Annotated in this window: 57 protein-coding genes (1 of these 57 running past the window's edge); 28 read left to right on the top strand and 29 right to left on the bottom strand. The window is 52.7% G+C overall.

What is annotated here, in order from left to right:
• The 3 genes from FH871_RS00940 to FH871_RS00950 all read right to left on the bottom strand — a co-directional run.
• A protein-coding gene (locus tag FH871_RS00940; RefSeq protein WP_229316917.1) for a SusC/RagA family TonB-linked outer membrane protein crosses the window boundary here: on the bottom strand, positions 1–3,157 show its 5' portion. Its footprint begins 443 nt before the window's first position; 3,157 of the gene's 3,600 nt are visible here — the first part of the coding sequence; its start codon is at positions 3,155–3,157; the stop codon falls past the left edge of the window.
• Positions 3,150–4,175 (bottom strand): FecR family protein, encoded by a 1,026-nt coding sequence (locus tag FH871_RS00945; RefSeq protein ID WP_138989470.1) that lies wholly within the window; start codon positions 4,173–4,175, stop codon positions 3,150–3,152. Before FH871_RS00945 ends, FH871_RS00940 begins: the two co-directional genes overlap by 8 nt.
• Positions 4,176–4,260: 85 nt before the next feature.
• Entirely contained in the window at positions 4,261–4,872 is a 612-nt protein-coding gene (locus FH871_RS00950) for an RNA polymerase sigma factor (RefSeq protein ID WP_138989471.1), read from the bottom strand.
• A 195-nt stretch (positions 4,873–5,067) separates the two neighbouring features.
• Between FH871_RS00950 and FH871_RS00955 the strand changes: the two genes are divergently transcribed.
• Entirely contained in the window at positions 5,068–5,400 is a 333-nt protein-coding gene (locus FH871_RS00955) for a nucleotide pyrophosphohydrolase (RefSeq protein WP_138989472.1), read from the top strand.
• 54 nt (positions 5,401–5,454) lie between these two features.
• Here FH871_RS00955 and FH871_RS00960 read toward each other — a convergent pair whose 3' ends face one another.
• The gene (locus FH871_RS00960; protein ID WP_138989473.1) at positions 5,455–5,700 is read right to left on the bottom strand and encodes a hypothetical protein; all 246 of its coding nucleotides are present in this window, start codon (positions 5,698–5,700) and stop codon (positions 5,455–5,457) included.
• Between the two features lie 387 nt (positions 5,701–6,087).
• Between FH871_RS00960 and FH871_RS00965 the strand changes: the two genes are divergently transcribed.
• Both FH871_RS00965 and FH871_RS00970 read left to right on the top strand, forming a co-directional pair.
• Positions 6,088–6,843 (top strand): DUF5602 domain-containing protein, encoded by a 756-nt coding sequence (locus tag FH871_RS00965; RefSeq protein WP_138989474.1) that lies wholly within the window; start codon positions 6,088–6,090, stop codon positions 6,841–6,843.
• A gap of 66 nt (positions 6,844–6,909) precedes the next feature.
• Entirely contained in the window at positions 6,910–7,506 is a 597-nt protein-coding gene (locus tag FH871_RS00970; protein ID WP_138989475.1) for a c-type cytochrome, read from the top strand.
• Positions 7,507–7,551: 45 nt separating this feature from the next.
• On the opposite strand, the gene FH871_RS33025 is transcribed toward FH871_RS00970, so the two are convergent.
• Positions 7,552–7,692, bottom strand: a complete 141-nt coding sequence (locus tag FH871_RS33025; protein WP_171062723.1) for a hypothetical protein — start codon at positions 7,690–7,692, stop codon at positions 7,552–7,554.
• A gap of 119 nt (positions 7,693–7,811) precedes the next feature.
• On the opposite strand from FH871_RS33025, the gene FH871_RS00975 reads away from it, so the two are divergent.
• Positions 7,812–8,060 (top strand): hypothetical protein, encoded by a 249-nt coding sequence (locus tag FH871_RS00975; protein ID WP_138989476.1) that lies wholly within the window; start codon positions 7,812–7,814, stop codon positions 8,058–8,060.
• Positions 8,061–8,183: 123 nt separating this feature from the next.
• On the opposite strand, the gene FH871_RS00980 is transcribed toward FH871_RS00975, so the two are convergent.
• The gene (locus tag FH871_RS00980) at positions 8,184–8,537 is read right to left on the bottom strand and encodes a hypothetical protein (RefSeq protein ID WP_138989477.1); all 354 of its coding nucleotides are present in this window, start codon (positions 8,535–8,537) and stop codon (positions 8,184–8,186) included.
• 127 nt (positions 8,538–8,664) lie between these two features.
• On the opposite strand from FH871_RS00980, the gene FH871_RS00985 reads away from it, so the two are divergent.
• Positions 8,665–9,135: a hypothetical protein gene (locus tag FH871_RS00985; protein WP_138989478.1), complete on the top strand. Its 471-nt coding sequence runs from the start codon at positions 8,665–8,667 to the stop codon at positions 9,133–9,135.
• A gap of 27 nt (positions 9,136–9,162) precedes the next feature.
• Here the strand turns inward: FH871_RS00985 and FH871_RS00990 are convergent, their stop codons facing one another.
• The 3 genes from FH871_RS00990 to yidD form a co-directional block, all read right to left on the bottom strand.
• On the bottom strand, positions 9,163–9,603 hold the full coding sequence (locus tag FH871_RS00990) for a DUF4174 domain-containing protein (RefSeq protein WP_229316918.1): 441 nt from the start codon (positions 9,601–9,603) through the stop codon (positions 9,163–9,165).
• 54 nt (positions 9,604–9,657) lie between these two features.
• Positions 9,658–10,035 (bottom strand): co-chaperone GroES family protein, encoded by a 378-nt coding sequence (locus FH871_RS00995; protein WP_138989479.1) that lies wholly within the window; start codon positions 10,033–10,035, stop codon positions 9,658–9,660.
• A gap of 116 nt (positions 10,036–10,151) precedes the next feature.
• Positions 10,152–10,361, bottom strand: a complete 210-nt coding sequence (gene yidD, locus FH871_RS01000) for a membrane protein insertion efficiency factor YidD (RefSeq protein ID WP_212768199.1) — start codon at positions 10,359–10,361, stop codon at positions 10,152–10,154.
• Positions 10,362–10,497: 136 nt separating this feature from the next.
• Between yidD and lgt the strand changes: the two genes are divergently transcribed.
• The gene (lgt, locus tag FH871_RS01005) at positions 10,498–11,331 is read left to right on the top strand and encodes a prolipoprotein diacylglyceryl transferase (RefSeq protein WP_138989481.1); all 834 of its coding nucleotides are present in this window, start codon (positions 10,498–10,500) and stop codon (positions 11,329–11,331) included.
• A 132-nt stretch (positions 11,332–11,463) separates the two neighbouring features.
• A complete protein-coding gene (locus FH871_RS01010; protein WP_138989482.1) occupies positions 11,464–12,096 on the top strand; it encodes a transposase in 633 nt (210 codons plus the stop codon).
• Between the two features lie 94 nt (positions 12,097–12,190).
• Here the strand turns inward: FH871_RS01010 and FH871_RS01015 are convergent, their stop codons facing one another.
• Positions 12,191–13,543 (bottom strand): MFS transporter, encoded by a 1,353-nt coding sequence (locus FH871_RS01015; protein ID WP_138989483.1) that lies wholly within the window; start codon positions 13,541–13,543, stop codon positions 12,191–12,193.
• 162 nt (positions 13,544–13,705) lie between these two features.
• Between FH871_RS01015 and FH871_RS01020 the strand changes: the two genes are divergently transcribed.
• Positions 13,706–15,112 carry a BamA/TamA family outer membrane protein gene (locus tag FH871_RS01020; RefSeq protein ID WP_229316923.1) on the top strand — a complete coding sequence of 469 codons (1,407 nt, stop codon included), beginning with the start codon at positions 13,706–13,708 and terminating at the stop codon, positions 15,110–15,112.
• A gap of 53 nt (positions 15,113–15,165) precedes the next feature.
• Here FH871_RS01020 and FH871_RS01025 read toward each other — a convergent pair whose 3' ends face one another.
• Positions 15,166–15,621 carry a hypothetical protein gene (locus tag FH871_RS01025; protein ID WP_229316925.1) on the bottom strand — a complete coding sequence of 152 codons (456 nt, stop codon included), beginning with the start codon at positions 15,619–15,621 and terminating at the stop codon, positions 15,166–15,168.
• Between the two features lie 122 nt (positions 15,622–15,743).
• On the opposite strand from FH871_RS01025, the gene FH871_RS01030 reads away from it, so the two are divergent.
• Together FH871_RS01030 and FH871_RS01035 are read left to right on the top strand one after the other, a co-directional pair.
• Positions 15,744–16,133: an MmcQ/YjbR family DNA-binding protein gene (locus FH871_RS01030; RefSeq protein ID WP_138989484.1), complete on the top strand. Its 390-nt coding sequence runs from the start codon at positions 15,744–15,746 to the stop codon at positions 16,131–16,133.
• Positions 16,134–16,156: 23 nt separating this feature from the next.
• A complete protein-coding gene (locus FH871_RS01035; protein WP_138989485.1) occupies positions 16,157–16,864 on the top strand; it encodes a carbon-nitrogen hydrolase family protein in 708 nt (235 codons plus the stop codon).
• 32 nt (positions 16,865–16,896) lie between these two features.
• On the opposite strand, the gene FH871_RS01040 is transcribed toward FH871_RS01035, so the two are convergent.
• Positions 16,897–17,937, bottom strand: coding sequence for an App1 family protein (locus tag FH871_RS01040; RefSeq protein ID WP_138989486.1), 1,041 nt, complete (start codon positions 17,935–17,937; stop codon positions 16,897–16,899).
• A gap of 200 nt (positions 17,938–18,137) precedes the next feature.
• On the opposite strand from FH871_RS01040, the gene FH871_RS01045 reads away from it, so the two are divergent.
• The 3 genes from FH871_RS01045 to FH871_RS01055 all read left to right on the top strand — a co-directional run bounded on the left by FH871_RS01045 (position 18,138) and on the right by FH871_RS01055 (position 20,427).
• Positions 18,138–18,953 carry an IS5 family transposase gene (locus FH871_RS01045; protein WP_229316927.1) on the top strand — a complete coding sequence of 272 codons (816 nt, stop codon included), beginning with the start codon at positions 18,138–18,140 and terminating at the stop codon, positions 18,951–18,953.
• A 72-nt stretch (positions 18,954–19,025) separates the two neighbouring features.
• On the top strand, positions 19,026–19,922 hold the full coding sequence (locus tag FH871_RS01050; RefSeq protein WP_138989487.1) for a diacylglycerol kinase family protein: 897 nt from the start codon (positions 19,026–19,028) through the stop codon (positions 19,920–19,922).
• A 142-nt stretch (positions 19,923–20,064) separates the two neighbouring features.
• Positions 20,065–20,427, top strand: coding sequence for a hypothetical protein (locus FH871_RS01055; protein WP_138989488.1), 363 nt, complete (start codon positions 20,065–20,067; stop codon positions 20,425–20,427).
• 193 nt (positions 20,428–20,620) lie between these two features.
• Here the strand turns inward: FH871_RS01055 and FH871_RS01060 are convergent, their stop codons facing one another.
• The 8 genes from FH871_RS01060 to FH871_RS01095 form a co-directional block, all read right to left on the bottom strand.
• Complete coding sequence (locus FH871_RS01060) at positions 20,621–21,070, bottom strand: hypothetical protein (protein WP_138989489.1); 450 nt, start codon at positions 21,068–21,070, stop codon at positions 20,621–20,623.
• A gap of 2 nt (positions 21,071–21,072) precedes the next feature.
• Positions 21,073–21,741, bottom strand: a complete 669-nt coding sequence (locus FH871_RS01065) for a GDSL-type esterase/lipase family protein (protein WP_138989490.1) — start codon at positions 21,739–21,741, stop codon at positions 21,073–21,075.
• A 38-nt stretch (positions 21,742–21,779) separates the two neighbouring features.
• Positions 21,780–22,889, bottom strand: coding sequence for a D-TA family PLP-dependent enzyme (locus FH871_RS01070; RefSeq protein ID WP_138989491.1), 1,110 nt, complete (start codon positions 22,887–22,889; stop codon positions 21,780–21,782).
• Between the two features lie 135 nt (positions 22,890–23,024).
• Positions 23,025–23,489 carry a RidA family protein gene (locus FH871_RS01075; protein WP_138989492.1) on the bottom strand — a complete coding sequence of 155 codons (465 nt, stop codon included), beginning with the start codon at positions 23,487–23,489 and terminating at the stop codon, positions 23,025–23,027.
• Positions 23,490–23,603: 114 nt separating this feature from the next.
• Positions 23,604–24,923 carry a gluconate:H+ symporter gene (locus tag FH871_RS01080; RefSeq protein WP_138989493.1) on the bottom strand — a complete coding sequence of 440 codons (1,320 nt, stop codon included), beginning with the start codon at positions 24,921–24,923 and terminating at the stop codon, positions 23,604–23,606.
• A 104-nt stretch (positions 24,924–25,027) separates the two neighbouring features.
• A complete protein-coding gene (locus FH871_RS01085) occupies positions 25,028–26,296 on the bottom strand; it encodes an McrC family protein (protein ID WP_138989494.1) in 1,269 nt (422 codons plus the stop codon).
• Positions 26,297–26,319: 23 nt separating this feature from the next.
• The gene (locus FH871_RS01090) at positions 26,320–27,183 is read right to left on the bottom strand and encodes an META domain-containing protein (protein WP_171062724.1); all 864 of its coding nucleotides are present in this window, start codon (positions 27,181–27,183) and stop codon (positions 26,320–26,322) included.
• Positions 27,184–27,236: 53 nt separating this feature from the next.
• Positions 27,237–28,319, bottom strand: coding sequence for a Gfo/Idh/MocA family protein (locus tag FH871_RS01095; RefSeq protein WP_138989496.1), 1,083 nt, complete (start codon positions 28,317–28,319; stop codon positions 27,237–27,239).
• 80 nt (positions 28,320–28,399) lie between these two features.
• Here FH871_RS01095 and FH871_RS01100 point away from each other — a divergent pair, with 80 nt between their 5' ends.
• Together FH871_RS01100 and FH871_RS01105 are read left to right on the top strand one after the other, a co-directional pair.
• On the top strand, positions 28,400–28,822 hold the full coding sequence (locus tag FH871_RS01100; protein ID WP_138989497.1) for a hypothetical protein: 423 nt from the start codon (positions 28,400–28,402) through the stop codon (positions 28,820–28,822).
• A 30-nt stretch (positions 28,823–28,852) separates the two neighbouring features.
• On the top strand, positions 28,853–29,269 hold the full coding sequence (locus FH871_RS01105) for a hypothetical protein (RefSeq protein WP_138989498.1): 417 nt from the start codon (positions 28,853–28,855) through the stop codon (positions 29,267–29,269).
• Positions 29,270–29,473: 204 nt separating this feature from the next.
• Here the strand turns inward: FH871_RS01105 and FH871_RS01110 are convergent, their stop codons facing one another.
• Together FH871_RS01110 and FH871_RS01115 are read right to left on the bottom strand one after the other, a co-directional pair.
• Positions 29,474–30,505 carry a galactitol-1-phosphate 5-dehydrogenase gene (locus FH871_RS01110; protein ID WP_138989499.1) on the bottom strand — a complete coding sequence of 344 codons (1,032 nt, stop codon included), beginning with the start codon at positions 30,503–30,505 and terminating at the stop codon, positions 29,474–29,476.
• A gap of 96 nt (positions 30,506–30,601) precedes the next feature.
• Positions 30,602–32,185: an McrB family protein gene (locus FH871_RS01115; protein ID WP_138989500.1), complete on the bottom strand. Its 1,584-nt coding sequence runs from the start codon at positions 32,183–32,185 to the stop codon at positions 30,602–30,604.
• A gap of 93 nt (positions 32,186–32,278) precedes the next feature.
• Here FH871_RS01115 and FH871_RS01120 point away from each other — a divergent pair, with 93 nt between their 5' ends.
• Positions 32,279–33,160 carry a hypothetical protein gene (locus tag FH871_RS01120; RefSeq protein WP_138989501.1) on the top strand — a complete coding sequence of 294 codons (882 nt, stop codon included), beginning with the start codon at positions 32,279–32,281 and terminating at the stop codon, positions 33,158–33,160.
• Between the two features lie 19 nt (positions 33,161–33,179).
• Here the strand turns inward: FH871_RS01120 and FH871_RS01125 are convergent, their stop codons facing one another.
• Entirely contained in the window at positions 33,180–36,134 is a 2,955-nt protein-coding gene (locus FH871_RS01125; protein ID WP_138989502.1) for an FAD-binding and (Fe-S)-binding domain-containing protein, read from the bottom strand.
• A 168-nt stretch (positions 36,135–36,302) separates the two neighbouring features.
• On the opposite strand from FH871_RS01125, the gene FH871_RS01130 reads away from it, so the two are divergent.
• Positions 36,303–36,485 (top strand): hypothetical protein, encoded by a 183-nt coding sequence (locus FH871_RS01130; RefSeq protein WP_138989503.1) that lies wholly within the window; start codon positions 36,303–36,305, stop codon positions 36,483–36,485.
• 10 nt (positions 36,486–36,495) lie between these two features.
• On the opposite strand, the gene FH871_RS01135 is transcribed toward FH871_RS01130, so the two are convergent.
• Positions 36,496–36,993, bottom strand: a complete 498-nt coding sequence (locus FH871_RS01135) for a DUF1648 domain-containing protein (protein ID WP_138989504.1) — start codon at positions 36,991–36,993, stop codon at positions 36,496–36,498.
• A 10-nt stretch (positions 36,994–37,003) separates the two neighbouring features.
• Positions 37,004–38,386 carry an MATE family efflux transporter gene (locus FH871_RS01140; RefSeq protein ID WP_138989505.1) on the bottom strand — a complete coding sequence of 461 codons (1,383 nt, stop codon included), beginning with the start codon at positions 38,384–38,386 and terminating at the stop codon, positions 37,004–37,006.
• Positions 38,387–38,507: 121 nt separating this feature from the next.
• On the opposite strand from FH871_RS01140, the gene FH871_RS01145 reads away from it, so the two are divergent.
• The 3 genes from FH871_RS01145 (at position 38,508) to FH871_RS01155 (ending at position 41,129) form a co-directional block, all read left to right on the top strand.
• Positions 38,508–39,314 (top strand): DUF4290 domain-containing protein, encoded by an 807-nt coding sequence (locus FH871_RS01145; RefSeq protein WP_138989506.1) that lies wholly within the window; start codon positions 38,508–38,510, stop codon positions 39,312–39,314.
• Positions 39,315–39,419: 105 nt separating this feature from the next.
• Complete coding sequence (murA, locus tag FH871_RS01150) at positions 39,420–40,727, top strand: UDP-N-acetylglucosamine 1-carboxyvinyltransferase (RefSeq protein WP_138989507.1); 1,308 nt, start codon at positions 39,420–39,422, stop codon at positions 40,725–40,727.
• 204 nt (positions 40,728–40,931) lie between these two features.
• Positions 40,932–41,129, top strand: a complete 198-nt coding sequence (locus FH871_RS01155; RefSeq protein WP_138989508.1) for a hypothetical protein — start codon at positions 40,932–40,934, stop codon at positions 41,127–41,129.
• 63 nt (positions 41,130–41,192) lie between these two features.
• On the opposite strand, the gene FH871_RS01160 is transcribed toward FH871_RS01155, so the two are convergent.
• Entirely contained in the window at positions 41,193–41,486 is a 294-nt protein-coding gene (locus FH871_RS01160) for a hypothetical protein (protein ID WP_138989509.1), read from the bottom strand.
• Positions 41,487–41,737: 251 nt separating this feature from the next.
• On the opposite strand from FH871_RS01160, the gene FH871_RS01165 reads away from it, so the two are divergent.
• The 8 genes from FH871_RS01165 (at position 41,738) to FH871_RS01200 (ending at position 53,045) form a co-directional block, all read left to right on the top strand.
• Positions 41,738–42,370 (top strand): viroplasmin family protein, encoded by a 633-nt coding sequence (locus FH871_RS01165; protein WP_138989510.1) that lies wholly within the window; start codon positions 41,738–41,740, stop codon positions 42,368–42,370.
• 83 nt (positions 42,371–42,453) lie between these two features.
• On the top strand, positions 42,454–43,152 hold the full coding sequence (locus tag FH871_RS01170) for a tRNA1(Val) (adenine(37)-N6)-methyltransferase (protein WP_138989511.1): 699 nt from the start codon (positions 42,454–42,456) through the stop codon (positions 43,150–43,152).
• 106 nt (positions 43,153–43,258) lie between these two features.
• A complete protein-coding gene (locus FH871_RS01175; protein WP_138989512.1) occupies positions 43,259–44,227 on the top strand; it encodes a glycosyltransferase family 2 protein in 969 nt (322 codons plus the stop codon).
• Between the two features lie 105 nt (positions 44,228–44,332).
• Positions 44,333–44,953 carry an inorganic pyrophosphatase gene (locus FH871_RS01180; protein ID WP_114409390.1) on the top strand — a complete coding sequence of 207 codons (621 nt, stop codon included), beginning with the start codon at positions 44,333–44,335 and terminating at the stop codon, positions 44,951–44,953.
• A 313-nt stretch (positions 44,954–45,266) separates the two neighbouring features.
• On the top strand, positions 45,267–47,030 hold the full coding sequence (gene sppA / locus FH871_RS01185) for a signal peptide peptidase SppA (protein WP_138989513.1): 1,764 nt from the start codon (positions 45,267–45,269) through the stop codon (positions 47,028–47,030).
• Between the two features lie 156 nt (positions 47,031–47,186).
• Positions 47,187–48,374, top strand: coding sequence for a helix-turn-helix transcriptional regulator (locus FH871_RS01190; RefSeq protein ID WP_138989514.1), 1,188 nt, complete (start codon positions 47,187–47,189; stop codon positions 48,372–48,374).
• Between the two features lie 148 nt (positions 48,375–48,522).
• Entirely contained in the window at positions 48,523–50,457 is a 1,935-nt protein-coding gene (locus FH871_RS01195) for a pyrroloquinoline quinone-dependent dehydrogenase (protein ID WP_138989515.1), read from the top strand.
• Positions 50,458–50,723: 266 nt separating this feature from the next.
• Complete coding sequence (locus tag FH871_RS01200) at positions 50,724–53,045, top strand: S9 family peptidase (protein ID WP_138989516.1); 2,322 nt, start codon at positions 50,724–50,726, stop codon at positions 53,043–53,045.
• Position 53,046: 1 nt separating this feature from the next.
• Here the strand turns inward: FH871_RS01200 and FH871_RS01205 are convergent, their stop codons facing one another.
• The 3 genes from FH871_RS01205 to metE all read right to left on the bottom strand — a co-directional run bounded on the left by FH871_RS01205 (position 53,047) and on the right by metE (position 56,155).
• Positions 53,047–53,433 carry an acyl-CoA thioesterase gene (locus tag FH871_RS01205; protein WP_212768191.1) on the bottom strand — a complete coding sequence of 129 codons (387 nt, stop codon included), beginning with the start codon at positions 53,431–53,433 and terminating at the stop codon, positions 53,047–53,049.
• 23 nt (positions 53,434–53,456) lie between these two features.
• Positions 53,457–53,702: a cysteine-rich CWC family protein gene (locus FH871_RS01210; RefSeq protein ID WP_138989517.1), complete on the bottom strand. Its 246-nt coding sequence runs from the start codon at positions 53,700–53,702 to the stop codon at positions 53,457–53,459.
• A gap of 125 nt (positions 53,703–53,827) precedes the next feature.
• Entirely contained in the window at positions 53,828–56,155 is a 2,328-nt protein-coding gene (gene metE / locus FH871_RS01215) for a 5-methyltetrahydropteroyltriglutamate--homocysteine S-methyltransferase (protein WP_138989518.1), read from the bottom strand.
• Between the last annotated feature and the right edge of the window lie 364 nt (positions 56,156–56,519).

The raw sequence follows: 56,519 nt of genomic DNA on the forward strand, positions 1-56,519 counted from the left end.
CAATCCCCAGATCGAATCCTTTGAAACTGAATGTATTGGTCATACCGTAAATGAAATCCGGCTGGTTATTGCCAATCAGCGTCCGGTCGTTGGCGTCCACTTTTCCGTCACCGTTTACGTCTTCGAATTTGACATCACCCGGTTGCGAATCGGCAAAATGGGGATACGAATCCAGGTCGGCCCGATCGCGGAATACGCCGATTTGCCGATAGCCGAAGAAGCTGCCCAACGGTTGGCCAATCATGGTGATGTTCGACTCACCAACCCCCGTACCGCTGCGGATGGGGTCGCCGGTGGGTCCGAGTGCCAGCACTTTATTGCGGTTAAACGAGAAATTCAGATCCGTCGTCCAGCTAAAGGCGCCCGTCAGGTTTCGGGTGTTCAAGGCTACTTCAAGCCCTTTGTTCTCAACTTTACCAATGTTTCTGACGGCTGATGAAAAACCGGTCAGGGTCGGAACCTGCACGGCCAGCAACAAATCGGTCGTGATGCGTTTGTAGTAATCCACCGTCAGGAAAATCCGGTTACTGAGCACGCCCAGTTCAAGCCCGATGTCGGTTTGCCGGCTTTTCTCCCACGTCAGGTTGTCGTTCCCGATGGAGCTGACCGCCAGACCGTTGGCCAGTGCGTTACCCAGCACGTAATTGTCCGGGCCCAACAGCCCCAGCGACGGGTAGTTGCTGGTAAAGGCATTGTTTCCCGAAATCCCGTAGCTGGCCTTGAGTTTCAATTCCGAAATGACGCGGTTGTTTTTCAGGAAGGACTCTTCCGATACGCGCCAGCCCACCGAAGCGGAGGGGAACGTACCCCAGCGGCTGTTCATGCCAAACCGTGATGAGCCATCGCGCCGGAAAGACGCATTGAGCAGATAACGGTCTTTGAAAGAGTAAGCAACCCGGCCGAAATACGACGCCAGCGACCACTGATCCCGGAAGTTGCGGCCCGCCTGGGTTCCGATAATCGTGCCCGCATTCACCGTCCGAACCAGGTCATTCGGGAAGTTGTTGGCATCGATCCGGCTGCGTTCGAAATCATTCTTCTGGCTTTCCAAACCCACCAGCACTTCGAACCGGTGTGTTTCGCCGATTTGCTTGGTATAGTTTAAGGTATGGTTGGTCACCCAGTTCAACTCCTGGAGGTTTTCCGCATAGGCTGAGTTGGCAGTCGGCGGCAACAATTGATTCAGCGGCAGCGCTGAGGTCTGGTAGTAGTTCTGCCGCGCATGCCGCACATCGCCACCAATAGTACCCCGATACAGGATGCCCAATGGCAGTTTTACCTCGGCATAGGCGTTGCCCAACAGACGCGTAGTCCGCAGTTTGTTATCGATTTCGAAGATGTTGGCAACCGGGTTGGTTATGCCCGGCCAGTCGTAGGGAGCTGCGTAAAAAGCCTGAGAGTTATACACCGACGTTCCCGGCTGGTAGATCGGAATGAAAGGCGGCAAACTCAATGCGGCATTGATCACCCCGTTGCTGGCCCAGTGACCGTCGGTATTGACCCGGTCTTCCACCGAAAAAGACGGACTCAGGCTGATCCCCATTTTCAGGTACGAGGTAATCTCGGCATCGATGTTGGTCCGGACAGTGTACCGGTCGATCCCCGAACGTTTGACGACGCCATCCTGCTTCAGGTAATTGCCCGACACCATGTATTGCACTTTCTCGCTGCCCCCCGAAGCCGTCAACTGGTAGCTGCTGATGGGCGCATTCTGAAAAATCATATCTTGGTAATCGTAGGTCTGCAGACTGCCCGGATCATCGAAATTGACCCCGGCAAATTCCCCGCGTGGATACCGATACCGCTGACCAGCCGGACGGGCGCTGTTGGGATCGGTAATGGTGGCACCAGGCACCCGCTGGAGGTAGGCATTATTGAAGGCTTCTTTGGAAAACTCGGCAAACTGCTGGGAATTCAGCATGTCCATTTTTTTGGTAATCTGCTGAACGCCGGTGTAATAATCGAAATTTACCCGCGCCTGACCCGATTTCCCACGTTTGGTCGTGACGACCACCACCCCGTTGGCGCCCCGCGAACCGTAAATAGCCGTCGCCGACGCATCTTTCAGGATGTCAATCTTATCGATATCGTTCGGGTTCAGCAGGTTCAATCCTCCGCCGTTGGCCAGATCGCCCGAGTTCAGCGGTTGCCCGTCGATGACAACCAACGGACCATTGCCGGCACTGATCGACCCCAGCCCCCGGATTTTAATGGACGGACTGTTGCCCGGCGCACCGGTATTTTGCTGAATCAACACGCCCGGCAACCGGCCCGTCAAGCCTTCGACAATGTTCGGAACCGGCTGATCCTTGATATTTTTGGTACTGATCGACGCAATCGACCCGGTTACATCCCGCTTTTGCTGCGTTCCATACCCCACCACCACCACTTCATTCAACGTCTGATCCGACGGTTTCAGCGTTATGTTGACCGTCGACTGGCTGCCCAGCGGAATTTCCTGCGTCAGATACCCGATGAAGCTGAACACCAGCGTTCCGCCTTCCGTCGGTACCGAAAAGGCAAAATTACCGGATGCGTCGGTCGTCGTACCGCGGGTGGTACCTTTCAGCGCCACACTGACCCCCGGCAAACCGTCGGCATTTTCCTCCGCCGTGACGCGGCCCGTCACCCGGCGCTCCTGAATGGTGACTTCCATCGGTTGCCGCATCAGCAGGGCCGATGTAACAGCAAGATCCAGGCGTTCATCCGGTATGGTTCCCGGCCGCGACTGCACCAGTTGGCTGTTTTCCAGGGGTGCGACAAACGGAGCCAGTCGGCTCGTGGCCTCCTCCGCGTCCACGATCACATAATAATAATCATCGACTTTGCGGAAAGTCAGGTTGTTGGGTTTCAAAACCGCTTTCAGAACCGCTTCCCGGTCGGCCGTAGCGGGCAACGGCAGGCTCACGGTTTTGTCGCGCAGGGTTTTCCGTTGAAAAGCGAACTTGATGCCATACTTTTTCTCCAGGTCGCGCAGCACATCACTCAGCGACCGGACCGTTGGATTGCCGTTTCGAGCATTCCGGGGAAATTCCTGTATCAAATGGGGATGCCGGGGAATCGTGTTCGATGCCAGCATCTGCGCTTCAGCCGTGGTCGTCAGACACCACAGGCCCAAAATCGCCAGTCGGATTCGGGTTGGTAGGGATTTATTCATTTTTGTAATTGGATAAAACGATTTGATTGTCCTGTTTATCAATTCGCAAGCGAAAGGTTTCGGCAATCAGCCGAATCAATAACTCCGGTTTGTTGGCCGGTACCGATCCCGTAAAGGGTTCATTGAGCAGGTTTTTGTTGGTAATTGAGACGGTGAGTCCGTACTCATCATTCAATCGCTGGACAATTTCGGCCAGACGTTCCTCTTCCAGCACCAGCAAATTGTCGCGCCAGGCCACATAGCGCCCGGCATCGACCCGCTCCCGGCGCAGGGCGGTTTTGCCGCCCGTCGTTTCCACCAGATCACCCGGCTGCATCAGCACATCGGGTTGTTGCTGCAATGCCAGCTTCACCTTGCCTTCCTGCAAGACCACCTGCGTGCGGGTCCGGCGGGTGTTTACGTTGAATCGCGTGCCCAACACCACCACATCGGCAGCACCCGTATGCACCACGAACGGCATGCGTTTTCCCAACGGTTTTTTGCTAACGTCAAAGAATGCTTCACCCGTTAGATGTACCTCCCGGCGCCCTTCGGTCTGCCAGTCGCCCGACATTTGCAAAATGGAATTGGCATTCAGCGTCACGACCGAACCATCCGGCAGCGTCACCGTCTGAATCTGACCGTAAGCGGTTTTGTACTCAACCGGCGAAGTGGCCCCTTCATACAGCCACCAACCCAGGCCGGCTAGCAACAGCAGGGTGACGGCAGCCGCATACCGGTAAAAAACCGGTCTGAAAAACAGCCGCTTCGGTTCGGGTTGCTGGGCAAGCTGTTTCTGTCGGAGTCGTTGAAAAGACTCCACTACGGCACTTTCGGGCAGTTCCTGCCAGGTAGACTCCAGACCCATCACCAGCAACCGGGCCTGCTCGATGGTGCTTTGCTGCTGTGGATAGAGGGCTTTCACCGACTCCCAGAACTGATTCGTTTCTGACGTTGGTGCCACTACCCACGCCTGGAAATCGGGGTCCCGGGCAAGGTCAATGGTTTCAAAGGTAGCGTAGTATTCCTGCGGTTTCATGCCGTATTGAAGGATCAATTAACGGTAAGAGCAGAAACCGGAGGCTTTGTAGTATGAACGGAGGAAAAATTTGTAAAAAAATGAATCAGCGATTCATCAACAGTCCCAGCAGGAGCAGTAAAACCGGCCAGTTGGTCTGCAGACGTTTGCGAAGGGCGGTCAGGGCCTGGTACAATTGCGTCCGGGCGGTGTTGTAGGTGATGCCCATCACGGCGCAGATGTCATCGTAACTCAGATCCGTGAAATACCGCAAATACAGGATTTCCTGCTGCCGGGGCGACAAGGTCGTGAGAGCACTCTGAATGTGTTCGTGCTGTTCCTGATTCAGTTTGTCTTCCAGCAGCCGGTCTTCGGCCGAAGGCTCGACCGGTAACAAACCGAATTGTTCTTCCACATCAGTTTCGGCAAACCGGCGCTGTCGCTCGGCGAGTTGGGTCACCAATCGGTTGCGGAATGCTTTCAGCAAATAGGATTGAACGGATTGTGGTTGCGTCAGCGTCTGGCGATACTTCCACAAGTCGATGAACACGTCGTGAATGGCATCCTCGGCGGTGGCCTGATCAGCCCCAAACCGCCGACCGTAGTTGATCAGATGCCGGTAATGTGCCGAATACAAAGCCGCAAAAGCCGACTCACTTCCCTCCCGGAAAGCATTCCAGTGCATCAGGTCGTTCGAGGTGTCGGGGCGGGCGTTCATCAGTCGTGTGCAAACTAAGCTGCAAAGGCAGAAGAGGAGCAAACTTAACCGATTCCTGCAAAATTTGGTATTATTTACGGATAAATTTGCGTTGGGCGTCTTGCTTAAAAACGCCTAGATTTGCAGGCAATGCTCCGGACAGGCTTTCCATCGCAACGACGGTCCTGCACTTCTGGGGTGTTGCCTGCTCCTCTTATGACACTACGCGAAGCCCAGGACACGGTCGATGAATGGATTAAAACCATCGGTGTCCGCTACTTTAACGAACTCACCAATATGGCCATGCTCTCCGAAGAAGTCGGCGAAGTGGCCCGGATCATCGCCCGCCGGTATGGCGAACAATCGGAAAAAGAATCCGACAAAGACAAGGATCTCGGCGACGAAATGGCTGATGTCCTGTGGGTACTAATCTGCCTCGCTAACCAAACCGGTGTTGACCTAACGGCAGCATTTCAAAAAAATATGGAAAAGAAAACCAGCCGGGATGCAAGCCGGCACCTCGAAAATGAGAAGTTGCGGCAAGGCTAGGCATCCGGCCGGTTTTCCGGGCTTAAACACACCAGTTGGTAAGTAATTATCCCATTATTTATACGGTTTTAAAATCTGGTGCCCTTCTTTCACCAGGGCTTCTGCGGACTTTTTGGAAACCACCCAGAAAAGGGTCTCATTTTTATGCTTAACGACTGAAAATTCCTTTCCACCGTCGCGAAACAAGCGGTTACAGGCCCGCATAGCATCAATTTGATTGGTGTACTGATTGTCCTGGGATTCATGCAAAGCTTTGGCAAGTCGTCTCAATCGAAGGTATGAGCGAATGGATTCAAACATGGGAAACGGAGGGCTAGTTGATTTTAAAGTTACACGTTAGAGTAATTTTACTCAAAAATTCTAAAGTACTCAAACAATTCAGGTGCCAATGTAACCAATAGTGCCAAAAATGGTAACATAAGACACTAGAATGCTAATATCCTGCACTTCTTCAATCAAAAAATCAGGCTTTTTCGGCCCTCCTCAGCGACACCGTTGCGTTCATAAAACGAGACGAAAATAAGGCCACAGTGGCCTCTGGAACCCATTTTGTCGAAAATGAGACAAAGAATGTCTATTTTGAGCTAACAGCAGTCTCCCACAAATCCCCACTTTTACGCCGTATTCCCAGCGCGTCGAAACCACAGGGAGTATTTTTTCTCAACTAAAAAAACAGCTCACTATCGCATGAAAAAACTTTTTACCATTCCATTGCTGGCCCTGCTCTTTCTGACGGGCTGTGGCGACAACGACGACACGGTTGCGGTTGCCCCGACCTACAAAGGAACCGAACAGGCACTGGGCAATGGCAAGGCCTATTCCTGGGTGAAATTTACGGCCGACAACAAACCTACTTCCATTGGATTCACCCTTACCAAAGGGGCACTGGACAACCTGCCACACGGCGGAGTAGCCCTGGTGCTGAGCCTGCCAACCGAAGCCGTCGGCAAAACGCCCTTCGACCACATCATGCTCGATTACCTGCACACCGGGCACGAACCTCCGGGTGTCTATGACGTGGGGCATTTCGACATGCACTTCTACATGCAGCCCCTGGCCGAGCGGAAGGCGATTCCGGTTTATGAAGCCGCCAAAGCGAAGTTCGACAATCTGCCTGCTGCGGAGTATTTGCCCAGCAACTACATTCGTCTGCCAGCCGGTGTGCCCGAAATGGGCGTTCACTGGGCAAATCCTGCATCCCCCGAACTGGCCGGTACAGGCAAGTTTACCGAAACGTTGATTTTTGGTTCCTACGACGGCAAAGTCACCTTTATCGAACCAATGGTTACACACGAGTTTTTGAAGAGCAAACCCAACCTCGCCAAGAGTGTGCCGGTTCCTGCCAAGTTTGCCCGGGCGGGTTATTATCCGATGCAATACACCATTAAACAAGTGGGAGACGACATCCAGGTGAGCCTCGAGGGTCTGATGATGATGCAATAGCGGTTATCCGTTCAGCCGATTCCGGTTCGTCACTTATTACAGTTCGTTATCAATTCAGCACATTGTATGAAAAAACTTCACTTATCCGTATTCCCGATCGCCCTTCTTTGCGTGTGTCTTTTGGCCGGTTTTACCAAAAAAGAAGGCCCTCCGAAAAAAAATAACGTGGTCGCCCCCCAATCGGATGAGGCCACGATCAAACGCGGAAAGTACCTGGTTGGCATTCTGGGCTGTCAGGATTGCCATTCTCCCAAGCGCATGGGTGCGCAGGGCCCGGAGGTCATTCCGGAATTGCATTTGTCCGGTTATCCGGCGGATCGGCCGGTTGGGAAAGTGGTTCCGGAGGCTCTGAAGAACGGCTGGATGCTGTTTGGTCCCGATGGAACGTCGGCCGTTGGTCCCTGGGGTGTTAGTTTTGCGGCAAACCTGACCTCCGACGCCACCGGAATCGGTACCTGGACCTACCAGCAATTCAAAACGGCGCTGACCCAGGGCAAATCCAAAGGCATTGCCACGGCCCGGCCGCTGTTGCCCCCCATGCCCTGGTTCAACTATACCGACATGGCGGAAGAAGACATTCAGGCGGTTTTTCAGTACCTGAAAAGCACCAAACCGGTCAAAAATGCCGTGCCTGCCCCCATTGGTCCCGACAAACTGAATTGATCAAAACGGGGAGGGCTTGCGAATGCCCTCCCCTCTTTTCCTTTCTCACCAGGAACGAATACACAAATAGGCAATAATCAGGATCAGCCCGGCAAACAGGTAGATGCGTTGGGTGATTTTACGCCGTTGTTTGACGATCCACAGCAAAATAAGACTCAGGCCCAGAGCCCATAGAGTACCATCCATATTCCTTACCGGTCTTTAAAGGTGCTTGTCTTAGCAAAGGTAAGAAAGAAACCAACCCAAAGGTCGGCTTAACATTTCGCGGTGTCCGGTAGTTAAGAACATATACCAGACATAGACCCATGAAAAATCTAAGTGACCTTTCGTTCGATGAGATTCAAAAAATGTATGCTTATGCCATCAACCTGGCGGCTGCTTATGTCAAAGATGCCGAGAAGCATTACAAGGCAGAGGAGAAAGAAAGAGGAGACGATTTTACAGCCGCGGATCAGGAGTGGACGGAATACGCCCGAATTCTGGACCTGGAACTCCAAAACCGGATCAAGTCGGCGGTAAATATCCAAACCCCGCAACCACAGCCATTTATTTAACCGGCCGAAAACAAAGCCCCCTGACCGCACCGATGCGGTCAGGGGGCTTTGTTTTCGGAAATAACCATTCAGGCATTTGCGAACGATGGAATTCAGTGAGCAGTCTGCCGAAGCAGGAAATGCTTAGCGCAGGAAATGGATCGCTATCATCGCAATATGAATCAGCAGATTAACGGTGAAAAGCTGGATACAAAACCGTACGGATAACAGCCCCAGGTTAGAAACCAGTACGGCAAAGAAACTGACCACGGCGACACCGGCGAAAATGTCGCTGTAGCCGAAATCAAAATATTGAAAAATCAGCAACGAAGCGGGCGTTATGATGCAACTCTGGATGATCAGCAGGGCCACCATGACCGTAAACCGGTAATCGCCGGTTTCCAGAATGTTTAGGGCACGGTTATACCGGGTACGCCAGTTTAAGTGAGTGGGCTGATCGGCAACGGAGTGGGTAGGAAAAGCGAGTTTCGTGTTCATCGTCGTAAGGAATAATTGATGACACAAAAGTCGCTGCGAAAAGACATTCCGGGGATGAGATCCGTTAGCTGATCCGATGATCTCTGTTTTGCCGCGAATTAACAATCCTCACCTTAAAAACTGACGAATGTCATGGCAAAGGTCCGGGCGAACCGGCAGCTTTACGGAAAATATGAATACGATGGAACCGCTAAAGAATTCAATTGCCGATCTGGAAATGTATCAACTGGAAAATTGTCATTCCGAAAACAAGCGGTGGGCCCTTACCCTGACCAGTTACGAACAGGAAATTGAGCAATTGATGACCCTCCTGGATGATGTCCTGGAGCAATTTAACCACCAGAATCTGCGCCAGCGTGCTTTCGATTACCAGCAGAATCTGAAACGACTGAAAGCTTGGTTTACGCGTCTCCATACTGACCTGATCTGCGAGCGTTCTACCTGCGTTTCAGATACGCCACTTCCGTGCGGAGAATCTCAGTTCGGCCGCTACAAAGCCATTCCCAGCCAGTTTGCCGGTTTATCCGACGAGTTTTCCAAAATTAAAGCGGGTTGTTACCAGTTTCTATCGGTCGTGGTGCAATTGAATTTGATGTAACGTCCTGCTCCAGGTAGCAACCTTTTCCTACTGTCTCCGGGTTTCCGCCTGCCGCATGGGCATGCTGTCGATGATGCGGAAAACCTCGCCGGGTTTGATCGGTTTTTTGAACGTGTGTTTCACCCCGCCGTCTTTGCCGATGAGCCAGCCTTTGAAAACGTCGGAGGGGGTTAACTGAAACGCATTTTTTGTCAGAAACTGCCGGTCGGTTTCCGGCAGTTCGGCGGCAGTCAACATGATTACATCCAGGTCGCGTTCGTCAAGGCCGGCTTTTTCAGTTTGCAGGATTTTTTTTTGCTGCAGGAAAGCAGGCTGCGCCTGATCAGTCCCATATACCAGCAAAATGCGCCGGTCGTTCCGCTTCTCGTCCAATGCGGTTTTCAGGGATTTATTTTGAAAACCGTTGTTATCCATGGCTCCAGCCAGGGTCATACTGAGCAGTAGTCCCATCACCCATACCGTCTGCATACCGTCAAGCGTTTTAAGAGCCTTGGTTCCGGCTCACTATCCCATAACCCTTTTTCAATCGAAGAGGTTTTCGGAACGTTCCAGCAACAGAATGGCCGACTGCGGAACGATGCAGTATTTTTCGCCTTCGTATTCCAGTTCGATGGCGTTGCGCTGGAGGTAGATGGCCAGATCGCCCTCCAGGGCCTGGAGTGGCATGTACTTTACTTTTTCTTCGGTTTCCTTCCAGGGTTCCTCTTCCGATGGCGAAGGAATCGGATACCCCGGTCCCACTTTGATGACATAGCCGCTCTGCACCTGTTCTTTTTCCGTTACGGTCGGTGGTAAATACAAACCGCTGTTGGTGCGTTCACTCGGGTTTTTGGGTTTCACCAGCACCCGGTCCCCCACAACGATCAATCGTCTCAATCGGTTATCTGCCGTTATTTCCATGGTTGTTAATCAGTAGTCGTTTTTGCGCCGGTTACCGTCGCCAGCCACCCCGATCAATAATCAGGCTACCCCGGATTTTGCGACAAAATGTCAGCCCATGACCGGTTTTACACCCATCAGGGAACCGGATCATAGCCGCTGCCGCCCCACGGATGACAGCGCGCAATGCGCTTCAACCCCAGTTGCCCGCCTTTCAAAGCGCCATATTTCTGTACGGCTTCAATCATGTATTGGGAGCAGGTTGGCGTATACCGGCACGAATTGGGCAGGTAGGGCGAGAGAGCGCCCTGGTAAAATCGAACGAAACCAATCAACACGGTTTTCATAATGGATAACAAGTCCTTCATTAAATCTTTTCTATCTTTGCTTGCAATCCGCGCCGGCTCTTCGGCCAGTCGGGCTGCTGAATTCAAACCCTGAGCCGCCGATGCGGGTCTATTTTTTAACACGTCACGAAATCGAATGCTCTCCTACATCATCTGGGACGTTAATCCCGAATTGTTTTCTATCGGCTCTTTCTCCGTTCGCTGGTATGGCCTCCTGTTCGCCCTCGGTTTTCTGTTGGGTCAGCAAATCATGCTCTACATCTTCAAACGCGAAGGCAAACCCATCAGCGACATCGATGCCCTGACCCTATACATGGTCATTGCCACCGTTCTCGGTGCCCGAATCGGCCATTTCCTTTTCTACGAACCTGAAGTTCTGTTCAAAAACCCGCTGGAGGTGATTCTTCCCCCCTACCGCGGACTGGCCAGCCACGGTGCCACCGTCGGGATTCTGACCGGTTTGTGGCTCTACTCCCGCCGGAAATCCAGCCTGGCGACCCAACAGACGTTCCTCTGGGTGACCGACCGCATCGTCATTGCCGTAGCCCTGGGCGGTTGTTTCATCCGGCTCGGCAACCTGATGAACTCAGAGATTGTTGGCCGACCTACCGACGTTCCCTGGGGATTCGTTTTTGTTAACAACACGGAGTATCTACAGATTCCCCGCCACCCCGCGCAATTATACGAAGCCATTTCGTGTCTGTTCATCTGCCTCTTTCTGTTCTGGTTCTGGAACCGCTACAAGCAGAATACGCCCCGGGGCAGTTTGCTCGGCATCTTCCTGATCGGCGTGTTTGGTCTGCGGTTTTTCTATGAATTCCTGAAAGAAGATCAGGTTGAGTTTGAAAAAACACTGGCCCTCAATATGGGTCAAATCCTGAGCATTCCAGCCGTGCTGGCCGGTATTTATTTACTGGTGGTGAGTTTCCGGAAACAGGCGACACTCCAGAGTTCCGGGAAAAACCGGTAGCCGTCGGATATTTGTTACCGCTGACTCAATAATGAATACGTTGTAAACAGAATCCTTCTTTCTTTGCTTCAACTCCACCGGCAAAAAACCGGTTGGTGCATAAACTCTTGACTTAACCAATCCAAACTACGAATGAAACTGATCCAATCAGTACCCGTTTTCTTGCTGGCGGCTACGCTGTTGATGAGCTGTGGTGGCAATAAAGAAGAAGAAAAAGCCGAATCATCGGACGATGACGGCACCTCGATTTCGGCCAGCGAAAGCGTCGATGCGCTGAAGAAAATGGCTGATCAGGCGGAAGAAATGCAGAAAAATGGCCCGGTTGAAACCGTCGATTTCCGCAAACTGAAAGAAATGCTCCCCGCCGATGCCGACGGTTTGGTCCGCAAAGAAGCCACCGGCGAGAAAAACGGCATGGCCGGTTTTAATATCTCCACCGCCAAAGGTGAATACCGCAACGACGACGACAGCCAATCCATCGAAGTGAACATTGTCGATGCGGGCGGAACCGGTGCCTTGATGGGCCTGGCTGCCTGGTCGATTATCGAAGTGGACAAGGAAACCGAAAACGGGTACGAGAAAACCACCAAATTTGGCGATTACAAGGCGTACGAAAAATACGACAACGAAAGCAAAAATGGCGAAATCGCGGTATTGATCAACAACCGTTTCATCGTAACCACCAAAGGCAACGGCGTTGACATGAGCAAAATTAAGGCTACACTCGAAGACATTGACCTGAGCAAGCTGGCGGATTTGAAATAGATAAACAAGACAAGAGAGGTGAGACGAAAGAGTAAAGCCAACTGCGAATGGATGGGTCTTTACTCTCTCGTCTCACCTCTCTTGTCTCGTTTCATCAATGTCCTCCGGCCCCAAGGGGAAAGGCCGCTTCTTCGGCCTGATTGGTTTCCTTCACCAGAAAACAGGCTCCGGCGGCCAGAATCAGGCAAACCCCGCAGAGCGCCAGTGCATTGCGCGGATCGCTGTTCAAGACGGTTTCGTACAGAAAACCAATCGTCATGTTGTTGATAATCTGCGGAACGACGATAAAACCGTTGAACAGCCCCATGTAAACGCCCATCCGCTCCCTGGGAACGGAGGTGGAAAGCATGACGTAGGGCATCGACATGATGGAGCCCCAGGCCAGGCCCACCAGCGTCATGCCGACGAGGAAGATGTATTTGTCGTGCGAAAACAGCATAGACAGAAAACCCAGCCCGCCGATGATCAGGAAAACCGCGTGGGTGCTGCGACGGCCCAGCCGGTTGGCAATCGGGGGCAGCAAAAACGAAATCCCAAAACAGCCGACGTTGAAGAGGGCGAAACACAAGTTACTCCATTCCAGTCCTTTGGCAAATCCTTCGGGGTTGATTTTCGCATCCGGCGCATCGAAGGCATGGCGGGCAATGGCCAGCGACAGATACTGCCACATCAGCGGTAAACCGTACCAGGTAAAGAACTTTACCCACCAGAGCTGCTTCATGGTGGCAGGCATGTGCCGAAAAGCGTCGAACACTTCGGCAAACGCGTGAAAAACGCCCCGCTTTTCTTTTTTCATCCGCTCAAACTCTTCCATGTTTTCGGGCGGATATTCGGTGGTCGTATACATGGTCCAGATCACCGCTCCCAGAATGGCGACTCCGCCGATGTAAAACGAGTATTTAACAAAGTCGGGAATCAGGTTGGCCCCGGTAGCCGCCACGGCGATGCCAAAAATCGGCAAAATGAACGGCATCAGATTGGCCAGCGTCTGCCCGAAACCGACAAAGAAACTCTGAACGGCAAACCCCAGATTCCGTTGCTGGTTGTTTAATTTATCACCGATAAACGCCCGAAACGGCTCCATCGTGATGTTCAGACCCGCATCGAGCAGCCACATCAGGCTGGCGGCCATCCAGAGTGCCGACGAATTGGGCATCATAATCAGGGCAAAACTGGTGATGAGTGCGCCAACGAGAAAATACGGTTTTCGTCGCCCCCAGCGTTTAGACCATGTCCGGTCACTCATCGCGCCGATAATGGGCTGCACCAGTAAACCGGTGACAGGGCCCGCCAGCCAGAGGATGGGAATGGCGGATTCTTCGGCGTTGAGATACCGGAAAATGGGACTCATGTTGGCCTGCTGTAAACCAAAGCCGTACTGAATACCCAGAAATCCAAAACTCATGTTCCAGATTTGCCAGAAACGTAGGTGGGGCTTTTCTTTCATAAGAAAAACGACGGGAAGAGATGTGTTTAGGTTAGCGGAGGAGCCGAAAAAGGACTCGATTCTGACAATAATAAGGATTTTGTTGCAAGATTCGAAGATTGTTTTTACCTATTTTTTTATTGCGGTACTTTTGAAGATGCCCTCGTCAATGACGCCCGTTTGATGCTACTATCCTTACTTTTCTGGACGTTGTCTTTTGCAGACTCGACGGCCAAACCATCCGCCATGGCCGATACCGTGCAGCGTGATTACTGGGTGGTTCGGTCGGTCCACATTCACGGAAACCACCGGACGCGGGAGAGCATCATCCTGCGCGAGCTGGAAGTGAAAGCCGGTGATACCATCCAGCGCCCGCAATTGACCGAAAAACTGGCCTGGGATCAGCGAAAAGTGACCAACACCAACCTGTTTATCACCGTCGATGTGACGGCGAAAGAAGTCAGTGTGAACGAGATCGACATTGAGGTCAATCTGAAGGAACGCTGGTACGTTTTTGTGATCCCGGTTTTCGACCTGGCCGACCGCAACTTCAACGAGTGGTGGTATGAACGGGGCCGCAGCTTCCGCCGAACGATTTACGGAGCACGGCTGAACTATAAAAATGTGACCGGAAATGCCGACAAAATCAACGCGATTTTCGAGTTTGGTTTTACGCGCCGGACGCAGGTGGTCTACTCGCTCCCTTACATCGACAAGGCGCAGAAAACCGGCATCAGTTTTGGAGCATCCTACCAGACCAACAAGGAAGTAGCCTACCGCTCGGCGCTTGACAAACTGGTGTATTTCCGGAGCGAGGACCTGATGCGCGAGCGGTTTTTCACCAATGTCATTCTGACCCGCCGGAATCAGTTTTACAATTTCCACCGCCTGGAACTCCGGCTGGTCCGCAATGCCATTGCCGATACCGTTGCCAAACTGAATCCTGATTATTTTCTGAACGGCCAGACCAAACAGCGGTATTTTCTGCTGAGTTACCTCTTCACGCACGACCGGCGCGATGCCGTGGCGTATCCGCTGCGGGGGCATTACCTCAACCTGACCGCCAATCAGTACGGGATTCTGCCGTCCGACAATGTACGGTTATTTGAAATCATGGCGAGTTATACCCGCTACTGGCCACTGGGCGCAAAGTTTTACGCCAGCAACAGCCTGCGGGGCAAACTTTCGTGGCCCGAGCGTCAGCCGTATACCAACCTGCGCGGTTTGGGATACCTGTCGGATTTTGTTCGGGGCTACGAGTTGTATGTGATCGATGGACAGCGGTATGGGCTGGTTCGCAACACGCTGAAATACCAGTTGCTGAACGTTCGAAAACAGGTCCGATGGATGCCGATGAAGCAGTTCAATACCGTTCCGCTGGCGTTGTACCTCAGTCTGTTCGGCGATATGGGCTATGTCAACAGCACGCTGGCGCAGGAATACAACAGCCGACTGGCAAATTCGTGGCTTTACGGCGGGGGCGTGGCGCTGGATGTTGCCACGTTTTACAACATCGTGGGGCGCATCAGTTACTCCGTCAACCGGCAGGGCCAGACCGGTATTTTCTTTAACTTCACCTACGATTTGTAAAACCGCTTCCCGGCAAAACGCATCCCAAAACCGGCTAACGGTTTTGCGTATCGCTATTCCAGTGTAACTCTCCGGTATTTTTCAACAATGATCCGGTCGATCCCCAGTTTCTCCAGTTTTTCAACGCCTTTTTGAATCAGCGTATCCCCGTGTAATTGCACCACGAATTCGAACTTGTGATTTTCCCACGCTTTGTCGATGAAATACTCCAGGTTTTCGGTATAGACGCTGTCCACCAAGGTGTAGCTGCCCCCGCCTGCCGTAAACGGTGGAGCCGTCGAGTCGTTTTCCGCCGACAGGGCGTGGTTGAGGAAGGCAAAATGGGTGGAATTGATAATTTTAATCATTTTCTGTTTCGGATTAAACGTCGAAAACGTCGAATCCTTTTCGGTAGCCGTAGCCGAAATCAGTTCCCAGGTACCAATAATCGGTATTCCTGTTGGCTTGGTTTCACAGCCGGCAAAGGCAAAACTTAGGGCAATCAGCGCTAGCGTAAAGTTGAATTTCATGTTTACTCGGGGACGGTTTTTCGTTATCTTGACAATTGGTAAAGATAGTAGTCTTTGTGCTTAGTTTCTCACCTTGCCGATTAGCGTAATTTTGACTGGCTACTGACATGCAGCCCTAAACAATGAAAACCAGAACCGTCCATTTCAACCCTTCGGATTTCGAACCCGTACGAACGGTGGCGCTCCGGTTTCCGGGAACCGAGGAAAGCGTTTCGCACGAAAATACGCCTTCCATCAAAGTGCGGGGCAAACTGATGTGCCGGTTGCACGAATCCGGCGAATTTATCCCCATCCGGCTCGATTTTGCCATCCGGGATGCCTACCTCGACAGCCATCCCGAGATTTTTCATTTGCCGGATCACTTCAAAGGCTACCCCTATGTCTGCATGTGGATTCATCCGTACGACCGAAAATTACTGGCTGAAATCCTGGAGCTCAGTTGGCGGGGGCTGGCCACCAAAAAACAACTTGCGGAATGGGAAGCCCGAACGGATTCATCCGAATCCCGTTGAACCGTCTTAAAACCAGACCTGCCATGAAAATCGGAGTAGCCCAGACCCGCCCCGTCAAAGGTGACATTCCGCGCAACATTGCCAACCACCAACCCCTCATCGACCTCGCCGTTGCGGACGGCGCCGACCTCCTCATTTTTCCGGAACTATCCCTGACCGGCTACGAACCGGAACTGGCCGCCGACCTGGCTACGACCCCGGACGACAGCCGGTTCGACGTGTTTCAGACCCAAAGCGACGCCCACCGAATCACGATTGGCGTTGGCCTCCCAATCCGAAGCGAGGAGGGCATCTGGATCAGTCTGTTGATTTTCCAACCGCATCAGCCCCGGCATCTGTATTCGAAAAAGTACTTACACGCGGACGAAGAACCGTTTTTTGTAAGCGGCCAAAGTACCCTCCATTTTCTGGGCGAAAACGCCAGCGCAGCCCTCGCCATTTGCTACGAACTGTCGGTGCCGGAGCATTCGGAAAATGCCTTTCATAACGGTGCAGCAGTTTATATCGCCAGCGTAGCAAAATCGGCCCCAGGCATGGAAAAAGCCAGTGAAACGCTGTCTGCGATAGCAAGGACCTACGCTATGACGGTGTTGGTTGCTAACTGCGTGGGGCCTTGTGATAATTTCGAAAGTGCTGGTCGGTCAGCCATCTGGAACACCAAAGGCGAGTTGGTCAGACAGCTTAATAACACCGATGAAGGAGTTCTGATCATCGATCTGGCGACCAGGTGATGATGCCGAAAGTTGCCGCTATTGAGACCATTCTATTTTTTCATCTCTACCAACCCAGCGGTTTCCGAATGCTGAATCGCTTCGGAACTGTGGCTGAAATAACAGCACGGGACCCCGGCGGCTACAATCTGATCGACAAATTCCTGGGTCCGAACCCCATTTTGCTTGTGAACCCGGCGCAGATACACACACCGGATCTGTTGCGGAAAGTGGGACACCAATGAACTGTAGATGTTAGGATCTTCCTGCGTGTCGTCGCCCAGCAGCACAAATTTCATCTCCGGAAACGCTTCCAGAATCCGCACAATCCGGGCAAATTTAGTAATGTGTTTGTTCTGACCGGTTTTCCAGACTTCGCGAAACCGTTTGATCTGGCTCAGGAGGTAAATCCCGTTGGGCATGTCATTTTTTTCGCAAAACGTCAGAATATAGTCGTACAGGTTCCATTCGCTGCTCGATACGTAGAAGAACGGGTTCGTCGCATTGCCGTTCGTTCCGGCGCGCGCCAATAATTGGTAATGCGTCACTACATTTTCAAACGGATCGCGACTGTGGGCATTTTGGGTCAGCAAAACGTGTAGCCGCTTGCGAAGGTTGGACGAATGAGAAATCAGAAACGTATCATCAATGTCGGAAACAATGCCAATCTGCGTCGAATGCGGCCGATATACTTCGCCCTGCCCCGTTGCAACCGGGTCTTCCGGCCCGAGGTTGGCCGTAATCAAATCGACTTTTACCGGATGCCAGCCGGGTGTAAAGGGTTCATCGGGCGTCCATTCCAGCCGAAAAAAACCGTCTTTTTCGGTAACAAACCGCACATCTTCCGGAATACCCCTCACTTTGACGGTCGCGCCCGAAACCGGCCGCATCATAAAAAGCCGCAGCAACGCAAAGGTATTGATCCAGAAATTCTGCCGGTATTTCTGGCGGGGCATCGGGCTCACCCGCAACACATGACCAAACACCACGACCTTCTGCTGGTGGACGTAGCCCCGGTACACTTTCACCACGGGCTTGTCCGAAATTCGGAGCCACGTTAAGATTTTATCTTTTATTCCGCCACTTGCCTTCATTCTTTGTTTATTACAGATAGTTAATCAATCCGGTGTTCAGTTTCCCTCTTTCGTTATTCGCTATTCAATATTCATTATTCGATATTAAGAACGAAGGAATAACGAATATTGAACACTGAACCTGTTTAAAGTTAGTTAGCACAACGGCGCGAAATACCGAATTTTGGAGTCGCCAAACACCCAAAACTCACTTTCGCGCCGTGTTCGACAAAGATATCATTGAAACGCATATGCTGCCGTATTTACGCAAACCATCGCGTGGTATGAATTCCAAAGTTCCTATAAGCCAGATCGTTGCCGCCATCCTTTATCGGTTGAAAACGGGTTGTCAGTGGCGGCAATTACCTGTTGAGCGCTTTTTTGAGCAACCCTATAGCTGGCAATCGGTCTATCACTATTTCCGCAAATGGGCCAACGATGGTAGCTTCAAAAACCTCTGGGTAGCCTTCCTGACCCAATATCGTGCTCAGCTGGACTTGTCCTGCATTCAACTCGATGGCAGTCAGACGCCCGCCAAAAATGGGGGTGATGCCATCGGCTATCAGTCACGCAAGCGGTGCCGAACTACCAATCTGGTGTTTCTCTGTGACAATCAGGGACAAATGCTCGCCTGCAGTCAACCGCTCGGCGGAGAATTCCATGATAGTCATGAGTTGAAGACGGTTTTTGAACAACTTACGCAAGTTCTGCAGGCGGCCAATCTGCCGATCAAAGGTTTATTTCTCAACGCTGATGCGGGCTTTGATACCGATAACTTTCGCCACTACTGTCAACAACAAGACCTGCAGGCTAACATTGCCCTGAGCGGACGCCGAAAACCGGACAGTTCTTTCATCTACTTTGATGAGTTGCTCTACCAGCGTCGGCTGGTGATTGAGCGAGCCAATGCGTGGCTAGACAGTCTGAAAGCATTGGTGGTTCGTTATGAGCAAAAAGCCCTGCATTGGCAAGCTCTGCACTGGCTGGCCTTCAGTGCCCAATTCATCCGAACACTAAAACGTAAACAGAAACTTTAAACAGGCTCACTGAATAGCGAATAACGAAACAAGGAAACAGAATACCCAATCCCTGCAAACTAACTCAGGAACATGCCGGAAGCTAAAAAGTTAAAATTTCTGTTCGCCATCAACCCGATTTCCGGCGGACAGGACAAATCGACCTGGGAATCAGGCATTCGTTCTTTCTTCGAAAAACAACCGCATTCGGCTAACCTGTTCCTTCTGGATGGTAAAAACGACGACAAGGAACTCCCCAAACTCATCGAATCCTACCAACCCGACCGATTGGTGGCCGTGGGTGGCGACGGCACCATCAAATTCGTGGCCGAACACGCCCTGACGGCCAACCTGCCGATGGGCATTCTCCCGGCGGGCTCGGCCAATGGCATGGCCAAAGAACTGGGCATCCCGTCGACGCTGGAGGAAAGCCTGGAGGTGGTGGTCAACGGGATCGAAAAGCCGATCGATTTGATTGGCATCAACGGCACCGAACACTGTCTGCACCTGAGCGACATCGGCATGAATGCCCAGTTGGTCAAGTATTTCGAAGAAGGCAAGATGCGGGGCAAACTCGGCTACGCGCGGGGCGTATTGCGGGTGCTGATGCGGAGACGGCTGCTGCGCATTCAGGTCAACACGGGCAACGAGGTGGTGCACCGGGCGGCTTTCATGGTGGTGCTGGCCAATGCACGCATGTATGGCACCGGAGCGGTGATCAACCCCGACGGCGACGTGGCCGACGGCAAATTTGAGGTGGTGGTCATTCGCAAACTCTCGTTGCTGGCCATTTTCCGGATGTTCATTCACTTCCGCCCGTTCGATCCAAAACACATCGAAATATTCCCGGCGACCTCCGTTCACATCATCACCAAACGGAAAGCCTATTTTCAGATCGACGGCGAATACCGGGGCCGAATCCGGGAAATCACTGCCGAGATTGCGCCGGGCTTGTTGCGGGTGCTTTTGCCGGAGAATACATCGGTTTAACCTTCTTCGTTTCGAACCAAACCCCCGATTTGCCGATTTCCACCCGTTATTGATCCAAAACCGCCAGTTGTTAAATCAGGGTAGCATGCCCTGCCTTGCTGCCCTACTTTTGAGCCATCGTTTAACGCAAAACAACGCAACAATGGCTAATGTAAAAACCGTGATCGATGAATGGGCCGTTAAAGACCTCGAAGACGGTTCGTCGCTGAAAATCGCCGTTCTCGGTTGTACGGAACTGGGCAACGAGTCACGACCCGGCATTCAGGTCATCTATATGGGAACCATCATCAACTACGAACCCCTGTTTGTGGAACGACTGGCGTATCAGGCGCACAAGGCGGGGGTCGATGAGTACCTGCTGGAAAGCTACTCCTGGATGGTCCACGAAGACCAATACATCAAGAATTCGCTGGTGCTGGGTTTTCCGCTGAAAGCCAAAGTGGAAGTCAAAACCCGCTCCTCAAAACCCATTATTAAAGAATACGACCTGCCGTTTGAAGTGTAGAAATAGACAAGAGAAGTAAGACAAGAGAGTAAAGACTTAAAATTCCAGTAGTTTCCTGTCTCACGTCTATCTTCTCTAATCTGAATAAAACATTGAAACCATATCCACACCATCGTAAAAAACAAACCCGGTTGATCAGCGTTTGCCGATCAACCGGGTCTTTTGTTACCGTACGCATCGTAGCGCCCTTGTATTATTTTGCCCCCACGATCAGTTCATGCTTGTCCTCGGCGGTTTGCTGAGTAAACGGCATTTTACGAAAGCTTACCTGGCTCATCGCGTCTTTCTCATACACCGCCAGGCAGGATGACTCATACTTTTTATCAAAATGGGGCCGCTTCGGAAAAACCTGCTTGGGCGCGGGCCGACTTTCCGGAAAGAAATAGACTTTGGTGGTTCCGTATTTGGTGTACAGCATAAAATCGCCGTATTGCCGCATTTCCTCCCAGAGCGTGTCCGTCACCGTTACGGCATAAATCCGGACGATGGGGCCGGTATTGTTTTCATTCCGGTACATCGCCACTTCCCGGTAGGTTCCTTTCAAGTCATTGATCCCGGGTTCTGAGCCCGCATCATAGACCATGTAGGCCACCAGCAAAGCCACGAGTCCAAACAGGATGTATTTTCCTTTTTTACCAACCATTTTTATTTCGCACTCACCATCAGTTTGTACATTTCGTCGGCCACCAACTGATTCCCGGTATCGTTCAAATGAACCCGGTCGGTGGTCAGAATGCCTTTTTCGGCATTGGTGGGGTTGTTTTTCAGGTTATACGCCAGAAAAGCCTTCCGCAGATCGCAGAGGGGCAGATTATGCCGGGCGGCCAGGTCGCGGATCAGTGTGGAATAGTGCTGCAAATCCCCATCCTGATCGTTGGAATAATCGGTTTTTTCGCCAATGACCGCAGGAGTGCAGAGAATAACCTTGCTGCCAGCCGCCTGTAGTTTCTTGATCACGGCATCGTAAAACTTCACGAACTTATCGGGGTCGGTGCCGGTTCCGTAGGTGCGTTTGTGCCAGACGTCATTCACGCCCACATACACAAACGTAATCGTCGGCTGTTTGGCCAAAACATCCTCATCCATGCGCAGAAACAGGTCGTAAATTTTGTTTCCGCCAATACCGGCGCCAACCAGTTCATATTCATTCGACAGATTCTGTTTCTTCAGCATGTCGCCAATGCGGGTGATGTAACCGCCGGGCTTCACACCCGCCTGCGTAATGGAATCACCAAAAAAAACAACGCGAACCGGTTTCGACGGGGTGAGTGCCAGCCACATGAAGGTGAGCAGGAGAATAGGGAACGTACGCATGATCAATTTGTGTCAGGTTAGGGGTTGGTAACAGAGTGTTAGTACGTAATCCGACGTTTGCGGGCTTCAATGGCCCAGCGACCGGTGGTTTCGCCATTCAGAATTACCTGGGCTTCGTCGTGCAGCGCCACCGTGGGGCAAATGTGATACGGAACCCCGTACAATACATCGCCAACCTGAAGGGCATCCCAGTTTTCAACCTGCAAAACGAGGTGCTCTTCGCTTTGTCCGGTGATTTCGTAACCCGTCAGGTTCAGAAACTTCACCCGTTTCGCCAATGGATTTTCGGCCGCTACGGCTTTGTGTCCCAGATCGGTCGTCACAATGCCGGGTGCCGGTTTTGACACCACGCGGGTAAGCAGCAGGGCGGCCCATTGAAAGTGCTGTTCGGTCAGCAAAGCGCCGTAGCCCCAATCCCACAACAGGCAGGTTCCGGGGCTGCACCAGACGTTGGGGCGGTGGGCATGGTTGGAAAAAGTCGGCGTTCCCCCCACGATCATCACCGGGCGCGGTTGCCCTTCCTCCTCCAGTTTGTCGGCCAGCAATTCCAGCGGTTTGATGGCCGCATCGGCATGAACCTGGCGAAGTGCCACGTCAGCATCCCGAATGTGACCATCATAGCCATGAAAACCGCGCAGGTCCAGCCGTTCATCAGCTTTCAACTGCCGGTATAATGCTTCCAGTTCGTCATCGACGACGTGGCCCGTGCGGTTCATGCCGAGGTTTACATCAATGTAAATCACAGGTTTATGAACGGTTTTCTCGAACTCCCGCGCCAATTCCTCCGCCGATGCCAGGTTGTCGACCAGCGACGCCCATTCGACCCAGTTGTAGGCCTGCACCAGTTCGCAAAACCGGTGAAGTTTCGGGCCGGTCAGTTGGTAGGAAATCAGGACGTGCCGCGCGCCGGTATCGGCCAGCATTTCGGCTTCGGCGATGGTGGCACACTTGAATTTGGTGATGCCCGCTTCGACCTGCATTTTGGCAACTTCCGCCATTTTGTGCGTTTTGACGTGCGGAATCAGCTTGTCGGCGTCACCCTCCACCATGTCCAGCATGGTTTTAATGTTGTCAGCGATGCGTTCGGGATAGATCAACAGGGCCGGGGAATCGATCAACTGAACGTTGTGAACCAGGTATTCATCCATGAAGTAAAGGCTCTGAACCCTGACAGCGGCCCAAAGGCCCTGTCAGCGGTTTGAACGGGGATTAGTAAATAGTGACTCGTATTTTGAGCTGTGGGATAAAACCGCTGACAGGGCCTTTGGGCCGCTGTCAGGGTTCTAGTCCGCCAGTTCAAACATCACTTCAATTTCGACCGGGATGTTTTCCGGCAGGGTGCCCATACCCACGGCCGAGCGAACGCCGACGCCGTTGTCTTCACCCCAAACCGCCACAAAAAGCTCGCTGCAGCCGTTGATGACGAACGGATGCCGCTCAAAGTCGTCCGTCGCATTCACCATGCCCAGCGTTTTGATGACGCGTTTGATTTTGTTCAGGGTGCCAAACTTGGCTTTCAGAGTCGCCAGAATGGTCAGTCCAACCTGCTGAGCCGCCAGTTTGCCTTCGTCGATGTTCATGTCGGCCCCAATGCGGCCGATGATGCGGCTTCCGTCGTTTTTCACCGGCCCATGACCGGAAACGTAGACGAATTTGTCGACAATCAAACACGGTTTGTACACACCCATCGGCTTCGGCGCGGGCGGCAGGGTCAGCCCCAGTTGGGCGAATTTTTCGTCAGGAGTCATAAGAGCAGGTTCTGCGAGATGGTCAGGCTCAGGCCCGAATGTTAGGTTTTTATCGGGTTCAGGCCCGAGGTTCAGATACATGTGCGAGGTGTATTCCATACAAGGTATTGGTCTTTAAACCACCAAATTTAATGCTAAAACGCCCAACAGCCCCACAATCGACACAATTGTTTCCATGACCGTCCAGGTTTGCAGCGTTTCTTTGATGCTCAGGTTAAAATATTCCTTAAAAAGCCAGAAACCGCCGTCGTTTAGGTGCGACATCATCAGGCTGCCAGAGCCAATGGCCAGCACCATCAATTCCGGTTTGATGTTGGGGTTGCCCTGAATCAGCGGCAGAATGATCCCGACGGTCGTCAGGCCCGCGACGGTGGCCGAACCGACACAAACCCGGATGACGGCGGCAATGCCCCAGCCCAGCAACAAGGGCGAAATATCCACACCCTGCAACATAAATCCGATGTATTTGCTTGTTCCGCTGTCGATAAAAATCTGCTTCAACGCCCCGGCTCCGGCAATCACCAGCAAGACCGGCGAAGCGGCTTTGATGGCTTCTTCGAGGTCTTTCATGACCACTTTCATCGTTTGCCCCCGCTGAATGCCCAGCGTATACACCGCCACCAGCACCGACAGCAACATCCCGATATACGGCTCGGCCAGCAACGTAACGACCTGATGACCAGCAGAACCTTCCGTGAAAACCGCCTTCAAGGGTCCGGTCAGCGTCAGCAACAGAACCGGCAACAGTGCTACGAAAAAGCTGATACCCGCACTGGGCAACTGGTCTTCGGGAATCACTTTGACGTTGAAAAGATCCCGGTCAATTTTGGGTTGGTATTTCGACAGGGTTTTTCCAAAAATCGGCCCCGCAATCACAATCGCCGGAATCGACACGATAATCCCGTAAATCAACGTCCGGCCAATGTTGGCCCCCAGCTGCCCGGCAATGGCCGCGGGCGACGGGTGCGGAGGCAGGTAGCCGTGGGCCACCGACAAAGCCGCCAGCATGGGAACGGCCACGGTCATCATTGGCAAACCCGACGAAGCCGTGATCGTGACGATCAGCGGAAAAACGATGATAAAACCGGCGTTGTAGAACAGGGGAATCCCGATGATAAAACCGGCCAGAGCCAGCCCCCAGCGCAGGTTTTTGACCCCAAATATTTTAATCAGTACGTTGGTAATCCGCATGGCGGCTCCGCTTTCGGCAACCAGTCGGCCCAGCATGGCTCCAAATCCAACGATCAGAACCAGTTCGCCCAGCGTTCCGCCGATGCCCGTCTGAATGGATTTGCCAACAGCCGCAACATCCATTCCCGACGCCAGCCCAATGGCGAGCGACACCAGAACGAACGAAATGAACGTATCGATCTTGACAAAGGCGATCAGAAATACCAGGGCCAGAATGCCCAGAAAGGTGAGTAGAAGTGGCATTTAGGAAAGTCGAGGATTTAGGTGTTCGGGGCGTAAGTTAATGATGAATTATGAATGATGAACGATGAATTTTCAACAAGCACTTTAACTCCTTTCATCGTTCATCATTCATAATTCATCATTATCCCCGAAACCGCTTCCTCCAGCGGCACATTCACATCGAACGGAACGACGCGCAGGTGCAGGGTTTCATCGTAGCCGAAGAGGTCGAGCGAATGTTGAAAAAGTGCAGTGGCCGGGTAAATCAGAACCAGTTCTGAAGCCTCGTATTTTTTGCCGTAGGCGTATAATTGATACAAATCGGCCTGGTCGATGCCGTAGTTTCCGGCAGTATTGGTGGCATCGATTCGTTTCCATTTGGTATCCAAAACCGTCGTTACGCCATGCTGGCGCAGAATAAGATCCGGGCGCAGTTTGAATTTCCGCAGCCCGCTGTGGTTATCGATCAGGTGCTGCGACGATTCCTGCACAACGACATCGCCCGTGGTGACATACCGTTTAAACCCGGCCGCTACGTAGTCTTCAAAAACCCGTTCCATCGGAAACAAGAGCGCCAGATTCAGGTGTTTACCAGCCGCCAGACCCAAAGCCCGGCCACTCAGCAGGGCTTCGGCCCAGCGCAAAGCCGGTTGGTAGTGTACAAAAAGCCGGTTGCCCGTCGCAACGGTCCGCAAATCCTCCGCAATCCGGTCCGACGGCGGGATGTCATCCATCGCAAACAGCAGTTGACGAATGCCGCTCTGGTTGGGAACCGTCCGGGCACGGGTCCGCACAAATTCCAGGGCGGATTTCAGCAGGCGGTTGGGCGGCAGATTCGTCGTTTGCTCATCGAACGTGGTGACCATCCGCTCGGCGTGGTGGCGGTTTTGCCGGATCTGCTCCGCCAGTTCCAGCTTCCCTTTCAAAAACCGCTGATTCGTGGTTTGCGACACATACGACTTCTGCAAGCCCCGCGTCAGGAGCGGGGTCACTTCGTCCAGAAACATCGCGATAAAAACTTCCCACAGTGGTAGTCGGCTGATGCCCAGCCGCACCGATTCGACGGACCGAAAGGGGCTGTTGCGCAGATGAAGCAACATTCGCAGCAGGGCGGCACGGGGCCCGTCCGGTTCTTCGCCAGTGGTTTTGGGCAAAATCTCAAGCTGGGTTCCGTCTCTGGTTTCGAGCAAACCGACGTAGTTTTTCACCCGAATGCACTCCCGACCCCGTTGCAGAAAAAACGTCATTACCGCATCGGCCTCGTTGTCGGTCACGAAGTTTTTGAGGGATTCAAAGGCCCCATCCGCCAGAAACAATTCCGTCAGCGAATTCGGCTGATCCGGAAAGTCCCGGATGCGCCGGATGAGGCCGTATTCGGTAATGGAAAGCGTCATGACGTTGGTTTACCGCGTGGTACTCATTTCTTTTCAACCATTTTCCGAAACGACATCACATATTTTCCGTCGGCCAGCAAGGTCAGGCGGTTGCTGCTGATGCGGTAGAGCGTTACGCTTTGCAATGCCGTCAGAAAACCGCTTTCGAAGTTATAGGGGCAGGCCCGGCGCGTCGTCGAAAGGGCTTCAAACCGGACGTTATCGCCATCAGCCTTCACCTGTCCGTTCAGGGTATTGCAGCCGGTAAATCCCTGCAACCGGTTCTCTTTCAGGTTAATATTAAGTGTTGGTATTTGCCGGTTTACAAACTGCTCGGCGTGGAGCCGCTGTCCGCGGTAGGTTTCCAGCACCCACTGGCTGTTCAGCCGGGACATGCCGTTGAGAAACGTTCCGCAACCGCTGTACCGCTGGCCGTTGGTTTCAACCGTCACGCCATAGGCGTAGGTCTGGCCGGAACGGGTATCCCGGCACACCACCGGACTGATGACCACTTTCAGCCGACCCTCGCGCCGGGTGGCCGCTGCCGAACGGCTGCCGGATCGGCTGCCGGATCGGCTGTTTGACCCGGTCGCACTGGCGATCAGCGGGGCATCGAACAGAATACCGTTGCCGCGTGGATCGCGTTGTGATTTGGGGACGGCCGCCGTGAGCAGCGGGCCGTTCTGGGTTTGAAAACGAATGGTTTTGGCAAAATCGATGTCCAGCGTCCAGGTCGGCGTGGCGCCCTGGGCCGTAAAGTCAACGCCCTGCCGCCGTTTGCTACCCGCGTCCATCGCCGAAATATCGACGGTTTCCGCTGGTTTTGAACCCTCCGAGGGTGGTTTTCGGCAACCATCTGCCAGCACCAGGAAGCTGCTCAGGTAAACAAGTTGTGCCAGTTTTTTCATGATCCGATGCGTTACTTCCAGAACGTTACGCATCGGATTTTGTTGAAGACCGATCAGGAACTCAATCGAACGGGCTGCCGGGTGCGGGTCGATTCGTAAATGGCCTCGAACAAAGCGACCACTTTCCGCCCTTCTTCGCCCGTCACCAGCGGCTGCCGACCGTCGCGTATGGCCTGGCCAAAATCGGCCAGTTGCCGCGAAAAATAATGGCTGGACGAGTCGACACTATTGAAAACCGCATCATCCTCCGCTTTCCAGACCAGCCGCTGATCTTCCTCACCCACCACCGACCACACATCGTTGTAGGGCGCATCCTGAATGCCCGTCATGCCCGCGATGAACATCGACCCGCCATCGGTCTGAACGCCAATCGACGCGCCGTTCTGGCCGTGAATATGAACTTTTCCGTAGAGTCCCGGTTTTTGCGAATTGCTGACGATCACGTTGCCAATACCGCCGTTTTTAAAACGAACAATGGCCACGGCCGTGTCGTCGACTTCAATGTCGGGGTGGTTGAGGTTTGCCCAAACGCCGTAGACTTCCTCCATTTCGCCCATGTACCACAGCAGCAAATCCAGTTGGTGAGGAGCCTGATTGACCAGCACGCCCCCGCCTTCGTGTTCCCACGAACCACGCCAGGGATCGCTGCGGTAGTATTCTTCGCTGCGCCAGCCGAATAGCTGCGCCATACCCAGCACCGGTTTTCCGATTTTTCCGTCGTCGATCGCCTGTCGCATCCGCATGCAGGGTTCATAAAACCGCCGTTGGCTCACCACGGCAAGTTGCCGGTTGGCATTCCGGGCCGCGTTGATCATGGCGTCACAGTCGGCCAGCGACGACGCCAGCGGTTTTTCGACCAGCACATTCGCCCCGGCTTCCAGAGCCGCCACGGTAACGACGCGGTGGGCGGGGTGCGGGGTGCAAACGATGCAGATGTCAACATTCTCGCGGTCGACCATGTCGTAAATGTCGGAATACGCCGTGATGCCATATTGATTGGCAAATTCGTCCGCTTTGGTATGATTCCGGCCGTAGATGGCAACGAGTTTGGTGTCAGGGGTTTCTAAAGTAGCCCGGGCGTGATTATGAGCTACTTTGCCGGGGCCGATCAGGGCGATGTTCAGGATTCGGGACATGAAAAGGATTAAATTAATTATAGGATGCAATCCAACGATTAGTATGCCAAATGGCTCCTCTTTACAAATGTAGAAAAGTCATGAAACTACTGATTTTATTTGCGCTGATTTTAACCCTTTCCACTTCCTGTGACCGATCAAAACAAGAAGCATCACCTTCCGATTTGCTCTACCGGAAATGGGCGTTGGTGGAGACAAAAAGTGGTACGGAAAATTGGAAACCGATCTCGTATGAGTGGCAAATCGAGTTTCGCAGCGATGGCGGCATCTTGTATCACAACACCAAACCGCCCTGCTGTTCGCCCGTCCGGTTTGAACGCGACCAACAGACGCTGAAAGTTACCGAACTATACGGAGGCCCCGGTTGTGAGTACGTCGATTGCGCATCCCCGTCGGAGTTGAAACTGGTTTCGTTAACGGCTAACGAATTGATCGTGGAGAATGTCTTTGGCCCCTCCTACCCGGCAGGTCAGTACGTTATGAAATACAAACCGGCCAACTAATCGTATCTGACGCTGTCTTTCTTTCTCCCGATGAAAACTGCCCTTTCCGTTCTGTTCACCGCAATGATTTTTCTGGCCTGCGACCAGTCGGATACATACGTTTCGCCCTCCGATAAACTCTATAAACGGTGGAAAGCGGTGGAAATAGGAAAAAACGGAAAAGACTGGCGGACGTTGACCCCGCCGGAAGTGATTGAGTTTGTGGCCGATGGAACCGTCAAGTACGAAAACCAGGCTAATCTTTGCTGCTCTCCAACGGAATTAACCCGGCAAAAGTCCATTCTGAAAGTGGTCAAAACCGGAAGCAACGGCCCGTACTGTGCCAGTATGAGTTGTGTCGCGATTTCCGAACTCCACATTCTGCGGCTCAGCGATACCGATCTGGTGATCGATTACTCGCACGACGGAGCTTCGATGTATTCGCTTCGTTACGAGGCCGCCCCCTGAATCGGCAGGGTTTATCCTTGCTGATTTTCGATATTCGTTATTCAAGATTCATTATTCAATATTGGTTATTCAACATTCGATATTCAGTGTTCGATATTTTAGAAACAGTCCTTTTATTGGCCTGACTTAAATATCGAACACTGAATATTGAATAACGAATGTTGAATAACGAATAACGAAATTATCAACCTGAAAGCGGGGAGGTTATGGCTTCAACACCACCTTGATCAATCCTTTTTCTTTTTCATACAACCGCTGAAACCAACTGGCTCCTTCGGTCAGGGGCACTTCCGCGCTCAGAATGGCTTCGACGTCGATTTTGCCGGACGAAATCAGCGCCAGAGCCGCTTCGTATTCGCCATTGATGGCGCAGGAACCCTGCAACCGCAACTGGCGGGTTACGATGGCCTGCAATGAAACTTCCACCGATTTCGACAGATTCCCCACCAGCGTCACCGTAGCGCCTTTCCGAACGCAGTCGATGGCGGTTTTTACAGCGGGGGCAATGCCAACGACTTCAAACGAAACATCGGCCCCACGCCCGTGGGTCAATGCCTGAACCTCCGCCGTGATGTCTTTCTCACGCGCATTGAGACCAACCGTTGCACCGAGTTTCAGCGCCAGTGCCAGGCGGTCATCGTCCAGATCGACAGCGATGATGGAACCACACCCCGCCAGTTTCAGCGCCTGAATGATGAAGAGGCCAATCATGCCCGAACCTACGACCACTGCCGTATCGTTCACTTGAATGGGCGTCAGACTCAGGGCGTGCAACGCCACCGCCACCGGCTCGACCAAAGCCGCCTGCGTGTAGCTGACGTTGTCGGGAATCTGGTAGAGGATGTGCTGTGGCACCACGATAAATTCCGCAAAAGCCCCCTGCCGACGGAAATCCGGGGTCGAAACGCCCAGGACTTCGCGACCGTCACTGAGGTTATACATGCCTTTCCGGCTGAACCAATCGTCTAAGGAATAAACGGTTGAGTCGAAGGTGACCCGGTCACCAATGTGCCAGTTTTTGACATTTTCGCCGGTTTCCACCACGATTCCGGCGGCTTCGTGTCCCATCACGATGGGGGGAATCCGCCGACCGCTGCTGCCGTCCATGCCGTGGACATCGCTGCCGCAAATCCCTACGGCCTGAACCTTCACCAACACATCGGATGGGCCGGGTTTGGGGCGGGGAAGGTCTTGTAATTCAAAGTGTTTGTACTCAGTTAGGACGAGAGCTTTCATAATTTTTGACGGACCAGCAGAATTAAATTCTACTTTTTTTGTGGTGAACAGAAAACTGTAACACAAAAACGGGAACTTTCGTCCACCGATACGCCATTATTTTTGATAAATAGAAAGAAAGGCTTCTTTCGGCACCTGCTCATACTGACGCCGGAGCAGATGCGGATTGATTTCAAACGTGACCACTTCGGTCAGGTCATCCGGTTCTTCACCAAAAATCTCTTTGGTTAAAGCCGGTCGATACTGTTTCTTTACCCAAATTAATTTCTGATCAGGGGCCTTCCCCCAGGCCGGATTATCGCCCAAAACGAACTGAATTTTCCGCCAGTCGTTGTAAAAATATTCCTGCAACAACGGAATAATCCGGTCACTGAACGCATCACACAGGTCGGCATGTGACTGAATGTTCATCAGATACGCATGACCGATCAGGTGATCGCGGTCATACAGATATTCAATTCGTTCGTTCACCATCCGTAATACTTCGCCCAGATTGATCCCATCGACCACGGAAAGTAGCGTGGGGTCGGGTAAAACCTCCCGAAAATGAAACCGGCGACGCAACGCAATGTCTAACAAGGCAATAGAACGGTCGGCGGTATTCATGGTGGCCACAATGTACAGGTTGGCCGGCACCCCAAACCGCTCCTGCGAGTAGGGCAACGTCAATTCGACTTCATGGGCGGCTCCCAGCCGTTTATCGGGCTCGATCAGCGTGATCAGTTCACCAAAAACCCTGGAGATATTAGCCCGGTTGATTTCATCGATGACCAGCACCTGCGCATCTGCCTGCGCCAGTTTTCGCTGACGGTTTTCGGCCGAATCATTCAGGCAATCGCCCATCGTGGCATACCCGGCTTTCTGGAGAGCGGCCAGGCACGACTTGTAGAAAATCCCTTTGCCCACTTTGTAACTAATCTGCCCGCCACGGGTTTCGGGCCGGATTCCTTCCAGAAACTCTTCGTAACCAAACGACGGATGAAACGTCACCCACTCACTGGCCAAGGCCTGGCTCAGTTGCCGGGCTTCGTACGACTTTCCGGTACCGGGTGGGCCGAAAAGGATAAAATTCTGCGGAATAGCAGGTCTGGCTGCAACGGTTTTTTCATACACTTCCGGTTCTTCCTCCACCCGATCCCATTCATCATCCGACCGATCCGGCCGGAGCAGGGCCGTCATGATTTCACCCCGAATGGCCTCATCGTCAGCAGCCTGGTAAATAAACGGGTTATGACTGGCCGTATGCGGACCGCGTTTGGTCGTCACCAGCAGTTCCATCAGGCAATCTTCCCAGCAGCTCCGCAGCACGGGATGGTTCAGCAAATGATCCGATGATTGCCCAATCACGATGGAAATATAATCCGACTTCTCCGACAACGGCACCACATCCACCACCGCGATCGATTCGATCCGCTCCCGGCAGCCTTTCTTCACCGTGAGCCAGTATTCGATTTCACCCTGACGTGGTCGGAACAAGCGCAGGGCCAGGAAAAAGTTGATGTGCGCCGAAATACCTTTCCGATCCCGGTCGACCACAAACGCCAGCCGGGCATCGCCATTGGGCAGATTGACCATATCGATCAGTTCTTTAAGCAACCCGAAGTATTTTCGGGCCGCTTCCGGCTGATTGATGGTCCGTAATTTTTCAATAAGCTGGTGTCGTTGCTGGGTCAGGGTCATAGTCTGGTTTGGTATCCCGCCTATCGAAACTACGACATTTTGATAAATAGTTCGTATTTTGGCGGTTCATTGTTGTTCTGGGCATCTTTACACATGAAAAAATGGTTTGGCTATGGAGGGATAGCCCTGATGTTTGTTGCTTGTACGCTCAAGGACCCCACACCTGCTGATACGGTTTGTCTGGTCACTGAACTGGTTCGCTATCAGCAAAAAGATGATGATCAGCAGGAAATTGGCCGAAAAACCTTTGCTTATAACAATGGCCAGCTCACTTCGTATACCAGTACGACACCCGACCGCTCTATTTCCTTTCGATTTGACTATTTGGGCGGAAAAATTGCATCCGCTTATACCGAAGACCGTTCGATCGTACTGAGTCTCGATTACAATGCCCTCGAACGGGTCGAAAAAGCGTCGTATGTGGTCAACAACAAGGAACAATCCGTGTTTTCACTTTTTTACGATTCCGTTGATCGCACGGTCCGTTTAATCCGCCTGGTTGAAACGCGGGTGACGCTGCCGTCCAATTCCTTCATTGCCAGCCGGACCTTTCAGTTTTCGTACGATACCATTGCCCGGAATACCGTAGATCTGGTTTCACAATCGGTTCAGAATGGGTACAAAGATGGTTCACGAACCGAGGAAGAATTGGCTTTTGAGCAAAGCGCCGACAATCATTCGCCGTTTTACGACTCGGGGCAGGCCATTGTGCTGGCGCTGCTGGCCCTCACCAACTCCGCCGAATCAGACGTTGCAAGATACTTGCAACGTTATGACTGCAAGGGCTTTACCCGAAAAACCAGGGATACCAACGGGGCTGTCATCCTGCAGGAATCCAGTCAGTTTACGACCAATTATGATGTAAATTTCAACCCGCTGCAGGCCATTCAACTTTCCCGCTTGTCGGTTCCGGCCGACACCTTTCCCGCCGACCGGCACTACCGGCAAACCTACCAGTATAACTGTGTGGAATAAGTGTTCTTGATTCCGGTTTCTAGTTCAGGGCTTCGAACAGGATTTCGGCCGGATGCTTTGCCAGACGCCCCGTTCCGTCTTTAATCTGATGGCGGCAACTGGTTCCGGGCGCGGCAATCAACACCTCCGCAGGCTGCTCACGGACCGTTGGAAACAAAACCAGTTCACCCACCTGCATCGACAGCGCGTAGTGTTCTTTTTCGTAGCCAAACGAACCCGCCATCCCGCAGCAACCGGAAGGAATCAGTTGCACCTCATAGTTTTCGGGCAATGACAGCATTCTTTTCGTTGGTACCTGCGAGGCCAGGGCTTTCTGGTGGCAGTGGCCGTGTAGCTTAATCAGTCGTTTTTCGGACGTGAAGGCGGTTTTGGTAATGTTGCCCCTATCCATTTCCTGTGCAATGAATTCATCGACCAGCAACGAATTCTTGGCCAGATGCTGAGCGGCCGCTTTTAATTCCGGGGGCATCAAATCCGCGTATTCGTCCCGAAATCCCAGAATGGCCGACGGTTCGATGCCGATCAAGGGGGTTTCAGCGGTAATCAGATCTTTCAACCGGTTTACATTCTCAATGGCAATTTTCTGCGCATCCCGCACCAGGCCTTTCGAGAGATACGTCCGTCCGCTTTCCAGATGGTCGGGAATGATCACGTCATAGCCCAGTCGTTCAAGCAGTTGTATGGTTTTCTGACCAACTTCCACGTCGTTGTAATTTGTAAATTCATCGCAGAAGAGGTAGACGGTCTGGCGGTTTTTACGCGCCGGAACTGCCCGGTTTTTCCACCATTTCTTCAAGGTCGTTCCCGCCAGTTCCGGCATGGTTCGATCCGGGTGAAAACCGGCCATCCGGTTGGCAATCCGCCGAAGCGCGGGCGTGTCATAAATCGCGTTGTAAGCCCAGGGAGCCACACTCGCCAGCGACATCAGTTTCGTAAAATTACCGATCAGGCGGGAGCGCAACGGCGTTCCGTTGGCGTCGTAATAATGCTGCAAAAATTCCGCCTTCATCCGGCTGATGTCTACACTCGATGGACACTCGGATTTGCACCCTTTGCAGGACAAACACAAATCCATCACTTCCTTGATTTCTTCGTGATCGAACTGATTGGATTTGTCGGAGTTGGTCAGAAACTGGCGGAGGATGTTGGCCCGCGCCCGGGTCGTGTCGCGCTCCCGGCGGGTTGCCATGTAGCTGGGGCACATCGTTCCACCTGTGACAGCGGTTTTTCGACAATCGCCTGATCCGCTGCACTTTTCGGCCAGATTGAGAATACCGTCTTCCGCCGAAAAATCAAAAATGGTGTCGATCGGAACCGGTTTCTGATCGGGTTGGTACCGCAGAAATTCGTTCATCGGCGGGGTATCCACAATTTTCCCCGGATTAAAAATGCGCTGCGGGTCCCACATCCGCTTGATGTCCTGCACCAACTGAAAGTTAGCGTCTCCAATCATGTACGGAATAAACTCACCCCGCAAGCGCCCGTCGCCGTGTTCGCCCGACAGCGAACCGCCGTATTTTTTTACCAGCTCCGCCGTATCGGCCAGCAAGGCCCGAAACTGCAGCCGGCCTTCATTCGATTTCAGGTTGATCAGCGGCAGCACATGGAGTTCTCCCGCACCGGCGTGGGCCGAATATTCGAGCGTCAGGCCATGCTTTTCGGCGGCCATTCGGTCCAGTTCATCAATGTAGTCGGGCAAATCGCGGACATCCACGGCGCAGTCTTCAATGACATTCGCCGGTTTATCGTCACCCGGAATGTTGTACATAATGCTCAACCCGGCCTTCCGCAGGTTCCAGGCTTTGACAGCTTCCTGGTCAAACAAAATCGGAAACGCGTAACCTAACCCCTTCTCTTTCAACGCAGTAATAAGGCGATTGGCCTTTCCGGTAACGGCTTCAACGGTATCGTCAAAAAACTCGACCATCAATACCGCCTTGGGGTCACCCTCCACAAAATCCCGGTTTTTGGCCTGCTCAATGTTGCCTTTGGTCAATTGCAGAATGTAATCATCGACGAGTTCAGAAGCCGAGCAGCGGTGTTCCAGGGCTACCAGATTGGCTTCCAGCGATTGCCGGATGGTGACAAAATGGGCACAAACCAGTGCACTTTTTTTCGGCGGCAGCGGCAACAGGTTCAGTTTGGCTTCGGTAATAAAACACAGCGTCCCTTCCGAGCCCGCAATGAGTTTGCAGAAGTTGAACTGCTGGTCGGGATTCTGCTCAAAAAACGGCAGTAATTCATCGAGCGCGTAGCCCGTATTCCGGCGGGTGATGGTCGGCTTGGGAAAACCGGCCCGTATCTGTTTCTGATTTTGTGATCCACTGAGCAGGTCGCGAACCTGCTGATACAACCGCTGTTCGAGCGGACTCACAACCCCAACACCCCGGCATTTGCCGTCAAATTCGTCACGACTCAAACTCCGGAAGGTCACTTCAGCACCGTCGCTTAAAATCGCTTTCACTTCCAGCAGGTGGTGGCGCGTGCTGCCCCAGACAATTGAGTGCAGCCCGCAGGAATTATTGCCGATCATTCCACCAACCATTGCCCGGCTGGCAGTGGAGGTTTCCGGTCCAAACATCAGGCCGTGCGGTTTTAAAACCGCATTCAGATCGTCACGGATCACACCCGGCTGAACCCGAACCCATCCCGCTTCGGGATTGATTTCCAGAACGTTCGAAAAATATTTGGAACAGTCGGCTACGATGCCGCCACCGACTACCTGCCCGGCCAGCGACGTTCCGGCGGCTCTCGGAATCAGTGAGGTCTGGTTTTGGCGGGCAAACCGCACCAGCCGTTTGATGTCTTCCGGCGTTTTGGGAAGGGCAACGGCCAGCGGTTTTTCCTGATACACCGATGCATCCGTGGCGTAGAGCAGGCGCATGGCTTCGTGTTCGGGAGATTGGTCGTGGTAGAGTTCTCCCTCGAACGACTGTGCGAGCGATGAAAAGGTAGGGGCGGGAATTTTAAACATAAAAGGCGAAAACCGGTCTGGGAACCGGCGAAATTAGGAACGAATGTCTTGAAAAAAAACAAAAGGCCGACCGCAGTTGGTCAGGCCGGGTAAAAAGATCCCATCTCCACAGCAGACAATTTTCACCAAAAATAGTTTATAGCCTACAAACCACTCACTTGAACGACAATGAGCGTAAAAAGCATTTTCGGAATTATACTGACATTGGCCGGACTGGTCGGCCTGATTTACGGCGGCATGGATCTGACCAGCGGGGGCGTCGCCCGGGCGTCCTGGATTTACCTCATCATGGGCGGCATTTTCTTCTTTTCCGGGATTAGTCTGATTCGCAGCACGAAAGACGCAGCCTGACCGAAAACCGTCATTTCCAGCGGTAGACCCGGACCGCATAAAAAACAGAAATACCGATCAACGCCAATACAAAAAGAACGATTTGAATCCCTTTTGTATGAATTGGATTGGAATTCGATGCCGCCAGCAACCAGTTCCAGAGCGTCCAGATCATAAAGGTCATGAATGCCAGTGACAGCATAGCCATCATTTCGTGCGCATTCCGCAGTTGACGCTCCCGGTTTTCGGGTGTAATTGGAAACGGCATGTTGTAAAGATCGATCGGGATGGAACGGAAGCTCCAGAATAACAGAAAAACAAACGCCGAAAGTCCCGGTACGATGAACAGTTGCCCGCGACCACCCCAGCGATCCGGTTTTCCGCCCAGACCAAAATGAACGGGGATGGTTTCGGGCAGTTGGGCATAATACCCAATGATCAGAACAACCTGCCCGACCAGCAACAGCAAGGTCAGGGCATTCAACAGGCGTTCTGTTCTTGGAACGGCGGTGGAAAGCAGGGGTTTCATCTCAATTAAGTTAAGGGTTGTAAACGGTTTTTTCAACCGCAGTCGATTTTAGCCGCCGAACCAGCCGAAAAAACCGGATTGGGAACAGAATGGCCGCCATCGTCAAACCGGCCAGCAGACCGATCCAGATACCGATCGCGCCCAGGTTAAACCAGAAGCCCAGCACATAACTCATCGGCAAACCGATGATCCAGTAAGCAAACAGGCTGATGATGGTTGGCGTATTGACGTCCGACAAACCACGCAACATACCAATTCCGACCACCTGGATGCCGTCTGACAGTTGGAAAAAACCGGCCATGATGACCAGCGAAGCCGCGATGGCGGCCACCTCAGCATGATCGCGGATGTACCAGCTCACCAGCCAGTCGTTGGCCGTCAGGAAAACCACCGCCGGTAGACCCATGAACACAAAAACCAGCCACAAAGCCGCTACGCCGGCCCGGCGCACGGCGGCCAGGTTGGAGCGACCCAACGCACGGCTAACCCGAATGGAACCCGCAGCCGAAATTCCGGTGGCCATCATATAGGTAATCGAAGCCATGTTGATGGCAATCTGGTGCGCGGCCAGTTGGTCGGTTCCGAGCCAGCCCGCCATCATGGCAGCCAGCGAAAACGTTGCCACTTCAAAGAAAAACGTAAACCCACCCGGCAGGCCCAGTTGCAAAATCTGACGAATGTGCCTGCTCACCCGCAGCGTCTGAAATGAGGGTAGAAAGTAAGCCTGGAACAGGCGGTTTCGCCGAATGTAGAGAATGATCGCGGCTGCCATGAAGCTGCGTGAAAGCAGTGTTCCCAGCGCCGAACCCTGAACGCCCAGCGCCGGAAACGGGCCGACGCCTTTGATCAGTACATAATTGAGCAATGCATTGAGAAACAGAGCCAACAAGGTGATGATCAAGGCAATTCGCGGATACGAAAGACCGTCGCACAACTGCCGGGCGGCAATAAACAGAAACAGCGGAATGTTCGACACACTGAGAATGAGCAGGAAATTCCGGCCGATTTCGGTGACCTCCGGCGTCTGTCCAAACTGGTCATAAAAGTAGGCCACACCGACACCGACCAGCCCCAGCGCCAAACCCAGCCACAGGGCAACCCACAAACCCGCCCGGAACAACCGGTTGATCTCGGCGGCATCGTTGCGCCCGCGAGCCTGCGACACCAGCGCAGCCACCACCGACAGACCGCCCACGCCAATGCTCGATACCAGAAAAGACAGCGACACCGATAACCCAGCCCCCGCCAGCGGAATGGCGCCCAACAACCGCCCAACGAACAGATCGTCGGTGACACCCATCAACACCACACCCAATTGGGCAATCACAATCGGAATGCTCAGCCGGATGGTGTCGGCGAGTTCCGGTTTATACATCTGGTACCACTGCTTCATGCTTTCCCAACAGCAACTTTTCAACGCTTGTTCCGGTCGTCGACGCTCGGGAAAGGATTAATGATGGTGCAAGACTTTTTTTGTTACTTTTGTCTAAACATACCATAGACGCCCCAATCGATTGAAAGAGTACGGCAGCAACATCCAAAAATTAGTCGAACATCTACAGACTATCGAAGACCGCGAGAAGCGCACCCGCTACGCGCACATCCTGGTAGAACTGATGCGGCAGATCCATCCCAACATGCGGGATAATCAGGATTACTATAATAAATTGTGGGACGACCTCTACATCATGTCAGGCTTCAAGCTCGATGTGGATAGCCCCTACCCGCCCCCGACGGCGGACGTCCTGGGGAAGAAGCCGCAGCCCGTTCCGTATAATACCCACGGTTTGCGCTACAAACACTACGGTCAGAACATCAACCTCCTGATTGCTAAGGCCATTTCTCTGGAAGATTCCGAAGAACGCCTGGCCTTCGTTTCGTACATGGCCAAGTTGATGAAGACGTTTTATTCGACCTGGAACAAGGAGGCTGTGGAAGACGAGACGATCCTGACCAACCTCGACGAGATGGCGAACGGCAAGCTCCACGCCGACATCATGTCGATTCGAACCAACGGTTTTGTCGATGCCACCCCGCGCGAACGGACGGGGGATCAACCGCCCCGGCGGACGCCCAGCGGTCCTTCTCACGGCCGGAATGAAGGATCAGCGCCATCCCACGGTCGTCACGATGGCTCAGGACAAGCTTACAACCGGAACGAAACGTCGGGAAACCGCCAAAATAACCCCAACTTCTACCCCAACCAGGGATCGCGTGGTCACCGGGATGGTGGAGCTGGCGGCCGTGACAACCGCGATGGCGGACACCGGAACGACCGTTTCAGAGGTGGCAACAATCCCAATAACCGCAAAAGACGCTAAACAGAGTGAAGAGTGCAGAGTTAAGAGATATGAGTTAGCCGCTCGTGTGGCTGACTGGTACGCACTTAACTTTTCACTTTTAACTCTTAATTCTTAACTCCCCATATGGCTTCTTTCCGAATTGCCGGTGACCAACATTTGAAAGGCGAAATCAACCCGCAGGGCGCTAAAAACGAAGCACTCCAGATTCTGTGTGCGGTTTTGTTGACTGATCAGCCGGTCACCATTCATAATATTCCTGACATCCGTGACGTCAACAAATTGATCGAACTTCTGGGCGATCTGGGCGTTCAGGTCCAGCAGTTATCTCCTTCATCGTACCGTTTTCAGGCCGATCAGGTCGATATTGCCATTCTGGACACGGCCGACTACCGCGAAAAAGCTTCTGCCCTACGCGGCTCGGTCATGCTGCTGGGACCCATGCTGGGCCGTTTCAAAACCGGACGGATTCCGCGGCCCGGTGGCGACAAAATTGGCCGTCGGCGACTGGATACGCACTTTCTGGGTTTTGAAAAACTGGGTGCCAAATTCAATTTCGACTCCGACGAAAGTGGCATGTACCATGTCGATGCCAGCCATTTGAAGGGCACCTACATGCTGCTGGACGAAGCCTCCGTTACCGGAACCGCCAATGTGGTGATGGCCGCCGTGCTGGCCGAAGGCACCACGACGATCTACAATGCCGCCTGCGAACCGTATTTGCAGCAACTGTGCTCGATGCTGAACCGCATGGGCGCCAAAATCAGCGGTATTTCTTCCAACCTGCTCACCATCGAGGGCGTCGACAAACTGGGCGGAACCGACCACACCATGTTGCCCGACATGATCGAAATTGGGTCATTCATCGGTTTGGCTGCCATGACGCAGTCGGAAATAACGATCAAAAACTGCCAGATTCCGCAATTGGGCATCATTCCCGACGTTTTCAAACGGCTGGGAATCAAGATGGAATTTCGGGGCGACGACATTTTTGTGCCGGCGCAGGAGCACTACCAGATCGAGAGTTTTCTGGATGGCGGCATGATGACGGTTTCTGACGCGCCCTGGCCCGGTTTCACACCGGATTTGCTCAGCATTGTGCTCGTCACGGCCATTCAGGCGCAGGGAACACTGCTCGTACACCAGAAGATGTTCGAAAGCCGGTTGTTTTTTGTGGATAAACTGATTGAAATGGGTGCCCAGATGATTCTGTGCGATCCGCACCGGGCCACGGTCATTGGGCTGAATCGCCAGCAGCAACTGAAAGGCATCCGGATGTCGTCACCCGATATACGTGCGGGCGTTGCCCTGCTGATTGCGGCTCTTTCGGCCAAAGGCGAAAGCATTATCGACAACATCGAGCAAATTGACCGGGGGTATCAAAACATCGACGGCCGACTCAACGCGATTGGAGCCAAAATCGAGCGATTGTAACTTACCACGATTTCCTTGTGATTTTCAAAAAGCCGCCCCAAAATGGGGCGGCTTTTTGAATGTAAATGCTATTTATTTTGTATTCCTTGTGATAAGCGATAGTATTTTTTGATAAGCGGTACGTATTATGCAGTAAAACGAACGTTATAGTTCATGAAGGGTGCGCGGCAGATCCTTCACCGTATTCCTAAAAACAACAGATCAATGAACCCTACCAGCGAACTTTACCAGCGGCTGAGCGCCCGCCGGAATGCCTTGTTAGTGCATTACAGCCACAACGACACCCTCAAAAGCAGCGATCCGGCTACGTATCGGAAATATCAGGGTGAACTTCGGGATTTAAACCGGAAATTACGCCTGATCCGGGGTCAGATGGAAGAGAACCCAACTCTCCATAGCTAGACTGTTCTGTACGGTAACTCCACTCGGCATCAGGAGATTGATGTCCATTACGCCACTGTGCCCCTACGTGTAAGAAGCTTTCGGTTTGGGAGCCGAATCTTTCATGCTTTCCGGTTCCGAATCCGGTGTATTCTTGTTCAGATAAAACGTACGGTGGCAACGCCGGCAACGGAAATACTTGAGCGGAAGGTAGTCATAAAGCCGACGAACGTAGAGGGGTCTGTTCGTTCGTTCCAGGTGCATGGCCGTGTGGCAGTGACTACACTCACAGACTTTTTGGGTGTTCAATACAATTACCAGCAGCAGGATGATGTAAAGGGCTGCCAGGCCAATGAGTGCGTAAAGTACCAGGATCATTTATAGCTATGAACGATGTGGGTTAATGAATCTGCAAAATTGAGTTACCTACGAATAGGAGACAATTTTAGTTGCGTCGAAGTGGCAAAATATTTATTTTTTTTACCCTATGGCCCCCAAATTGTTTAATTCCAACCGCTTTATACCTAACAATCAAGGCATTACTTTGTCATGATTTTCGTTTTCGCCAATGCCGCGGACACACATTCTTTCCATTTTGTATCTTTACGGCTTTCTTGAACGGATACACCATGGCGAAATCGCCCAAATATTACGTCGTCTGGAAAGGGCGGCAAAAAGGAGTTTACGATACCTGGGAAGGCTGTCAGGAGCAGATTCAGAATTTTCCCGGCGCTCTATACAAATCGTTTGAAAGCCGCACGGTGGCCGACAAAGCGCTGGGCGAAAAACCGCATCTGCATTTGCAGGGCAAAGGGCCGGGAACGGATGGCAAAAGCCAGAAGCTATTTGTTGGTAAACCCATCGCCGACAGCATTGCCGTCGATGCCGCCTGGAACACGGCCACCGGCGATATGGAATACCAGGGCGTGCATGCCACCACGAAGCAACTCCTCTTCCACCAGGGCCCTCATCCCGACGGTACCAATAACATCGGCGAATTTCTGGCCATCGTTCACGCCCTGGCGTGGTTGAAACAGCGCGACAGCAATCTGCCCATTTATTCCGATTCACGGACGGCCATTAGCTGGGTCCTGAAAAAGAAAGCCAATACCAAATTGGAAGAAACACCCCGCAACGCCCACCTGTTCGAGCTGATCGACCGGGCCGAAAACTGGCTGAAAACCAATAACTTCCTCAACAAAATCCTGAAATGGGAAACCGAATACTGGGGCGAAAACCCCGCCGACTTTGGTCGAAAATGAGAGAAATGATAAATTATGGATGATGAACGATGAAGGTACGCGTCAGTCAATTCATCGTCCATCATCCATAATTCACCATTATTTTGTTTCGCTTCAAACAATTCACCATTCACCAGAACCGGACGGCCATGAAAGTTTGCACGGATTCGTGCGTGCTGGGGGCGTATGCAGAACTGGGAACCGGAGGGCGGTTGCTGGACATCGGAACGGGTACGGGTTTGCTGGCACTCATGGCGGCTCAACGGAATCCCACGGCCCGGATCGATGCGGTGGAAATAGACCCGGCAGCTTTCGGACAAGCGGTTGAAAATGTAAACGCCAGCGCCTTTTCGGACCGGGTTCGGGTAGTTCAGAGCCGGATTCAAACGTTTTCGTCCGAGCCGTATGACCGCATTTTGTGCAATCCGCCTTTTTATACCAACCATCTGCGATCGCCCGACCAGGCCGTCAACCGGGCGTTGCACAACGACGAACTACCGTTTGAAGAGTTGCTGGCCAGCGTCGTCCGTCTGTTGAAACCGGAGGGCCAATTCTGGGTTTTGCTGCCCCCTTCCGAAATGCAACGACTGGTCTTGATTGCCGAAAAAGCCGGTTTGCATCCATATCAACAGCTCGAAGTTCGGCACAATGACCCCAAACCGGTTTTTAGAACCATCGCCGGTTTCGTTTTCGACCGGTTTAGCACTCCGAAAACCGAACAATTATCCATTTTCAACCCGGACGGGAAGATCTATACGGAATCATTCCGTCAGTTATTACAACCTTTTTATCTGAATTTCTAAAATCCTTACGACCTTTGGAGAACTGATCCTGAACACCGGACCTTGCGAAGTTGCGGAAACGTTCCCCGCCTGCGCTTCATTTCGGCCGTGTTTAGCCTGTATTTTTATGACTGATAAACGCCAACTTTCCATCGTTATCCCGCTTTACAACGAAGAAGAGTCGTTGCCCGAACTGCACGACTGGATTGTACGGGTGATGACGGAGCAGGGGTATACGTACGAAATTCTGTTTGTCGATGACGGCAGCACCGACCGTTCGTGGGAGGTCATCGCCCGGCTTGCCGAACGGAACCCGCAGGTGCGGGGCATCCGGTTTACGCGGAATTACGGCAAAACGGCCGCCCTCCAGACCGGTTTTCAGGCAACCAACGGACAGGTTGTCATTACGCTGGATGCAGATTTGCAGGACAGCCCTGACGAAATCCCGGAATTGTACCGCATGATTACCGTCGATGGCTACGACCTGGTGTCGGGCTGGAAACAGAAACGCTACGACCCGCTGACCAAAACCATCCCGACGAAGTTCTTTAATGCCGTATCCCGCTGGGTGTCGGGCGTTCACCTGCATGATTTCAACTCCGGCATCAAAGCCTACCGCCAGGCGGTGGTGAAGTCGATGAACCTGTACGGCGAAATGCACCGAAATCTGCCAATTGTGGCCAAATGGAACGGTTTTCACAAGATTGGCGAAAAGGTAGTGCAGCATCAGGCACGCAAATACGGAACGACAAAATTCGGGCTCAACCGGTTCATCAACGGTTTTCTGGACTTGCTCGTCATCGCCTTTGTGCATAAATTCAGCCGCCGGCCGATGCACCTGTTCGGCAGTTTCGGAACCCTGTCCTTTTTTATCGGGACCATCATTACGATTTACCTCATCAGCGAAAAGTTATATAACATTGCCAATCGCCTGAAGTACCGCAATGTAACCGACAATCCGCTGTTTTTTCTGGCCTTAGTGGCAATTATCCTCGGCGTTCAGTTATTTTTGGCCGGTTTTTTGGGGGAAATGCTGGTACGGCAATCGACCAACAAAACCGGCGATTATTTAATCGCCGATCAGGTTGGTGGCTGACAAGCTAACCATCCTTACCAACCATTTACAACCATAAAGCCATCCTCAACCATACCAACCATTTAAAACCAACCAACCGCATTTAGTTACTCGACTATAAAAAAGATGAACAATCAATTTAAAGCACATCCCTGGCATGGGATTCCAATCGGTGAAAACGCTCCGGAACAAGTGACGGCTTTCATTGAAATTGTACCAACCGACACGGTGAAGTATGAAGTTGACAAAGAAACGGGTTATCTGAAAATCGACCGCCCGCAGAAATACTCCAACATCGTTCCGGCGCTCTACGGATTCATTCCGATGACGTATTGCGACGAGCAGGTGGCCTCTCTGGCCCGCGAACGCTCCGGTCGTGAAATTGAAAAAGGCGATGGTGACCCGATCGACATCTGCGTGCTGAGCGAACACGCCATTACCCACGGAAACATCATTCTGCAAGCCATACCCATCGGCGGTTTTCGCTTGCTCGACAAAGGTGAAGCCGACGACAAAATCATCGCAATCCTGAAAGGCGACGGGATGTATAAAGGCTACGAAGACCTGCACCAACTTCCCGACAGCGTGGTGCAACGCCTGAAACACTACTTCCTGACGTACAAAAACTTACCCGGCGAACCGATGACGTGCGAAATCGTCAATGTCTACGGTCGGCAGGAAGCCCACGAAGTCATTCGCCGGTCGATTGAAGACTACTGGCTGCTGATTCGCAACCAGGCGAAATAACCGGAACGAATGAACGGAAACGGAAAAAAAGCGGACTGGCTGACGGGCGGCTTTCCTCCCTTCCGTTCTGTTTTCCACTCTTCCTCAAATTGTCACATTCAACATAAAGTAAGGAGATGGGGAGCCGTCTCCTTTTTATTTTTGTTATGAGGTCGGTGTGAATTTCAATCCGTTTCATGTACCTTATCGCTTTAGGTGTAAATACATGAAATGGTACCCTTGGAAGTGAATTACGACGGACCGTCGCAAGTCTCACATCGCTTGTCTTTTTTCTCGTTTCTAATTCACAAATCGTCAGTCGTCAACCCAAAACATGCGTCAGTTTTTTAAATACGTTTTTGCAACCATCGTCGGTATACTGCTTTTCACCTTCGTGGCCTTCCTGCTGGTACTGGCAATCGGGTCTGCTTTTTCGGCGGCATCCGGCGATGAAGTATCGGTAAAGGAAAATTCCGTTTTGAAGCTCAACCTGAATAGCCCGATTCGTGAAATCGGCGTTGAAAACCCATTCGGCGGTTTTGGTCCCTTCAATTCTTCCGGCGATGTCATCGGCCTGATCGACCTGAAACAAGCACTGGCCAACGCCAAACTGGATCCGAACATCAAAGGCGTTTATGTCCAGACCGAATACCCGCAAACCGGTTGGGCATCGCTCGAAGAAATCCGGAACGCCCTCATCGACTTTAAAAAATCGAAGAAGTTCGTCGTGGCCTACGGCGAGGTGATGACCGAAAAAGGGTATTACATCGCATCCGTAGCCGACAATATTTACCTGAATCCGGCTGGTGCCCTGGAATGGAACGGCCTGGATGCCGAATACACGTTTTTCAAAGGAACCTTCGATAAGTTGGGCATCAAACCCGAAATTTTCCGGGTCGGCGAATTCAAAAGTGCCGTTGAGCCCTTCATTCGGGAAGACATGAGCGAAGCCAACAAAGCACAAACCACGTCCTTCCTGAATTCTCTCAACAACCATTTTCTGGCAAATATCGCCCAAAGCCGGGGTTTGCAGGTTCCGGAGTTGAAGAAACTGGCCGACGACCTGTCCATCCAAACCGCCGGAGATGCCCTGAGAGCCAAACTGGTGACGAAAGTGGCGTATTATGACGAAGTGGAGACCGACATTCGCAAGTCCCTGAAAGTGGATGAGAAGAAGAAAATCGACTTCGTTTCGCTGGGGAAATACGAAAATGCCAAGAAATACGTCGAAGAAGGAAACATCAAAAACCGCATTGCCGTCATTGTAACCGATGGTGAAATTGTGTCCGGCAAAGACGACGAAAACATCGCTTCCGATCGCGTTGCCGAACAAATCCGGAAAGCGCGGCTGGACGAAAAAGTGAAAGCCATCGTCATTCGGGTCAACTCACCGGGGGGCAGTGCGCTGGCGTCGGATGTGATGTGGCGCGAAATTGTGCTGGCCAACAAAGCCAAACCGGTAATTGCATCGATGTCCGATTATGCGGCTTCGGGCGGCTATTACCTGGCGATGGGCGCCCGCCAGATTGTGGCCGAACCCAATACGATTACAGGCTCCATCGGCATTTTCGGGATGCTGTTCAATACGGAAGGTTTTTTTAAGGATAAATTGGGCATCACCTACGACCGGGTGGTGACCAATACGCACTCCGATTTTCCTTCTTTCACCCGCGAAATGACGCCTTTTGAAAAGAATGTGCTGCAACAAAGCGTCAACCGGGGCTACGAAATTTTCACCAGCAAAGCCGCTCAGGGCCGCAAGCTGTCGGTCGACAGCCTGAAAGCCCTGGCGTCGGGCCGGGTTTGGTCGGGCGTTCAGGCGAAAGCCAACGGGCTCGTCGACGAACTGGGCGGGCTGGACAGAGCCATTCAACTGGCCGCCAAAGCCGCTAAACTGGAAGCGGGTGACTACCGCGTCCGGTATACCCCGGAGAAGAAGAACGCGATTGAAGAACTGGTAAAATCCTTTACCGGCAGCGACGAGGAAAGCATGAAGGCCACCCTCGGCGACCTGGCTCCGTATGTTAAATACCTCAAGACGCTGAAACGGATGGAAGGAATTCAGGCCCGTCTGCCGTTTGGACTGGACGTTAAATAACGATTACGTAGACCTGTCAGCTTTTTAAAAGCTGACAGGTCTACGTCGAAAACCGTCAAGACAAGACCTGCCAGGTTGTTAAAACCTGGCAGGTCTTTTTGATTGCAAACACCTGCACCGTCTTTTTTGTATCTTACAAACGCATTGCTGTAGCCTATGAAGACACTGCCGGTTCACCTCGATTTATTTGCTCTGATTATTCTGCTGGGAGTGGCCCAGGGAATTTTCCTCGGCATCTTTTTCCTGACGGGCGAACGGGGGCGGGTGGTTTCAAACCGGTGCATCGGCTGGTTTATGCTGGGTCTGTCGGCCATCATTGCCGAAATTTTCCTGTGCTACACCAATTACATGTTCCAGATTCTGTGGCTGATCGACTTTTCAGAACCGGTCAATTTTACGCTCGGCCCGCTGTATTTTTTCTTTGTTTTCGCCCGGCTCCACCAACGGCTGCCGAAGCGCTGGTTCTGGCACCTGCTGCCCGCCTTCATCTGGACCATCAACTCCATCACCTGGTTCTACCAGCCCATCGAATTTAAATACAACTCTTACCTCCATGCGTATCACCCCGAACTAGCGTATATAGACAGCGACGAATACCTGCCGGAAGATTTCACGAACCTGCGCGATTACGTCAGTGAAATGACCATGCTAAGTTGCGCGATCTATGCCTTCTTCTCCTTCCTCGATATTCGCAAAGCGTTTCGACTGCGGGGGCTTTCGTTGTTTCAACCAGCACCCAGCCAATTGGCTCCACTCCGAAACCTGATTCTCCTGAATTTGTCTTTTCCCATTCTGGCGTTTTTTATCAAACCCCAATTCTACGAGGATCTGGGCGACTATATCCTGGCCTGTTACCTTACCCTGCTTATTTATACCACCAGTTTTCTGGTGATGCGCGGGTCCAATTTCTTCGTTGAAGAACCCGATCCGGAACCCGAAGCCCCAGCACCCCGCAAAAAATACGAGAAATCGGCGCTGTCGGAAGAAGTGGAAGAAGCGGTTCTGCAAAAACTGACGCGATTGATGGCGGACGAAAAACCGTACCTCCAAAGCGACCTTTCCCTGACCAAACTGGCTCAGCAACTCGGCACCTCGTCTCACCACCTTTCCCAACTGCTCAACGACCGGCGGGAGCAAAGTTTCTTCGATCTGCTGGCGACCTACCGGGTGCGCGAAGCGCAACAATTGTTACAGGATTCCGGTACTGCTAACCTGAAAATCGATGAGATTGCCGAGCGCGTGGGCTATAATTCCACCTCGGCTTTTCACACGGCGTTTAAGCGGCTGACGGGGCAGACACCGGCACAATTTCGGGCCACGGCGACTTCGTCCCGGTCGGCATGAACTTCTTGACGATCGGAAAATGGCGGTTGAGCACCCGTAGACGGCCATCTTTGTCCCAGCCAGGCAGCCACCGCATTTTCCGAGCAGTGCGCTGACATTGGCTTTATTCATTCAGATAAAACCGCCTATTTCGGAAGAAACCATCCCCATGAACTACCTCCTTTCAACGCTTCTCTTTCTTTACGCAGCCCTTCCCGCCATTGGGCAACCGCAAACCAGCGGCTCGGTCGAATGGCCCGCTTACGGCAACGATCCGGGCGGCATGCGGTTTTCCCCCCTGAAACAAATCAATACGGGCAACGTCAAACAGTTGACCGTGGCCTGGACGTTCCGAACGGGGGAACTGGAACAATACAAAGGCACGAGTGCCGACGAAAAAGCGGCTTTTGAAGCGACGCCGTTGATGGTCGACGGAACCCTTTTTTTCAGCACGCCTTCGTCGCGGGTTTTTGCCATCGATGCTGCCACCGGGCAGCAAAAATGGTCGTACGATCCGGAGGTCTATTTGCGGCAGGATCTCTCCGAAATCACCTCACGGGGCGTTTCGGTCTGGCCCGCATCCAACGATAAAACCGCTTCCGGTGCCGCCAAACGGATTTTGATCCCCACACTGGACGGTCGGCTCATTGCGCTGGATGCCCAAACCGGCAAGCCGGTTTCTTCATTCGGAAAAGACGGAACCGTTGATCTGCGGCAGGGCGTCGGCAACATCAGCGTCACCTCGCCCCCCGCCGTTATCGGCAACACCATCGTCGTCGGGTCGTCGATGGGCGACAACCAGCGGTTCAACTACGAACGGGGCGTCGTTCGGGCCTACGATGCGGTCACCGGAAAATTACGCTGGAGCTGGGACCCCATTCCGCGTTCCAAAACCGATCCCGGTTTCGACACCTGGAAAGGCCCCAATGCCACCCAAACCGGGGCCGCCAATGCCTGGTCGGTCATCTCGGCGGATGCCGAACGGGATCTGGTCTTCATTCCCACCACTTCGCCCAGCCCGGATTATTACGGCGGAGAGCGATTGGGCAAAAACGCCAACGCCAGTTCCATCGTCGCGATTCGCGCTTCCACCGGAAAAGTGGTGTGGAGTTTCCAGACGGTTCACCACGATATCTGGGATTATGACAATGCGGCCCAGCCATTGCTGTTTTCGTATAACCAGAACGGAAAACCGGTGCCGGCGGTGGCCGTCGGCACGAAGATGGGACACGTTTTTATCCTGCACCGCGAAACCGGCCTTCCGCTACTGCCCGTTGAGGAACGGCGCGTTCCGGCGTCCGATCTAGCGGGAGAAGAAGCGTATCCCACCCAGCCTTTTCCGGCGACGCTTCCCCTGCTGGGGTTGCAAAAACCGGAAGCCTGGGGCCTGACACCTGACGCGAAAGCGGCCGCCCAACGCCGGATTGCCGCCCTGCGTTACGAAGGTCCTTTTACGCCCCCTTCGCTCAAAGGCACACTCGTTGCACCGGGCAATGTGGGCGGGATCAACTGGAGCGGGATGTGTTATGATCCCGAATCCGGTTTGCTGATCACCAATGTCAACCGACTGGCCGCGTCTATCACCTTGATTCCGAGAGCCCAGTTGGCACAATCGGTCAAAAACGACCAGGAGTTGATGCGGGCAGAAACCGGTATGCAGTCCGGCACACCCTACGTGATGAAACGCAGCTATCTGTTTGCTAAAACGGAAACGGGCTTAACGATGCAAACCGCTCCACCCTGGGGAACCTTAGCGGCTATTAATCTCAAAAAAGGCACATTGGAATGGGAAGTACCACTGGGGTTCATGCTCGATCCGCGTCAGTTTCCCGAAGCGAAACAATGGGGTTCGATCAACTTTGGCGGGGCCATTGCGACGGCTGGCGGTCTGGTTTTCGTAGCGGCTTCAATAGACGGCCATTTTCGGGCGTTTAAAACCAGCGACGGCAGCCTGCAATGGGAGGTTCCGCTGCCCGCCGGTGGACAGGCCACGCCGATGACGTACCAGATCAATGGAAAGCAATACGTGGTCATTGCCGCCGGAGGCCACGGCAAGCTGGGAACGAAACTGGGGGACTATGTGGTGGCCTATCAGTTGCCGTAAAGAATGTCGCCCTCGTTTTTCGACCCAAACTTTTTTTCATTGCAACGCAACCATTTTCGCCCCTGACTCGTATATCCGGCACAGAAGCCTTTGGCTCGACCTACCAATGATAACGAAGCGCCAGGGGAACCGCTGATGTTACCGGCTCGCGTCATGAGGTTCTGACTGAACACGCCCGGTCCTTCCGAATCGCTCGGAATGGCCGGGTGTTCTGTTTTTTCGTATTTTCGTAAAAATTCCCGCTGCTATTTCCAATCTTTTCCCTGATGAAAATTCCACGTCTGCCAACCCGCCTGTCAACCGGATGGTTTGTCCGTTCATCGTTCTTATTTCTGCTTTGCTGGCTGGCTGGCGGCTTTGCGGGTTCGGTTTGGGCGCAGGGGAAACTCGAGGACTATAAACGGTCGGCGGCTTTGAAGGAAACGCTACGGAATAAAGTCTATAACGCCCCGAACAACGTCTATTGGACACCCGCTCAGAAACTCTGGTATTTGGTCCGAACGGCGCGCGGACTCGAATTTGTGGTGGTCGATCCCCGAAAAAAGACGCGCCAACCTGCCTTCGACCAGGAACAACTGGCAAAGAAATTATCCGAAGCAACGGGTAAGAAAATCGATCCGTTCAATTTGCCGTTCACGGCCATTACCTACGGAAAGGACGATGAAGAACTCGAATTTGTGGCCGAAGGGTCGACCTGGCAAGTGTCGACCGGCGCGTTTGCTTTTCGAAAAAAAGGCGCATTTCAGGCCGAACCCACCGACCGTGGCTATTGGGGCAACAGCCGCAGCGAACGCGACGGGAAACCGGTTTTTTCGCCCGACAGTTCCCAAACCGCCTTCATCAAAAACTACAACCTGTATATCCGTTCCGAAAAAACAAAACAGGAAACCCAGCTCAGTTACGACGGCTCGGAAGGCGACTATTATTCCGCATACATTCAGTGGTCACCCGATGCGAAGAAGCTGGTTACCAATAAGGTTCGCCCCAACGCCAAACGCCTGATTCACTTCGTCCGATCGTCGCCGGACGACCAGCTTCAACCCAAACTGGAATCCCGCGAATACCTGAAACCGGGTGATGCACTGCCGGTTCGGCGGCCTCAGCTTTTCTGGGTCGAAACCAAAAAGCAGATCTCGGTCGATGATGCGCTGTTTAACCAGCAATTCAGTTTGTCGCGGCTGGAGTGGCGCAAAGACAGCCGCTCGTTTACGTTTGAATACAACCAGCGCGGTCACCAGGTTTACCGGATTCTGGACGTGAACGCCACGACCGGCGTCGTAAAACCGCTCATTGAAGAGCGCAGCAACACGTTTATCGACTACAGCGGTAAACGCGCCCGCCATGATGTCAACGACGGGCAGGAGATCGTCTGGGCGTCGGAACGCGACGGCTGGAACCACCTGTACCTGATCGATGGTGTTAGCGGGAAAGTGAAAAAACAGATTACCAAAGGAGAATGGGTCGTTCGCAATCTGGTGCATATCGACGACAAAAACCGGACGATTCTGTTTGCCGCCAGCGGCCGAAACGCCGATCAGGACCCGTATTTTGTTCACTATTACAAAGTCAATTTCGACGGTTCCGGCCTGACAGCCCTGACGACCGAAGACGCCAACCACACGGCTACGTTTTCACCGGATTTCAGCTATTTTGTCGATTCCTATTCCCGTGTGAATCTGCCGCCGGTGACGGTTTTGCGCAATTCCGCCGATGGCAGCGTGGTACTCGAACTTGAAAAAGCCGATATCAGCCTCTGGCAAAAAGCGGGCTGGAAAGAACCGGAAGTGTTTTCAGCCAAAGGGCGCGACGGAAAAACCGACATCTGGGGCATTATCATTCGTCCGACCAATTTTGATCCCAACAAAAAATACCCGGTTATCGAAAATATTTACGCCGGGCCGCACGGTTCGTTCGTACCGAAATCGTTTATGAGCAATTCGGTGTCAATGCACGAGCTGGCCGAGCTGGGTTTTATTGTCGTGCAAATCGACGGTATGGGAACCTCCAACCGCTCCAAAGCCTTTCAGGACGTGTGTTGGAAAAATCTGAAAGATGCCGGTTTTCCCGACCGGATTCTGTGGCTGAAAGCGGCTGCTCAGAAATACAATCACCTGGATTTGAGCAAAGTAGGCATTTTCGGAACGTCGGCGGGCGGACAAAGCGCAACGGCCGCGCTCCTGTTTCATCCCGAATTCTACAAAGCCGCCGTTTCGTCCTGTGGCTGCCACGACAACCGCATGGACAAAATGTGGTGGAACGAACAATGGATGGGCTACCCCATCGGGCCGCAGTATGATGAGTGTTCAAACGTCACGAACGCGCACAAATTGCAGGGGAATTTGTTGCTGCTCGTGGGCGAAGTGGACGACAACGTGGACCCCGCTTCGACCTACCAACTGGCGAATGCACTCATCAAAGCCAATAAAAACTTTGAACTGGTGACCTTGCCGGGCCTCGGCCACACGGCGGGTGGCGACTTTGGCGAGCGCAAACGGCGGGATTTCTTCGTCAAAAGTTTGCTGGGCGTCGATCCGCCGAACTGGAATGAAATCAGCAGGGACGCAGCCGGTTCGGGAACCGGAAAGTAAATCAGAGAATTTTTACCGGATTTTTGTGCTCATCGATGGCCACAAACGTAAACGAACCGTGGACGGCCCGCTCGCGGTGATCGCTGTACATTTCCTCGACAAAAATATCGACATCGATCCGCAGGCTGGTATTTCCCAAATGCGCCACGCGGCCAATGAGTTCAACAATCGTTCCGGCCGGAATGGGCTTGTTGAAATTGATTTTATCCGATGAAACCGTCACAACCCGTTTGCGGGTAAACCGAGTAGCGGTAATGAACGCAATTTCGTCCATCATCTGCATGGCCGTTCCGCCAAAAAGGGTATCGTAATGATTGGTGGTGTTGGGAAAAACCGCTTTGAAAACCCGGGTTTCGGCAAGTTGTATTCGTTCTTCGAGTGGAATCATTGGTTCAAAATTAGGGGCAAATTTCAATGCGCATTCCGGAATTTTCCCAGCAATTCCTGATGCTTTTGTTGGTTGTATTCCGTTCGGACTTCCTGCAAACACCCGGCGCATAAACACGTGGAAAACTGGGAACGGACGTAATCCCGCTGCTCGTCGCTCAACTGAACCGCCACACACTGGCAAAGGTTGATGCTGCCGACCTTGCATTCAAAAGCCGCTCCACAACGCGGACAACCGACGGTTTCGTGCTTTTTCGTTTGTGTTTCCATATGCTTATAACAACGGAAATAATAAATGTAAAATGATAAATGGCAAATGTAAAAGTGGTTCGAACGCGTCAGCTTACTTTTACATTTGCCATTCATCATTTACTATTTATTATTAAAAAACGTCCTTACACCTTCTCAATCAGCAGATTCCGCGCCGTTTGGGCAGCTTGCACCATGTTTTTGAGCGCCTGTTCCGTTTCCGGCCAGCGACGGGTTTTCAGTCCACAATCCGGATTGACCCACAGGTTCCGAACCGGCAACACACCGGCAGCTTTATGAAGCAACGCGATGATTTCTTCCGTGGTCGGCACGCGCGGGCTGTGAATGTCGTAGACGCCGGGACCAATTTCGTTCGGATAATTGAATTGAACAAAAGCATCCAGCAATTCCATCTGCGACCGCGAGGTTTCGATCGTGATCACGTCGGCGTCCAGATCGGCAATGGGCTGGATGATGTCGTTGAATTCCGAATAACACATGTGGGTGTGAATCTGGGTTTCGTTGCGCACACCCGACGCCGACACCCGGAACGCCTTCACGGCCCAGTCCAGGTAGGTTTCCCAGTTTTCGCGACGCAGCGGCAAGCCTTCCCGAATGGCCGGTTCGTCAATCTGAATTATCTGAATACCAGCCCGTTCCAGATCGACCACTTCATCCCGAATCGCGAAAGCAATCTGCATACATGTATCCCGGCGCGGCTGATCATCCCGAACAAACGACCATTGCAGAATCGTTACCGGGCCGGTCAGCATCCCTTTGACCGGTTTTTGGGTCAGCGATTGCGCATACTCGGCCCAGCGAACCGTCATGGGTTCGGGGCGGTGAACGTCGCCGTAGATGATCGGCGGTTTGACACAGCGCGAGCCGTAGCTCTGCACCCAGCCATTCTGACTAAAAGCAAACCCACCGAGCAACTCGCCGAAATATTCGACCATATCGTTGCGTTCAAATTCGCCGTGAACCAGCACATCCAGACCGATTTCTTCCTGCCAGCGGATGGCTTTTTCGGTTTCAACCCGGATAAAATCTTCGTACAGTTCCAGCGTTTTCTCCCCTTTTTTGAACTTCGCCCGGTTGATGCGCACGTCGTCGGTTTGTGGAAACGAGCCAATGGTCGTTGTCGGGAAAAGAGGCAGATTCAACCGCTCGTGCTGGATGCTTTGGCGCCGGTGAAAGGCTGCGTTCCGGTGCGTATCTTTGTCGGTCAATTGGCTCACCCGTTGCTGAACTTCCGGGCGGTTGATCAGCGTGGATTGTCGGCGCACGGCCAAAACCGTCTCATTTTCAATCAGCCAGGTCTGCGCCTGTTCGCTGTCGGGCTGAGTCGCAATCGTTGCCAGTTTGACCACTTCGCCCAGCTTCTGTTTGGCAAAAGCCAGCCATTGTTTGATTTCGGGCGTTAAACCGCTGTCTTCCGTCTCCGAATCCAGATCGCAGGGCGTGTGCAGCAGCGAACACGATGGAGCCACCCACACGCGGTTTTGGCCCAGGACGTCAGTGGCTTTCTGGATCAGGCCGAGCGAACGGGTCAGGTCATTGATCCAGATGTTCCGGCCATCCACTACGCCCAGCGACAGGATGGTTTTCCGATCGACAAAATCCGTCTTCAGCAAATCATCCAGTTGATTGGGGCAACGGACCAGGTCGATGTGCAGTGCATCGACCGGCAATTGCGTCGCCAGACTAAGGTTTTCGCCAAAACATTCGAAGTACGAAGCGACCAGAAATTTCAGGTTCGGAAACCGTTCGCGCAAAAACCGGTAAGCCGTGGCGTAGGCCGTTTGGTGTTGTTCGTCCGCATCCAGCACCAGACCCGGTTCGTCAAACTGAATCCATTCGGCACCCTGCGCTTCCAAACGGCTCAGAATCTGTTCGTACACGGGCAGTAGTCGTTCGAGCAAATCCAGCCGGTGAAAACCGTCCTCTTTTTCTTTTCCCAGCAACAGATACGTGACCGGCCCTGGCATAACCGGTTTCGGAATACGGCCCAGTACGGTTCTGGCTTCCTCAAAATCCGTGAAGACTTTCCCGGAACGCAGCGAAAACGATTGCGCCTTGCTGAATTCGGGAACGAGGTAATGGTAGTTGGTGTCGAACCACTTCGTCATTTCCAGGGCGATCAGATCCAGGCCGTCCTGTTGATAGCCCCGAGCCATGGCAAAATAGAGATTCAGTTCGCGGACCTCCGGTTTTTCGGCAAGCGGCCGAAACCGTTCCGGGATGGCATCGATGGTCAGCGACCAATCCAGGATCTGATCGTAAAACGAGAAATCGTTGCACGGAATGAGCGCGATGCCGGCCTGTTGCTGGGTGAGCCAGTTGTCGCGCCGGATGCGCTGCCCGGCTTCGACCAGTTGGTCATGCGTCATTTTTCCGTTCCAGTACTGTTCACTGGCCTTTTTGAGTTCGCGGTGGCTACCGATTCGTGGATAGCCGAGGTTGTGTGCGAGCATTTGTGTGTGTTGGTTAAAAAGGGTACAGAATTCTTTGCCAAACACTTTACTACACCCGCACGCTGCGGAAAACCAACCCCCATGACACACCTCACCCAGGCCCTGAAAACAGGACAATACGTAAAAGTCAGAAACGGATGGAAGCCCGGAAGCGCGTCGGTTTGATTAACATGGCTAAGGCAAGTTGCCTGCCCGTCTTTCAAGGAAAAGCGGTGTCAAATGCAATCGAAGCATCTGTACCAGATTAAAAATCTCAACAAATTTAGAGAATAAGATTATATATCTAGTATATGATATTTAAGTTGGAATAATAATCTATATTTGGAGCTTTATCAGACATTTTTTCTTTTAACAAGTCATTTTT

The sequence above is a fragment of the Larkinella sp. C7 genome (assembly GCF_006149005.1).
In the GTDB taxonomy this organism is placed as follows: domain Bacteria; phylum Bacteroidota; class Bacteroidia; order Cytophagales; family Spirosomataceae; genus Larkinella.

Bases quoted from the DNA above. Each gene is read 5' to 3' on its own strand.
- metE (WP_138989518.1), bottom strand. From the start codon at position 56,155: ATGCTCGCACACAACCTCGGCTATCCACGAATCGGTAGCCACCGCGAA.
- FH871_RS00995 (WP_138989479.1), bottom strand. From the start codon at position 10,035: ATGGAAATAACGGCAGATAACCGATTGAGACGATTGATCGTTGTGGGG.
- FH871_RS01160 (WP_138989509.1), bottom strand. From the start codon at position 41,486: ATGATCCTGGTACTTTACGCACTCATTGGCCTGGCAGCCCTTTACATC.
- FH871_RS00985 (WP_138989478.1), top strand. From the start codon at position 8,665: ATGTCATGGCAAAGGTCCGGGCGAACCGGCAGCTTTACGGAAAATATG.
- FH871_RS01085 (WP_138989494.1), bottom strand. From the start codon at position 26,296: ATGACGCTTTCCATTACCGAATACGGCCTCATCCGGCGCATCCGGGAC.
- FH871_RS01020 (WP_229316923.1), top strand. From the start codon at position 13,706: ATGCTACTATCCTTACTTTTCTGGACGTTGTCTTTTGCAGACTCGACG.
- FH871_RS01195 (WP_138989515.1), top strand. From the start codon at position 48,523: ATGAACTACCTCCTTTCAACGCTTCTCTTTCTTTACGCAGCCCTTCCC.
- FH871_RS01050 (WP_138989487.1), top strand. From the start codon at position 19,026: ATGCCGGAAGCTAAAAAGTTAAAATTTCTGTTCGCCATCAACCCGATT.
- FH871_RS01030 (WP_138989484.1), top strand. From the start codon at position 15,744: ATGAAAACCAGAACCGTCCATTTCAACCCTTCGGATTTCGAACCCGTA.
- FH871_RS01130 (WP_138989503.1), top strand. From the start codon at position 36,303: ATGAGCGTAAAAAGCATTTTCGGAATTATACTGACATTGGCCGGACTG.
- FH871_RS01095 (WP_138989496.1), bottom strand. From the start codon at position 28,319: ATGTCCCGAATCCTGAACATCGCCCTGATCGGCCCCGGCAAAGTAGCT.
- FH871_RS01190 (WP_138989514.1), top strand. From the start codon at position 47,187: ATGAAGACACTGCCGGTTCACCTCGATTTATTTGCTCTGATTATTCTG.
- FH871_RS01015 (WP_138989483.1), bottom strand. From the start codon at position 13,543: ATGAAAGAAAAGCCCCACCTACGTTTCTGGCAAATCTGGAACATGAGT.
- FH871_RS33025 (WP_171062723.1), bottom strand. From the start codon at position 7,692: ATGGATGGTACTCTATGGGCTCTGGGCCTGAGTCTTATTTTGCTGTGG.
- FH871_RS00955 (WP_138989472.1), top strand. From the start codon at position 5,068: ATGACACTACGCGAAGCCCAGGACACGGTCGATGAATGGATTAAAACC.
- FH871_RS01200 (WP_138989516.1), top strand. From the start codon at position 50,724: ATGAAAATTCCACGTCTGCCAACCCGCCTGTCAACCGGATGGTTTGTC.
- FH871_RS01165 (WP_138989510.1), top strand. From the start codon at position 41,738: ATGGCGAAATCGCCCAAATATTACGTCGTCTGGAAAGGGCGGCAAAAA.
- FH871_RS01065 (WP_138989490.1), bottom strand. From the start codon at position 21,741: ATGCGTACGTTCCCTATTCTCCTGCTCACCTTCATGTGGCTGGCACTC.
- FH871_RS00950 (WP_138989471.1), bottom strand. From the start codon at position 4,872: ATGAACGCCCGCCCCGACACCTCGAACGACCTGATGCACTGGAATGCT.
- FH871_RS01180 (WP_114409390.1), top strand. From the start codon at position 44,333: ATGAACAATCAATTTAAAGCACATCCCTGGCATGGGATTCCAATCGGT.
- FH871_RS01120 (WP_138989501.1), top strand. From the start codon at position 32,279: ATGAAAAAATGGTTTGGCTATGGAGGGATAGCCCTGATGTTTGTTGCT.
- FH871_RS01040 (WP_138989486.1), bottom strand. From the start codon at position 17,937: ATGAAGGCAAGTGGCGGAATAAAAGATAAAATCTTAACGTGGCTCCGA.
- FH871_RS01060 (WP_138989489.1), bottom strand. From the start codon at position 21,070: ATGGTTGGTAAAAAAGGAAAATACATCCTGTTTGGACTCGTGGCTTTG.
- FH871_RS01135 (WP_138989504.1), bottom strand. From the start codon at position 36,993: ATGAAACCCCTGCTTTCCACCGCCGTTCCAAGAACAGAACGCCTGTTG.
- FH871_RS01010 (WP_138989482.1), top strand. From the start codon at position 11,464: ATGAAACTGATCCAATCAGTACCCGTTTTCTTGCTGGCGGCTACGCTG.
- FH871_RS01075 (WP_138989492.1), bottom strand. From the start codon at position 23,489: ATGACTCCTGACGAAAAATTCGCCCAACTGGGGCTGACCCTGCCGCCC.
- FH871_RS00970 (WP_138989475.1), top strand. From the start codon at position 6,910: ATGAAAAAACTTCACTTATCCGTATTCCCGATCGCCCTTCTTTGCGTG.
- sppA (WP_138989513.1), top strand. From the start codon at position 45,267: ATGCGTCAGTTTTTTAAATACGTTTTTGCAACCATCGTCGGTATACTG.
- FH871_RS01125 (WP_138989502.1), bottom strand. From the start codon at position 36,134: ATGTTTAAAATTCCCGCCCCTACCTTTTCATCGCTCGCACAGTCGTTC.
- yidD (WP_212768199.1), bottom strand. From the start codon at position 10,361: ATGAAAACCGTGTTGATTGGTTTCGTTCGATTTTACCAGGGCGCTCTC.
- FH871_RS01090 (WP_171062724.1), bottom strand. From the start codon at position 27,183: ATGAAAAAACTGGCACAACTTGTTTACCTGAGCAGCTTCCTGGTGCTG.
- murA (WP_138989507.1), top strand. From the start codon at position 39,420: ATGGCTTCTTTCCGAATTGCCGGTGACCAACATTTGAAAGGCGAAATC.
- FH871_RS01080 (WP_138989493.1), bottom strand. From the start codon at position 24,923: ATGCCACTTCTACTCACCTTTCTGGGCATTCTGGCCCTGGTATTTCTG.
- FH871_RS01105 (WP_138989498.1), top strand. From the start codon at position 28,853: ATGAAAACTGCCCTTTCCGTTCTGTTCACCGCAATGATTTTTCTGGCC.
- FH871_RS00980 (WP_138989477.1), bottom strand. From the start codon at position 8,537: ATGAACACGAAACTCGCTTTTCCTACCCACTCCGTTGCCGATCAGCCC.
- FH871_RS00945 (WP_138989470.1), bottom strand. From the start codon at position 4,175: ATGAAACCGCAGGAATACTACGCTACCTTTGAAACCATTGACCTTGCC.
- FH871_RS01035 (WP_138989485.1), top strand. From the start codon at position 16,157: ATGAAAATCGGAGTAGCCCAGACCCGCCCCGTCAAAGGTGACATTCCG.
- FH871_RS01115 (WP_138989500.1), bottom strand. From the start codon at position 32,185: ATGACCCTGACCCAGCAACGACACCAGCTTATTGAAAAATTACGGACC.
- FH871_RS01175 (WP_138989512.1), top strand. From the start codon at position 43,259: ATGACTGATAAACGCCAACTTTCCATCGTTATCCCGCTTTACAACGAA.
- lgt (WP_138989481.1), top strand. From the start codon at position 10,498: ATGCTCTCCTACATCATCTGGGACGTTAATCCCGAATTGTTTTCTATC.
- FH871_RS01100 (WP_138989497.1), top strand. From the start codon at position 28,400: ATGAAACTACTGATTTTATTTGCGCTGATTTTAACCCTTTCCACTTCC.
- FH871_RS01155 (WP_138989508.1), top strand. From the start codon at position 40,932: ATGAACCCTACCAGCGAACTTTACCAGCGGCTGAGCGCCCGCCGGAAT.
- FH871_RS01210 (WP_138989517.1), bottom strand. From the start codon at position 53,702: ATGGAAACACAAACGAAAAAGCACGAAACCGTCGGTTGTCCGCGTTGT.
- FH871_RS01140 (WP_138989505.1), bottom strand. From the start codon at position 38,386: ATGAAGCAGTGGTACCAGATGTATAAACCGGAACTCGCCGACACCATC.
- FH871_RS00960 (WP_138989473.1), bottom strand. From the start codon at position 5,700: ATGTTTGAATCCATTCGCTCATACCTTCGATTGAGACGACTTGCCAAA.
- FH871_RS00975 (WP_138989476.1), top strand. From the start codon at position 7,812: ATGAAAAATCTAAGTGACCTTTCGTTCGATGAGATTCAAAAAATGTAT.
- FH871_RS01070 (WP_138989491.1), bottom strand. From the start codon at position 22,889: ATGGATGAATACCTGGTTCACAACGTTCAGTTGATCGATTCCCCGGCC.
- FH871_RS01205 (WP_212768191.1), bottom strand. From the start codon at position 53,433: ATGATTCCACTCGAAGAACGAATACAACTTGCCGAAACCCGGGTTTTC.
- FH871_RS00990 (WP_229316918.1), bottom strand. From the start codon at position 9,603: ATGCAGACGGTATGGGTGATGGGACTACTGCTCAGTATGACCCTGGCT.
- FH871_RS00965 (WP_138989474.1), top strand. From the start codon at position 6,088: ATGAAAAAACTTTTTACCATTCCATTGCTGGCCCTGCTCTTTCTGACG.
- FH871_RS01025 (WP_229316925.1), bottom strand. From the start codon at position 15,621: ATGAAATTCAACTTTACGCTAGCGCTGATTGCCCTAAGTTTTGCCTTT.
- FH871_RS01110 (WP_138989499.1), bottom strand. From the start codon at position 30,505: ATGAAAGCTCTCGTCCTAACTGAGTACAAACACTTTGAATTACAAGAC.
- FH871_RS01055 (WP_138989488.1), top strand. From the start codon at position 20,065: ATGGCTAATGTAAAAACCGTGATCGATGAATGGGCCGTTAAAGACCTC.